Annotated in this window: 44 protein-coding genes; 29 read left to right on the forward strand and 15 right to left on the reverse strand. The window is 41.8% G+C overall.

The features are described 5' to 3' along the window. The coding region (locus BET01_RS21440; protein WP_279221922.1) for a hypothetical protein at positions 1-307 on the reverse strand (307 nt) is incomplete at its 3' end. Positions 308-1,201: 894 nt separating this feature from the next. Between BET01_RS21440 and BET01_RS04305 the strand changes: the two genes are divergently transcribed. The 6 genes from BET01_RS04305 to BET01_RS04330 all read left to right on the forward strand — a co-directional run bounded on the left by BET01_RS04305 (position 1,202) and on the right by BET01_RS04330 (position 7,689). Further along, positions 1,202-2,647, forward strand: a complete 1,446-nt coding sequence (locus BET01_RS04305) for a serine/threonine protein kinase (RefSeq protein ID WP_120195539.1) — start codon at positions 1,202-1,204, stop codon at positions 2,645-2,647. A gap of 2 nt (positions 2,648-2,649) precedes the next feature. Then, positions 2,650-3,267: a hypothetical protein gene (locus BET01_RS04310; RefSeq protein ID WP_120195540.1), complete on the forward strand. Its 618-nt coding sequence runs from the start codon at positions 2,650-2,652 to the stop codon at positions 3,265-3,267. A gap of 90 nt (positions 3,268-3,357) precedes the next feature. Then, positions 3,358-3,603 (forward strand): hypothetical protein, encoded by a 246-nt coding sequence (locus BET01_RS04315; RefSeq protein ID WP_120195541.1) that lies wholly within the window; start codon positions 3,358-3,360, stop codon positions 3,601-3,603. A 198-nt stretch (positions 3,604-3,801) separates the two neighbouring features. Continuing rightward, positions 3,802-5,463, forward strand: a complete 1,662-nt coding sequence (locus tag BET01_RS04320; RefSeq protein ID WP_120195542.1) for a glycosyl hydrolase family 18 protein — start codon at positions 3,802-3,804, stop codon at positions 5,461-5,463. Positions 5,464-5,496: 33 nt separating this feature from the next. Further along, complete coding sequence (locus BET01_RS04325) at positions 5,497-6,915, forward strand: metallophosphoesterase (RefSeq protein ID WP_120195543.1); 1,419 nt, start codon at positions 5,497-5,499, stop codon at positions 6,913-6,915. 78 nt (positions 6,916-6,993) lie between these two features. Next, complete coding sequence (locus BET01_RS04330) at positions 6,994-7,689, forward strand: N-acetylmuramoyl-L-alanine amidase (protein WP_120195544.1); 696 nt, start codon at positions 6,994-6,996, stop codon at positions 7,687-7,689. Between the two features lie 107 nt (positions 7,690-7,796). On the opposite strand, the gene BET01_RS04335 is transcribed toward BET01_RS04330, so the two are convergent. The 4 genes from BET01_RS04335 to asnA form a co-directional block, all read right to left on the reverse strand. Then, positions 7,797-8,543 (reverse strand): GumC domain-containing protein, encoded by a 747-nt coding sequence (locus BET01_RS04335; RefSeq protein ID WP_120195545.1) that lies wholly within the window; start codon positions 8,541-8,543, stop codon positions 7,797-7,799. Positions 8,544-8,626: 83 nt separating this feature from the next. After that, positions 8,627-9,688 carry a sensor histidine kinase gene (locus BET01_RS04340; protein ID WP_158584981.1) on the reverse strand — a complete coding sequence of 354 codons (1,062 nt, stop codon included), beginning with the start codon at positions 9,686-9,688 and terminating at the stop codon, positions 8,627-8,629. Between the two features lie 230 nt (positions 9,689-9,918). Beyond that, positions 9,919-10,626 (reverse strand): LytR/AlgR family response regulator transcription factor, encoded by a 708-nt coding sequence (locus BET01_RS04345; protein ID WP_120195547.1) that lies wholly within the window; start codon positions 10,624-10,626, stop codon positions 9,919-9,921. 22 nt (positions 10,627-10,648) lie between these two features. Further along, positions 10,649-11,656 carry an aspartate--ammonia ligase gene (gene asnA, locus BET01_RS04350; protein ID WP_120195548.1) on the reverse strand — a complete coding sequence of 336 codons (1,008 nt, stop codon included), beginning with the start codon at positions 11,654-11,656 and terminating at the stop codon, positions 10,649-10,651. A gap of 172 nt (positions 11,657-11,828) precedes the next feature. On the opposite strand from asnA, the gene BET01_RS04355 reads away from it, so the two are divergent. The 16 genes from BET01_RS04355 (at position 11,829) to BET01_RS04430 (ending at position 28,054) form a co-directional block, all read left to right on the forward strand. Then, on the forward strand, positions 11,829-12,908 hold the full coding sequence (locus BET01_RS04355; RefSeq protein ID WP_120195581.1) for an L-threonylcarbamoyladenylate synthase: 1,080 nt from the start codon (positions 11,829-11,831) through the stop codon (positions 12,906-12,908). Beyond that, positions 12,905-13,399, forward strand: a complete 495-nt coding sequence (locus BET01_RS04360; protein WP_120195549.1) for a deoxycytidylate deaminase — start codon at positions 12,905-12,907, stop codon at positions 13,397-13,399. The genes BET01_RS04355 and BET01_RS04360 overlap by 4 nt, the downstream gene beginning before the upstream one ends. A 1-nt stretch (position 13,400) precedes the next feature. Next, positions 13,401-15,182 (forward strand): B12-binding domain-containing radical SAM protein, encoded by a 1,782-nt coding sequence (locus tag BET01_RS04365; protein WP_120195550.1) that lies wholly within the window; start codon positions 13,401-13,403, stop codon positions 15,180-15,182. Then, the gene (nth, locus tag BET01_RS04370; protein WP_120195551.1) at positions 15,140-15,793 is read left to right on the forward strand and encodes an endonuclease III; all 654 of its coding nucleotides are present in this window, start codon (positions 15,140-15,142) and stop codon (positions 15,791-15,793) included. Before BET01_RS04365 ends, nth begins: the two co-directional genes overlap by 43 nt. Before the next feature lie 26 nt (positions 15,794-15,819). Beyond that, a complete protein-coding gene (locus BET01_RS04375; protein ID WP_120195552.1) occupies positions 15,820-16,527 on the forward strand; it encodes a 3'-5' exonuclease in 708 nt (235 codons plus the stop codon). 16 nt (positions 16,528-16,543) lie between these two features. Beyond that, positions 16,544-16,654 (forward strand): synaptobrevin-B, encoded by a 111-nt coding sequence (locus tag BET01_RS22385; protein WP_120195553.1) that lies wholly within the window; start codon positions 16,544-16,546, stop codon positions 16,652-16,654. Between the two features lie 53 nt (positions 16,655-16,707). Further along, positions 16,708-18,195: a VanW family protein gene (locus BET01_RS04385; RefSeq protein ID WP_120195554.1), complete on the forward strand. Its 1,488-nt coding sequence runs from the start codon at positions 16,708-16,710 to the stop codon at positions 18,193-18,195. Between the two features lie 12 nt (positions 18,196-18,207). Beyond that, positions 18,208-18,774, forward strand: a complete 567-nt coding sequence (locus BET01_RS04390; protein ID WP_120195555.1) for an AIR synthase-related protein — start codon at positions 18,208-18,210, stop codon at positions 18,772-18,774. A 33-nt stretch (positions 18,775-18,807) separates the two neighbouring features. After that, positions 18,808-19,290 (forward strand): Lrp/AsnC family transcriptional regulator, encoded by a 483-nt coding sequence (locus BET01_RS04395; RefSeq protein ID WP_120195556.1) that lies wholly within the window; start codon positions 18,808-18,810, stop codon positions 19,288-19,290. Continuing rightward, on the forward strand, positions 19,287-20,456 hold the full coding sequence (locus BET01_RS04400; protein WP_120195557.1) for an aminotransferase class I/II-fold pyridoxal phosphate-dependent enzyme: 1,170 nt from the start codon (positions 19,287-19,289) through the stop codon (positions 20,454-20,456). The genes BET01_RS04395 and BET01_RS04400 overlap by 4 nt, the downstream gene beginning before the upstream one ends. Before the next feature lie 4 nt (positions 20,457-20,460). Further along, positions 20,461-20,958, forward strand: a complete 498-nt coding sequence (trmL, locus tag BET01_RS04405) for a tRNA (uridine(34)/cytosine(34)/5-carboxymethylaminomethyluridine(34)-2'-O)-methyltransferase TrmL (RefSeq protein WP_120195558.1) — start codon at positions 20,461-20,463, stop codon at positions 20,956-20,958. 496 nt (positions 20,959-21,454) lie between these two features. Further along, positions 21,455-22,633, forward strand: coding sequence for a multiple monosaccharide ABC transporter substrate-binding protein (chvE, locus tag BET01_RS04410; RefSeq protein ID WP_120195559.1), 1,179 nt, complete (start codon positions 21,455-21,457; stop codon positions 22,631-22,633). A 79-nt stretch (positions 22,634-22,712) separates the two neighbouring features. After that, positions 22,713-24,260 carry a multiple monosaccharide ABC transporter ATP-binding protein gene (gene mmsA / locus BET01_RS04415; RefSeq protein ID WP_120195560.1) on the forward strand — a complete coding sequence of 516 codons (1,548 nt, stop codon included), beginning with the start codon at positions 22,713-22,715 and terminating at the stop codon, positions 24,258-24,260. Between the two features lie 2 nt (positions 24,261-24,262). Beyond that, positions 24,263-25,429, forward strand: a complete 1,167-nt coding sequence (mmsB, locus tag BET01_RS04420; protein ID WP_120195561.1) for a multiple monosaccharide ABC transporter permease — start codon at positions 24,263-24,265, stop codon at positions 25,427-25,429. 21 nt (positions 25,430-25,450) lie between these two features. Beyond that, entirely contained in the window at positions 25,451-26,548 is a 1,098-nt protein-coding gene (locus BET01_RS04425) for a GntR family transcriptional regulator (protein ID WP_120195562.1), read from the forward strand. A 144-nt stretch (positions 26,549-26,692) separates the two neighbouring features. Continuing rightward, positions 26,693-28,054, forward strand: coding sequence for a PhoH family protein (locus BET01_RS04430; protein ID WP_120195563.1), 1,362 nt, complete (start codon positions 26,693-26,695; stop codon positions 28,052-28,054). Between the two features lie 203 nt (positions 28,055-28,257). Here BET01_RS04430 and BET01_RS04435 read toward each other — a convergent pair whose 3' ends face one another. The 5 genes from BET01_RS04435 to BET01_RS04455 all read right to left on the reverse strand — a co-directional run bounded on the left by BET01_RS04435 (position 28,258) and on the right by BET01_RS04455 (position 35,897). Next, positions 28,258-30,174, reverse strand: a complete 1,917-nt coding sequence (locus tag BET01_RS04435; protein WP_120195564.1) for a beta-glucoside-specific PTS transporter subunit IIABC — start codon at positions 30,172-30,174, stop codon at positions 28,258-28,260. A 93-nt stretch (positions 30,175-30,267) separates the two neighbouring features. Next, the gene (gene licT, locus BET01_RS04440; protein WP_120195565.1) at positions 30,268-31,107 is read right to left on the reverse strand and encodes a BglG family transcription antiterminator LicT; all 840 of its coding nucleotides are present in this window, start codon (positions 31,105-31,107) and stop codon (positions 30,268-30,270) included. A gap of 252 nt (positions 31,108-31,359) precedes the next feature. Then, positions 31,360-32,766 (reverse strand): sensor histidine kinase, encoded by a 1,407-nt coding sequence (locus BET01_RS04445; RefSeq protein WP_120195566.1) that lies wholly within the window; start codon positions 32,764-32,766, stop codon positions 31,360-31,362. Next, positions 32,767-33,477: a response regulator transcription factor gene (locus tag BET01_RS04450; protein ID WP_120195567.1), complete on the reverse strand. Its 711-nt coding sequence runs from the start codon at positions 33,475-33,477 to the stop codon at positions 32,767-32,769. It abuts the gene before it with no gap. A 20-nt stretch (positions 33,478-33,497) separates the two neighbouring features. Further along, positions 33,498-35,897, reverse strand: coding sequence for an endonuclease MutS2 (locus tag BET01_RS04455; protein WP_120195568.1), 2,400 nt, complete (start codon positions 35,895-35,897; stop codon positions 33,498-33,500). Positions 35,898-36,102: 205 nt separating this feature from the next. Between BET01_RS04455 and BET01_RS04460 the strand changes: the two genes are divergently transcribed. The 6 genes from BET01_RS04460 to BET01_RS04485 all read left to right on the forward strand — a co-directional run bounded on the left by BET01_RS04460 (position 36,103) and on the right by BET01_RS04485 (position 43,411). Next, positions 36,103-37,413: a S1C family serine protease gene (locus BET01_RS04460; protein WP_120195569.1), complete on the forward strand. Its 1,311-nt coding sequence runs from the start codon at positions 36,103-36,105 to the stop codon at positions 37,411-37,413. A gap of 47 nt (positions 37,414-37,460) precedes the next feature. Further along, positions 37,461-38,405, forward strand: coding sequence for a 3'-5' exoribonuclease YhaM family protein (locus tag BET01_RS04465; RefSeq protein WP_120195570.1), 945 nt, complete (start codon positions 37,461-37,463; stop codon positions 38,403-38,405). A 251-nt stretch (positions 38,406-38,656) separates the two neighbouring features. Then, a complete protein-coding gene (locus BET01_RS04470; protein WP_120195571.1) occupies positions 38,657-39,370 on the forward strand; it encodes a response regulator transcription factor in 714 nt (237 codons plus the stop codon). Then, on the forward strand, positions 39,342-41,603 hold the full coding sequence (locus BET01_RS04475) for a sensor histidine kinase (protein WP_120195572.1): 2,262 nt from the start codon (positions 39,342-39,344) through the stop codon (positions 41,601-41,603). The genes BET01_RS04470 and BET01_RS04475 overlap by 29 nt, the downstream gene beginning before the upstream one ends. A gap of 117 nt (positions 41,604-41,720) precedes the next feature. After that, positions 41,721-42,860 (forward strand): N-acetylglucosamine-6-phosphate deacetylase, encoded by a 1,140-nt coding sequence (nagA, locus tag BET01_RS04480; RefSeq protein ID WP_120195573.1) that lies wholly within the window; start codon positions 41,721-41,723, stop codon positions 42,858-42,860. A gap of 188 nt (positions 42,861-43,048) precedes the next feature. Then, on the forward strand, positions 43,049-43,411 hold the full coding sequence (locus BET01_RS04485) for a hypothetical protein (protein ID WP_147422794.1): 363 nt from the start codon (positions 43,049-43,051) through the stop codon (positions 43,409-43,411). Positions 43,412-43,612: 201 nt separating this feature from the next. Here BET01_RS04485 and phoU read toward each other — a convergent pair whose 3' ends face one another. The 5 genes from phoU to BET01_RS04510 form a co-directional block, all read right to left on the reverse strand. Beyond that, positions 43,613-44,275 carry a phosphate signaling complex protein PhoU gene (gene phoU, locus BET01_RS04490; protein ID WP_120195575.1) on the reverse strand — a complete coding sequence of 221 codons (663 nt, stop codon included), beginning with the start codon at positions 44,273-44,275 and terminating at the stop codon, positions 43,613-43,615. A 35-nt stretch (positions 44,276-44,310) separates the two neighbouring features. Beyond that, positions 44,311-45,075 (reverse strand): phosphate ABC transporter ATP-binding protein PstB, encoded by a 765-nt coding sequence (pstB, locus tag BET01_RS04495; RefSeq protein WP_120195576.1) that lies wholly within the window; start codon positions 45,073-45,075, stop codon positions 44,311-44,313. After that, positions 45,072-45,980 (reverse strand): phosphate ABC transporter permease PstA, encoded by a 909-nt coding sequence (gene pstA, locus BET01_RS04500; protein ID WP_120195577.1) that lies wholly within the window; start codon positions 45,978-45,980, stop codon positions 45,072-45,074. The genes pstB and pstA overlap by 4 nt, the downstream gene beginning before the upstream one ends. After that, positions 45,973-46,908 (reverse strand): phosphate ABC transporter permease subunit PstC, encoded by a 936-nt coding sequence (gene pstC / locus BET01_RS04505; protein WP_120195578.1) that lies wholly within the window; start codon positions 46,906-46,908, stop codon positions 45,973-45,975. The genes pstA and pstC overlap by 8 nt, the downstream gene beginning before the upstream one ends. A 75-nt stretch (positions 46,909-46,983) precedes the next feature. Beyond that, a complete protein-coding gene (locus BET01_RS04510) occupies positions 46,984-47,907 on the reverse strand; it encodes a phosphate ABC transporter substrate-binding protein (protein WP_120195579.1) in 924 nt (307 codons plus the stop codon). Positions 47,908-48,294: 387 nt separating this feature from the next. Between BET01_RS04510 and BET01_RS04515 the strand changes: the two genes are divergently transcribed. After that, positions 48,295-49,863 (forward strand): IS1096 element passenger TnpR family protein, encoded by a 1,569-nt coding sequence (locus tag BET01_RS04515; protein ID WP_120195580.1) that lies wholly within the window; start codon positions 48,295-48,297, stop codon positions 49,861-49,863. The last annotated feature ends 125 nt before the right edge of the window (positions 49,864-49,988 follow it).

Below are 49,988 nucleotides of genomic sequence, written 5' to 3' on the forward strand. Positions count from 1 at the left end.
GTAGGTCCAGTAGGTCCAGTAGGTCCAGTAGGTCCAGTAGGTCCAGTAGGTCCAGTATCTCCGTTAAGTCCAGTAGGCCCTGTATCACCGGTAGGTCCAGTATCGCCAGTAGACCCAGTATCAGCAGTAGGTCCCGTGTCGCCGGCAGGTCCAGTGGGGCCAGTAGGCCCAGTGTCACCGGCCGGTCCAGTATCGCCAGTCGGTCCGGTATCGCCAGTCGACCCGGTATCGCCAGTCGACCCGGTATCGCCAGTCGGTCCGGTATCGCCAGTCGGTCCGGTGTCGCTGGTCGGCCCAGTAGCGCCAATAGGCCCGGCCGGTCCAGTGGTTCCCTGAGGTCCAGCGACTCCCTGAGCTCCGGTATCCCCAGTAGCTCCAGTCGGTCCAGTAGCCCCAGCCGGGCCTATACAACGGCAACAACGACAGCATTGGCACGGGCAAGGTTCACAATTTATGTTTCCTTGATTGAAACATCTATCCGATGAACATTTTTTTCTGCCACAACAATCGCATATATTCATTCCTTGTATTTCCTCAGGCTGCATAATACTCCTTCCTATCAATTATTTAGCAATGTAGTTTAATACTTAAGGTATTATATTCTAGCAACATTAAGCCTTGCTAATAAAGGTCAAGCCTATTTGAAGGAAAATTAAAATAATTGGGTATAAAGAGGGCAAATTCATTAAGACTTATGCTTTATCAAAAACAGAAAGGTTTTAGGACTTATAAATCACATTTAACAGTGGATGAATAATACATTCCTGTATATAAAGTAGATGATACCAACTTTCTTATCACAAACAACAATGAATTGTTAGATATCTATGCAGGAGTAAAAGAAGCAATTGAAAAATGGAATTTAGGAGCTAAATCTACAAGAAAAGAAGTGCCATTAGTATAATCAGAAAATCCCTTAGAGTCTGAGAGAGAACTCAGAGCGTATAGGGCATGATTCAATGTTATGCAAGTATGCTATGAGGGAATTATGCGGTAAAGACAATGCAGATATAATAAAAGAGATGTCGACCATTTAATGAAGCGGTGATTGTCTTGTTCACCATTGGTTGAAGGTGAAATTGAAATAGGTAAAGATAGGGTTCCATATATTTTGTAAATTTAATAGGAAAAACAGTTGATAAAATAGAGGAAATGGAATAAAATGGATGCTAAGAGATGATATTGGACAGGCAATAAGGAGGTGGCTGCGATAAGCGCCGTTCTGTTTGGAAAATATCAACTATACGGCATCTTGGGAACCGGCCGGGCAGGAACAGTTTTTCTGGCGGTTCATCTTGGGCTTGAGGAATACCGTGCGATCAAGCGGGTGCCCAAAAGCCTTCTTAATTACGATCGTTTCAGACGAGAAGCCCTTGTTCTAAAGGAGCTTCGCCATCCCGGAATTCCCATTGTTTATGACGTAGAAGAAGACGAATCTTATAGTTATTTAATCGAAGAGTATCTGGAAGGAGAATCTTTGTACGACCTTGTGAAAAAGCAAGGCCATCTATCTAGGGAACTGGCCATATTTTATGGAATCCAGTTAACCAATATCATTCATTACCTGCATTCCGCAGGAACTAATCCCATTTTACATTTGGATTTACAGCCTAAGAACCTAATGTTGTGTCATGACACTGTGAAGCTAATCGATTTTGGACTTGCTGCATCTATGGATGAGGCCAATGAGCCAGGTAAGCGATACGGAACCGTAGGATGTGCGGCACCGGAGCAGTATAAAAAAGAAGGAATCCTTGATGAGAGAACAGATATCTATGCCATTGGTGCTATTCTCCACTATTTATATACAGGAACATTTCCCAAACTGCCCTTTCAACCGGACCAAGCAGCGGATCCTAATTTGCTCGCCATCATATCAGGATGCATCATGGAAGAAAAAGAAGAGCGCTTTTCATCGGCACAAGAGCTGGGAGAAAGGCTAAAACAGCTTAAAAACATGGGAACGGCTGCAAAAGACCGTCTACAATCATCATCTCTTACCATTGCTCTGTTTGGGAGCAAGTCAGGGGCCGGAGCAACTCATATTGGAATCGGCCTGTCTGTCTATCTTAGAAATCAAGGTTACCCCAATTTATTAGAAGAAAAAACAGATTCCGGAATGGGAGCCGGGATGAGTCATTATGTCGGAGGAAACCGGGACCAGTATGGCCTTATGCGGCATCATGGTTTTGTGTGGAAACCCTATTACGGCCCAGGAGTAAAGTTAAAAGATCCTCCCATAAATGTGAGAATATTGGATTATGGTGCCAGTGGAGAAGCGCTCCTCACCGGAGATATCAATGCGGTCCTAATGGTTTGTGACGGCAGTCCATGGAGTGTCAGCCAGTCTAAACGGGCAGCTAGCCAAGTAGTAAAAAAGGGACTGCCATATGCAATTGTATATAATCACACAGATTTAAAGGCCAAAATTAAGCTTCCGGAGGGAGTACTAGCCACCCGTTGTTTTCGTGCGCCCAACTTTCCGGATCCATTTTCCATAGATAAGGAAGCCCACCATTTTTATGAGATGCTTTTGATAACGCTTTTAGAAGATAAAAGCATGGAGAAAAGGTGGTTTTTAGGAATAAAAAACTGGCTGATGTCATGGTTTTTGGGAATAGGTAAGTCCTTTTGGAAGGAAAGGTAATTATGAAAGGGAAGAGAAAGTCATTTTGGCCATTTCTAAGGTTTGGAACGAAAGAGGTGAGCCAGGAGACCATTGGCATCATTGGTACAGGAGACAGCGTGGGCGCAACTCATTTTGCGATTATGACAGCAGGGTATTTAAGCGGTGTTTTAAGACGAAGGTGTGCTGTTTTGGAATGGAACAGTCATGGCGATTTTGCTCGTATGAGAAGGGGATGCGCAAAGGAAGACAATAAGAGCACAGCTTTCAAAATCCTTGAGGTCAAGTATTATGAAAATGCGGGAATTAATACACTTTTGATGTGTAAAAAGTCTGGATTTGAGACGGTGATTGTGGATTATGGCACCGTGGGGGACGGCGGATTTAAAGAGTTTCTAAGATGCGACAGGCAATTTGTTTTAGGAAGCTTAAGTGAGTGGCAGATGGAGGCGTTTCTGGAGTTTGAGAGTAAAGGGAATAAGGCGGAAAAGAGCTGGGAAACCTTCCTGACATTTGGTAGTGAAGAAGCCAGAAAAAATATGGAAAAGAGGCTAAAACGCCCGGTACGAAGAATTCCAGTTTCAGTAGACGCGTTTGCTGTCACCGGAGAAATTATGAAATTTTACCAGCAGTTATTTTAAGACCGCAAAAGAGGATTTTTGTCACGCAACAATCCTTGTGGTCCTCTTTCTCGCGGTCTTCTTACAAAAGAGTTTACAGGGGAGATACATATGAAAAAAGAAAATGCCAGAGACCGGGCGGAGGGTATCGAAAAAGCCCAATATCTGGAGGGGCTTAAAAAATATCGGGATTTGGGAATTTCCATTGTTATAGATGGGGAAGAACTGCCGGAAGAAGATTGGAGTAAAATATTTGAAGTAAAGGAGGATGATTATTTTTATATGGCGGACTATATACCGGATGAAACAACCGGGAAGCTGCAGGAGATAAGATTTGATAAAATTTATAATCGATAATTCTCCAGTGGCATATGGGGTGCGCATTGGGATACCATCTTCAGCCTAAAGTTGGCTAGCCTGCGCATCAGGGTGGGATCAGGGGATAAATGAACGTAATGAAAATGTAAATTCCAAAAATCAGGAAATATGATATAATCGAAAAGAAAATGTACAACCATGGATAAATAGTACCACTAGATAGCAGGAGGATAGCAGATGAATCGAAAAGCCGTGCCGGTTTACGTGGCGCTGGGATTGATGTTTATATTAATCTTCGGATTTTTTGGAAGCCGAATTTTGGAACGATATATTCCAACAGATGAAAAGGCAGATATCACACAACTGCTGGGAGTAACCGATAAAAAAGTAGCCCTTTTTCTCAATGAGGAATTACAGGAAGAGAAGGGGATTTATGTAGAAGGTCAGACCTACCTCCCCATTGACTGGGTGAATCGTACGCTAAATGAACGTTTTTACTGGGATACAAATGAAAAGCTTTTGGTCTATGCACTGCCAGACTCCATTGTCTATGCAGATCATACCACTATGGGAAGCACCGGAAAACCCCTTATTTGGGTCGATCAAAACGATGTGTATCTTTCAGCCGGATTGGTGTCCAACTATACAGATATTAGAGTAGCAGCGTATGATGGTGCTCAGAATAAGAGAGTTTACATAAACGATACATGGGATGAGTTAAACACTGCCGTAGTAATGAAAAATAGTAATATCCGGGTTAAGGGAGGCGTAAAAAGCCCTATTATAACCTGGACTGCAAAGGGAAGCCGTGTTACGGTAGTCGAATCCATGAAACGATGGGATAAAGTTCGTACAGAAGATGGATTCGTCGGTTATGTGGAGCACAGGCGTCTATCAGAGAAATCAAGCGAACCTTTAAAAAGCACCTTTGAAAAGCCAGTTTATAAAAATATAACGATGGAAAAACCAGTTACCCTTGCCTGGCATCAGTTAACCACTGCCGAGGGAAATTCATCCTTTGATAACCTTATCGCTAATACAAAAGGAGTCAATGTCATTTCTCCTACCTGGTATGAGCTTACGGATAATGAAGGGAATTTCCGTTCCCTGGCTGATGCAGGGTACGTGAAAAAGGCCCATGAAAAAGGATTAAAGGTATGGGCACTAATCAACAATTTTAGTAAGGATGTGAATACGGAGATTCTTTTATCAAAGACAACCACTAGGCGTAAGCTGATTGAATCTTTGATGGCTGAGGCGGAAAAGTATGGGTTTGATGGAATTAACCTTGACTTTGAAGGGATTAAAGAAGAAGCCGGAGTTCATTACATCGAGTTTATCCGGGAACTTTCCATCTCCTGCCGGCAAGATGGACTTGTTTTGTCGGTTGATAACTATGTTCCGATGGCTGGGAATAAGTTCTATAACCGAAAGGAACAGGGGATTGTTGCCGATTATGTAATCATCATGGGATATGATGAACATTATTCCGGAGGGAATTCAGGTTCTGTAGCTTCCATTGGATATGTAGAAAACGGCGTGAAGGACACCCTTTTAGAAGTACCCAAGGAAAAGGTTGTTTTGGCTATTCCATTTTACACCAGAGTCTGGACGGAAGACGAAAATGGAAAAACCACATCCTCATCCATTGGAATTGCAAAAGCAAAAGATTGGGTCAGCGAGAATCAGGTGGAATTAAGCTGGTTGGATGAATCCGGTCAATATTATGGAGAAATTAAGACATCTGATGGGCTTAAGAAGATTTGGATGGAAGAAGAGCGTTCCACTGGACTTAAGATGAATCTAATCAAACAGTATAATCTGGCAGGAGTTGCCTGTTGGAAGCTTGGATTTGAACCCGCTGATCTTTGGGATGAGATTAAGCTGGATAACAAATAAACAAATGAGAGTATAAGACAGGAAGGTCATGTCATGAAAAAGAGGTTCCTATTGGCAGCAGTCATAGCAGCCGTATGTGTATCAGCAGGATGTTCGCTAAAGCAGCAGGTGCCGGATAACACAACAGAGAGTGGAGAAAGTGCCACAGAAACAGAGGCGCCATCTACGATAGCTCCCACAACAGAGGACACCCAGCAGAGCACAGAAAGCCCATCGTCTGAGGCAGAGACGGAAAAAGACGTAAAAATTGTGATTGCTACCGATACACATTATCTTGCGAAAGACTTGACGGACTTTCAAAAAAGCTTTCAATATACCGTAGATCATGGGGACGGAAAGGTGATGCCATATATCTGGGAGATCACTGATGCTTTTATAGAGGAAGTGAAGGAAGAGAAGCCGGATGTTGTAATTCTTAGCGGAGATCTAACTTACAACGGGGAAAAAGAAAGCCATAAGGAATTTGCAGCAAAGCTTCAAGAGATTGAGGATGCGAAAATCCCCGTTATTGTAATACCAGGCAATCATGATATCAATAATCCGAAAGCTGCCCGTTTTACAGGGGATTCTACACAAGAAGCTAATTCTATCACTCCACAGGAATTTGAGGAAATCTACCAGGACTTTGGATATAATGAAGCGGTCAGCCGGGATAGTGCATCACTTAGTTATGTCTATCAGATTGACGATAGCACCAGAGCTTTTATGCTTGATAGCAGTCAGTATGAGCCTAAAAACCTGGTTGGTGGAATGATAAAAGACGATACCTATGACTGGATCGAGGAACAGATGGAAGAAGCTCACGATCTTGGAATGAAGGTAATTCCAGTGAGCCACCACAATCTTCTAGATGAGAGTGAGGTCTATTTAGATGATTGCACCATTGAACATAGCGAGCAGCTTATTGATCAGTTGGAAAGCTGGGAGGTTCCACTTTATTTAAGCGGCCACCTCCATGTCCAGCATAATATGAAGTCCACCAAAGAGACTGGGATTCAGGAAATCGTTACCAGCTCCTTATCCACCCCTCCCTGCCAGTATGGGATACTGTATTATGGAGAAGATGGCGGGTTTCGGTACCATACAAAGCCTCTTGATATGAAGGCATGGGCTTTAAAGACGGGGAATAAGGATAAGAATCTTTTGGATTTTAAGATCTATGGAAATCGTTTTTTAAATAAGGTATTTTACAATCAGGCGCAGGATGAATTTGACCGTAGAGTCGACCTTAAGGGTCTTACAAAGTATCAAAGAGATCAGATGGCGAAAGTATATGCCGAGCTTAATGTGGCCAGTACGGCTGGAAAGGTCTATTCCATCCGGGATAAAGTCATGAAAAAACCTGGTTATAAAATGTGGGAGGAAGAGGGCTATCAGAGCATTCTATCCCAGTACCTGCAATGGATTACATCAGATGGAACAAAAGACTATAATTTACTGGACAAAGAATGATGGAAAGTCGTCTTAACTGGTTCTTTTTTATTTCACTGTAAGATATAATTCATTAAGAATGTGTTTCGGGTAGATAATGTGAAATTAAGAAAATGGGAACCGTTTATGGCGGTGATTTTGCTTGTATTAGTATATGTCGTATCCAGCCATGCCGGTAAGATGACGGCAGGTGTCAGTGTGAAGGCAGGCAAGGAAAAGCCCGTGATTGTAATCGATGCCGGACATGGAGGGAATGATCCGGGTAAGATTGGAATTGATGGGACTCTGGAAAAGGATATCAATCTTCAGATTGCTTACCGGTTGAAAAAATACCTAGAAGCGTCTGACGTTGATGTGGTGCTGACAAGGAAGAATGACAATGGACTTTATACAGAGCGGGACAGCAGAAAAAAGATGGCTGATATGACGAAACGGTGTGACATCATCAATGATTCAAGCCCAGATCTTACCGTCAGCATTCATCAAAACAGCTACCATCAGGAGGAAGTTTCCGGAGGACAGGTATTTTACTATAAGAAATCAGATAAGGGAAAACGGCTGGCGGAAATCATACAAGAAAGATTTGATTACGTTTTGGGTGAGAAGAATACAAGGCTGGCAAAATCAAACGATAATTATTACTTATTGCTGCATGTGAAATCTCCTATCGTAATTGTGGAATGTGGATTTTTAACAAACTGGAAAGAAGCAGCGTCACTAAATTCAGAGGAATACCAGGACCGCGTGGCATGGACAATTCATATGGGAATTATGGAATATTTAAATGGAAGATAAGGAGTACCCTGGTGATTAGACACAATAAAAAGGCTGTGTTTAACTACCAGGGTACTATTATATATGCAATCTACTTTAATCATGGAGAGCAGGATGCAAGCCTTAATTTAAGATTGTGAGTCATCAGTTTCTGACTTATCTGTAGAGTCGGCAGAAGATAATGGATTTTCCGTTCCATTTGTTTGAGTCTCATTTTCCGGTTTTGCTGCATCTTCATGCCTCTCGGATATGGTATCTAAGGAATCTCCCAGCTTTTCTGCAATCTCTGATGATATTTTATTGGATCGGCTTTTCAGTTGAGAAATTTTCTCTAATTTTGACGTGGTACTTCCGTTGATGGAATGTACTTCTGCATTCAACACCTTTATCTGGCCATCTAATTGGTTTTTAGCTGAAGTGATTACCTTTGCATGGTCAGTTCCATTGGATAATGCAGTCAAGTCATCTAACTGGCTTACTTCTATCTCTTCTTTGGTTTTTGGTTTTTCATAAATCTTACCAGTATTGTCCTCAGTTTCTTTTTCATCCTTATCTTTTGATTGAAGTTGCAGGATTTGCTGGTCAATGTCTTTCATCTGCTGTTCATATTCTTTGAGCTGCATATCCAATCCGGATGTCCCATTTTCAGCAGCGGAATTCATTAAGGACTCTTTTCTTTCTTGCAAAGATTCTTTTTGTTTCATTAACTGTTCGATCATACTCTGTTTTTTCCCCATTGGAGAAACCGCAATCATATCAGTTTTGGTTCTATCTGCCTTTATACCATTTAAGGCTTCGTTTTTGATTGCAGCCGATTGGTTTATGGACTGAATATTAAGTCCCCTAGGTGATGCATTCAACGTTCCGATATACATGATATTCCCTCCTATCTGTAGTTACTATGTAATGTATCGGTTATATGCCATCCGATATAAGAGGGATGCAGTAAACGGTAAAGTTACTGTGGTGAACGGGATTTTACGTCCTCTTGCATCAACGGGAGCATGGCAGAGAAATGAAAGATTCTATTCTCAGTAGATAGCTCCAGGGTTCCGTTACAGCGATCTATGGCCTGCTTGATGTTTGAAAGACCAATTCCGTGAAACTGAGAATCTTTCTTGGTTGATTGAAAAAGGAAGGATTTCTCCACGTAGAAACAGGGTATAGGGTTTTTTATCTCAATCATGAGGCAGGAATGACGGACATAGGAGACGGCCTTTATGGTTTTTATTTCTTCTTTTGAAAGCTTTGTGCAAGCTTCCAATGCATTATCGAGGGCATTGCTTAAGATGATACATAAGTCCATAGGTGCCAGCATTTCAAAGGAAGGAAAGATCAAATCGGTTTCAAGAGCAATCCCTCCTGCGTGTGCGAGAACTAGTTTTTCCCTTATAATAGCATCTGCATAAACATTTCCTGTGGAAATATGGGGAGATAAGGAGTTGACCGTGTGGGTGATGGAATTTAGATATTCTCCGGCTTCTGAAGCCTTCCCGTTGGATATCAGATTTTTTATACACAGCATATGATTTTTAAAATCGTGACGGAATGCTGATAGTTGTTTTTCTTCTTCCTTCCATGCCGCCATTTGCTGTTCCAAAAATAAGTTTTGTTGTTTTTCCAGTGCAAGAATTAATCTCCGGTCAACATAATAGAGAGAAAACAAAAGGAGAATCACTCCGGTTATGGCAGCAATTGAGATGAGTATATTGGTCCATAGGCTGTTATCAGAATTCATGCGGCTGGTTCCGTAATAAATCACGGAGTATTTTATGAAGCAGGACAGTATCAGCAGATAGAAGTTCCCTTCCATCGTAATTTCCCCCTGGAGATGTCTGTATTTTCTTGCCACCCACTCCAAAACTACGGCGAAGAAGAGAAGGGTCAAAATATCGCATAGACGATATAATAAGTCAAATAAGAAATAATGATCCACCACTCTTTTCGCAGCATACTGAATCAGAGGAAGAAAGATAAAGCTGGAAGTGTACCCCAGGCCGTCCATGAAGATTGCGATCATTACTTTTTTCCCAGTATTACTTTGGAACAAAGCGATTACCATAAAAATGGTAGTGAGAAGAAAGAAAACCTGTTGTGGAAAAACCTTGTACAGCCCGCAGTTTATGTTGATAAAACTTACCAGTCCTTGAATCACTGCGATTCCCAAAAAGGTCACAATCTTACTAAATCTGGCTTTTAGAATTCTGCTAAGAAAATGATATTCAATCAGCACAGAAAATAAATACTGAATTATGATAACCCCTCCTTCTGCATCTGCTTCATAAATGCAATGGAAAAGTCCTGATATTTCCGCTTACTCACAGGAATGAGTTCCCCGTTTGTTATGAGCAGATCGGTTTTGCTGATTTGCATTACGAAGTCCATGTTTACGATGAAACTTCTATGACATCGAAAGAAATGGGTAGGGAGACATTTTTCCAGTGTATCTAGCTTTCCATAAAAATCAACGTTACCGGTCTGGGAGTGGACAGTTACCTTTCTGTTCCTAACCTCCAGATAAAGGATGTCAGAATAAGAAAATCGCTGAATGCAAGAACCGGATTGAATGGTGAGAAATTGTGTTTTTGCAGAGGTTAGCTGTTCCATCACATGATCTAAAACAGCTTCCAGCTTTTTTTCTTTCACGGGTTTTATAAGGTAATGAGAGGCATCTACATCAAAGGCATCAAATACATATTGCTTATAGGCGGTTAGAAATATAATTTTAGAACGGATCTGATTGTTTCTTAAGATTCGGGCAGTTTCTATACCGGAAAGTCCCCCCATTTTGATGTCTAAAAAAATAATATCCGGGGAAATATCAGCTTTTAATAAATCTTCTCCTTTTGAAAACACAAATAGCTGGAAGGATACTTGTCTTGACAAAAAGTATCCTTCCAGTTGTTTTGTAAATTCTTTTATAAATTCGGATTGGTCATCGCAAAGTAATAGGTTCATGGCAGTCACTTCCTATTGGAATTTACAGAAGAAAGATATTATTCTTTCTGCAGGCTTCCCTCATCTCTTCCGGCCAAATGCTAGCCTGAACTTCGCCCACATGGGCACGATCAAGAAGAAGCATACAAAGACGTGACTGCCCGATGCCTCCGCCGATGGTACAGGGGAGTTCTCCATTTAAAAGCATTTTGTGGTATGGAAGGTCTTTTCTGTCTTCGCAATCTGCTTTTTTAAGCTGATCTGCCAGTGAGGTTTCATCCACGCGGATTCCCATGCTGGAAATTTCCAGAGCGCAGTCTAAATGATCAAACCAGAATAAGATATCTCCGTTCAACTGCCAGTCATCGTAGTCAGGAGCTCTTCCATCGTGAGGTTCTCCGCCTTTTAATTTGTCTCCGATTTTCATAAGAAAAACGCAGCCCAATTCTTTTGTGATCAGGTTTTCCCGTTCCTTTGATGATTTATCAGGATAACGGTCTTCTAACTCCTGTGATGTGATAAAAGTAATGTCCTCTGGAAGCTGTTTCACAGCCTGAGGATATTTATACCACACTTCATGCTCCATGTGTTTGATGATCTTAAAGATGTTTCTTACGGTATCCTTTAAGGTTTCCAGGGTGCGATCTTCTCTTGTGATGACCTTCTCCCAGTCCCACTGATCCACGTAACAGGAGTGAAGGTTATCAAATTCCTCATCTCTTCGAATAGCATTCATATTCGTATAAAGACCTTCTCCAGGTAAAAAGCCATATTCATGAAGGGCCATACGCTTCCATTTGGCAAGAGAGTGAACCACTTCCATGGTTTGGCCTGGAACACCCAAAAGATCAAATTGAACGGGGCGTTCCACTCCGTTTAAGTTATCATTTAGTCCACTGTTCTTATTTACAAACAGGGGGGCAGAGATCCTCTCCAAGTTCATTTCTTTACCTAATTCTTTTTGAAAGGTATCCCTTATGTATTTAATGGCTTCCTGCGTTTCGCGGACAGAAAGTTTGGGGTCATAATGTTCTGGTATAATCAGTTTCAAATTTGTTCCTCCCAAGTTAAAATGTTTCTATCATGGTATCATTTTTAGAGGGAACCTGCAACCATTGTTTTTTAGGGTACAATCGCCGGAGAGCCTTTGTTTATCAGCAAAGAAGTTGCACGGTTACATGGCCTGTGATATGATAAATGGAAGTGAAAAGGAGCAATGCTATATGATCACAGAACGAATTTATATAGAAGATAAAGAGCATCCAGATGAAGTTTTACTAAAACGTGCCGCTCAGATTTTAAAAGACGGTGGTCTGGTTGCATTTCCCACAGAGACCGTGTATGGTCTGGGAGCCAATGCCTTAAAAGAAGAGGCAGCAAAAAAAATCTATGCGGCAAAGGGGAGACCATCGGATAATCCGCTTATTGCCCACATTGCCGCTACTGAGGATCTGGCGCCACTGGTCCTTCATATACCGGAGGCAGGAAGGAAGCTGATGGAAGCTTTCTGGCCCGGCCCCCTTACCCTGGTTTTTCAAAAGAGTGATTTGGTTCCATACGGGACTACAGGAGGTCTTGATACGGTGGCAGTGCGTATGCCGGATGATTTCGTGGCAAGCACTTTAATACGCCTATCAGGAGTCCCCATTGCAGCCCCCAGTGCCAATACCTCTGGTCGTCCAAGCCCTACCACCGCGGACCACGTGTGGCAGGATATGAACGGAAAGATTGATATGGTGGTAGATGGAGGCGCCGTTGGAATCGGTGTGGAATCAACTATTATTGATGTTTCTGGTGAAGAACCCATGATTCTAAGACCCGGAGCTATCACACAGGAGATGGCATCAAAGGTTCTTGGACAAGAGATATGCCTTGATCCTGCCATCATCTCAGGTCCAATAAGTGAAGATGTAAAGCCAAAGGCACCAGGAATGAAATACAGGCATTATGCTCCAAAAGCCTCCCTCACCTTAGTAGAGGGTGATGCAGAAGATGTTATTACGACCATTAATCGGCTGGCAAAAGAAAAGCTGGAAGAAGGGTTTCGTGTTGGTATTATTTGCACGGAAGAAAGCAGGGAGTATTACCAGGAAGGTTTCATAAGAAGCATGGGAGAGCGGGCGAAAGAAGAGACCATTGCCCATAACCTATATGGAGTTCTCAGAGAGTTTGATGATCTGGAAGCGGATTATATTTATTCCGAGAGCTTTTCCAAAGACCATTTGGGACAGGCTATTATGAACCGGTTGACAAAAGCGGCTGGTTATCACATATTAAAGATTCAAAAGGAGGAGACAGTATGACCGGAAAGCGGGAAGATTATATCACATGGGACGAATATTTTATGGGAGTTGCCCTCCTTTCAGGAAAGCGCTCCAAAGACCCAAGCACGCAGGTAGGTGCCTGCATCGTAAGTGAGGACAATAAGATTTTATCCATGGGCTATAACGGGTTTCCCATGGGATGCTCTGACGATGATTTTCCATGGGAAAGAGAGAATGATGAAAATGATCCCTACAATGCCAAATATTTCTATTCCACTCATAGTGAATTAAATGCTATTCTTAATTACAGAGGTGGAAGCCTGGAGGGATCCAAGCTTTATGTAACCTTATTTCCTTGTAATGAATGTGCGAAAGCGATTATCCAGTCAGGCATCAAGACAATTGTCTACGGTTCCGATAAATATGCGGATACTCCTGAGGTCAATGCCTCAAAGAGAATGTTAAATGCAGCAGGGGTCCGGTATTATCAGTATCAGCCCACTGGAAGAAAAATAGAGATAGAGGTTTAACATGAAATTTTTACTGGCGGCACTCAATGCCAAATACATCCATTCCAATCCTGGAATCCACAGCTTGAAAGCCTATGCGGAAACTTATGTTGACCGGCCTGAGCTTAAAGATGGAAGATTTCAGATTGAGATTGGAGAATATACCATCAACAGCCAGCTTGATGATATTTTAAAAGACATTTATTTGAAGAAGCCGGATGTAGTTGGATTTTCCTGTTATATCTGGAATATGTCTTACGTTTTGGAACTTGTTCGGGACCTTCCAAAGATTCTCCCCCAGGTGGAGATCTGGCTGGGAGGTCCTGAAGTGTCTTATGATGCTTCTGAAATCATGCGAAGAGAACCCAATGTCTTTGGAATCATGATGGGCGAAGGGGAAGAGACTTTTTCAAAAGTAGTGGAGAGCTATATTGATAAGGAAACCTCCAATTTCACAGCCATAGATGGGGCCGCGGTAAGGGACAAAGACGGAAATCCTCTGGAACGGCCTTTGAAAATGGGAGTTGATTTAAGTAAGATCCCATTTCTCTATGATGACTTATCTGGTTTTGATAACAGGATTATTTATTATGAAAGCAGTAGAGGCTGCCCATTTTCCTGTAGTTATTGTCTTTCCTCGATCGATAAGTCCGTACGGTTTCGTGATACAGAGATGGTAAAACAGGAGCTTGATTTTTTCCTGGCAAGTAAGGTGAATCAAGTGAAATTCGTGGATAGGACCTTTAACTGTAACCATGCCCATACCATTGGTATCTGGAAACATTTGTTGGCACATGACAATGGGATCACAAATTTTCATTTTGAAATTTCAGCAGATCTTTTGACGGAGGAAGAGCTTGATTTAATCTCTCACATGAGGCCGGGGCTCATACAGCTTGAGATCGGCGTCCAAAGCACCAACTTAGATACCATTAAGGAAATCAGGCGGACCATGGATCTTGTAAGCTTAAAGGAGACCGTAGATAAGATCAACGGATTTGGTAATATCCATCAGCATCTGGATTTAATTGCCGGGCTTCCCTATGAAGATTATGGCAGCTTTCGAAGGTCCTTTAATCAGGTTTATGAGATGAAGCCAGAACAGCTTCAACTTGGATTTTTAAAGGTATTAAAAGGCTCTTACATGCATCAGAAGACAAAAGAATATGAGGTAAAGTATAAGGAACAGGCGCCCTATGAAGTCCTTTCTACCCATTGGCTAGATTACGGAGAAGTATTAAAATTAAAGAATCTGGAAGAAATGCTTGTGGTATATGGAAACAGCGGGCAGTTTAATACTACCATTGAAGAACTTTTAAAAGAGTTTCCTTCTCCTTTTGATATGTTTGAGACTCTTGCTGAATACTATGATAAACAGGAGCTGACAGGGATCAGTCACAGCCGTATGGCTCGTTATGAAGTGCTGGAGCAGTTCATAGGAAGTTTGGTGCCAGAACGATTGCCGAAGTACCGGGATCTTTTGGTGTATGATTTATATTTAAGGGAGAATCTAAAAAGCAGACCTTCCTTTGCGTTAGACCAAGAGCCATATAAAGAAAAGGTAAAAGCCTTCTTTGCTGAGGAAGCAAAAGCGTTTTATTATTTAAAAGAAGGATATCAGGGATATGAGGCCAGACAGTTAATAAAAATGGCGCATGTAGAAGTGTTTGGGGGAGAACGGGCAGTCCTTTTTGATTATAAGCATAGAGATCCCTTAACCCATAACGCAGCGGTATATGAAATTGACATTTGGAGGAATGAATGGCAAAAAGAGAAACAAAAACAGAGCGAAAAGAACGGATAGAAAAGGTGCTTCATGCTCTTGATAGTGAGTATGGAACCGAATATATTTGCTATTTAAACCATGAGACTCCATGGCAGCTTTTAATTGCGGTTATCTTAAGCGCCCAGTGCACGGATGCCAGAGTGAATCTGGTTACCGTGGATCTGTTTCAAAAATACAAATCCCCAAAGAATTTTGCAGAGGCAGAGTTAAAGGAGCTTGAAAAGGATATTCATTCCCTTGGTTTTTACCACATGAAGGCTAAGAATATCATTTCCTGTTGTCAAGATCTTATGAATAAATTTGGAGGAAATGTTCCAGATACCATGGAGGAGCTACTCTCCCTTGCAGGAGTTGGTAGGAAAACAGCCAATGTAATTTTGGGGAATATTTATGACCAGCCAAGCATTGTTGTGGATACCCACGTCAAACGCATTTCAATTAAGCTGGGATTTGCAAAATCAGAAGATCCAGAAAAGATCGAGTATGAGCTGATGAAGGTGCTTCCAAAGGAGCACTGGATTCTTTGGAACATACAAATTATTACACTGGGCAGATCTATCTGCGTAGCCAGAAAGCCTAAGTGTGGGGAATGTTTTTTAAGGGAGTTATGCCCTAGCGCCCAGGTTTAGCGATTCTAGGAGAGGGGAAGGAACATATGGTTTCATCTTACATTGCAGTAGATTTAGAGACGACGGGTCTTGATCCCAAGAAGGATAGGATCATTGAAATCGGTGCGGTTCGCGTGATCGAAGGAGTCATAACGGCACGCTATGAAACCTTTGTAAATCCCTACAGAAAGCTGGAAGAACACGTCAAAGCCCTGACTGGCATCACGGACCGGCAGACCCAGTCGGCACCAGGAATTAATACAGTTATCGGGGATTTCCTGGAATTTTCTAAAAAGCTTCCTATTTTGGGACATCATGTGATTTTTGATTTTAGTTTTTTAAAACGAGCAGCAGTCAATGAAGGCAAAGGCTTTGAGCGTCAAGGTATTGATACCTTAAAGCTGGCAAGAAGTTTTATGCCCCCAGAAGAGAAAAAGAATCTAAAGGCAGCCTGTGAATATTTTGGGATTAAGCCAGAGCAAAGTCACCGTGCGCTATCGGATTGTTTGGCCGCTCATCACTTGTATCAAGAGATAGGAAAGCAATTTGAAAGTCAGGATCCGGAAGCTTTTGACCTGCATGCTTTGATTTATAAGGTAAAAAGGGAGCAACCAGCCTCAAAAAGGCAAAAAGAACACTTGCAGGATTTATTAAAATATCATAAAATAGTTTTATCTGCGCAAACGGATCATTTATCCAGAAATGAAATATCAAGAATCACGGATAAAATCATAGCACAGTACGGAAGAATATAAGAGAGGTGATAGCATTATGATAAACTTTAACAATAAAAACAATAAGAAATTTATGTCAATCGTTTTAATCGCAGTCGTAGTATTATTGATTATTTCCATGATACTTCCAATCATGATGAGATTCTAAGCATTGGGGGTTTCGCCACATCATTCAGACACAGTAGAGCATGAGGAATGAATATGAAAAAGAAAACGTTGTCCATAACCATTGCAGCAGTTTTGGTGGCTGTAGGAATTGGACTTCTTTCTCCAGTATATGCAATGGCTGATACACTCCCGGATGGAATCTATGTAGGAGAGTATAATTTAGGCGGTATGACGGAAGAAGAAGCCAATAAAAAGATTCAGGATCTGGTTGGCCAGATGGAAAGCCAAAAGATCACCCTGGTGGTTGACGGGCAGCCAATGGAAACAACAGCAAAAGAACTGGGATTTCACTGGAGCAACCCTGAGGCAGTGAACCAGGCTGCATCCGCCTGGCAGGGCGGCAATTTGATCAAACGATATCTGAATAAAAAAGATATTGAAAAGAATCATGTAATCATACCTTTGGAAACTGCCCTTGACGATGGAAGATTGGAAGCCTTCATTAACGAAAAATGTGCTTCTGCTATAGTAGAACCACAGAACGCTTCTATTGTTCGCGCCAACGGTGCTTTTACGGTAACTCCATCGGTGACTGGTAAAAATGTGGACATCAAAGCGACCAAAGACGCCTTGAATGCTGCACTGGCAAATGGGCTTTCAAAACCGGTAACTGCAAACGCAACCGTTTCTGATGTGAATCCAGCCATAACCACTGAAGCCTTATCTACCATAAATGATATTTTGGGAACTTTCTCAACCAGCTTTTCCTCAAGTGGTGCATCCAGATCAACGAATCTTAAGGTGGGATCTTCAAAAATCAATACACGAGTCCTCATGCCAGGAGAGACCTTATCTGGTTATGAATGCATGCATCCGTTTACCGTTTCCAACGGATACGCCACTGCCGCTGCTTATGAAAATGGTCAGGTTGTAGATAGTGTAGGAGGAGGTGTTTGCCAGATTTCCACCACTCTTTACAATGCCGTATTAAGAGCAGAGCTTTTAGTGGCACAAAGACAGAATCATTCCATGGTAGTAGGCTATGTAAAACCTTCTCAAGATGCTGCCATTGCAGGAACTTATAAGGATATAAAGTTTACAAACAATTACAGCACACCGATTTATATTGAAGGATACACGTCTGGAAAGACCATAACCTTTACGATTTACGGCAAAGAGACAAGGCCCGCAAATCGTACCTTTGATTTCGTTTCCGAGACCTTAAGTGTTACGGATCCTGGAGCGCCAAAAGAAGTGGTGGATCCTGCTATGGCACCTGGAAGCAGAAAGCAGGTACAGTCTGCTCACACTGGAATTAAGTCAAGACTTTGGAAGGTTGTTTATTTAGATGGCGTAGAGCAAAGTCGGGAGATACTTCATACCGATACTTACAATCCATCGAAGGCCATCATAAAAGTAGGGCCTGCAGCACCAGCCTCTGTGACTCCAGTTCCAGAACAGACACTGCCTCAGGAGACACATCAGACCGTGGAACCATCCACTCAGCCGGCAGAAACTGCACCTCCTTCGCAGGAAGTATTTCCAGGAGAAGATGTTGTCCCACAGGGACCAGGAATGTAGGCGGATAGGACTATGAGACGCATTGAACGAGAGAATACAGGAATTATAAGGCCTGGACAGGATTTGGTGGTAGCTGGATATGCTGGTCTTTCTGGCACCATTGAAATTGCTAATTACAAAAAAGAAGAACTGAAACAGTGGTTCTCAAACGATTATATTGAGCGGATACTGGAACAGGAAAGCAAGGAACCCACCTATGATTATGATGCTCTGAAACAGTGGGGTGCCACAGAGTGGGAGCTTTCTTTAGAAGGTGGAATCTTTAAGACCCTTTGGGACTTGTCTGGAGCCTATATGACAGGCATCCGCTTTTATCTTCGGCGGATTCCCGTTAAGCAGGAAACCATTGAACTATGTGAGCGGTACGACTTAAATCCGTACCGCCTTTTTTCTAAAGGTTGTTTGCTACTAACAGCGGATAACGGAGCCGATCTTTTAGAGGCCATGAAGGAAAACGGAATTCACGGTGCCGTAATCGGGAAGGTGACTAAAGGCATTGGAAGAATCATAGATCACGGAGAGGGTGTCGGATATCTTGACCGGCCCACAAAGGATGAGCGATATAAAGTTATGGAATGATAATTTGAAGAGATGATCATCGGAGGTATGGATATGAGGGAAAAGATATTGGCGATTATTGAAAAAAACAGCAGGATTGATTTAAAAGATCTTGCCGTACTCTTAGGAGAAAGCGAAACCGCCATTGCCAATGAAATCGCTGAAATGGAAAAAGAGCATATCATCTGTGGATACCATACTTTAATTAATTGGGACAACACCAGCGATGAGAAAGTAGTCGCTTTGATCGAGGTAAAGGTAACACCTCAAAGAGGTATGGGGTTTGATAAAATTGCAGAACGAATTTATCAGTACAATGAAGTGAACGCCGTATACCTGATGTCTGGTTCTTTTGATTTTACCGTATTTATTGAGGGGAAAACCATGAGACAAGTGGCTCAGTTCGTATCAGAAAAGCTATCTCCAATGGAATCCGTACTCAGCACAGCCACTCATTTTGTCCTTAAGAAATACAAGGACCACGGAACTGTCCTTGCAGAAGAGACACCGGATGAAAGGATGTTGATTACACCGTGAGAAATCCATTATCAGACCGTATCGTAGAGATTCCCTCTTCTGGAATCCGAAAATTCTTTGATATCGTCAGTGAGATGAAGGACGCCATATCCTTAGGAGTAGGTGAACCTGATTTTGATACACCATGGCATATCAGAGAGGAAGGTATTTATTCCCTTGAAAAAGGACGTACCTTCTATACTTCCAATGCTGGACTTAAGGAATTAAAAGTTGAGATTTCCAGCTATTTAAGCAGACGTTTTGAAGTCACTTACGATCCAGAGCACGAGGTTATCGTTACCGTAGGCGGGAGCGAGGCCATTGATATCGCTCTTCGTGCCATGTTAAATCCTGGGGACGAAGTGTTAATTCCTCAGCCCAGCTATGTCTCCTATGTGCCCTGTACCATCCTTGCAAATGGAGTGCCAGTGACCATAGAGCTAGAGGAAAAGGACCAGTTTAAGTTAACGAAAGAAAAACTACTGGAAAAGATAACAGAAAAGACTAAGGTGCTCATACTTCCCTTTCCCAATAACCCCACAGGTGCGGTTATGACGGCAGAGGAATTAAAAGATATCGCTGAGGTTGTGATTGAAAAGGACTTATTCGTCATTTCCGATGAGATTTATGCAGAGCTAACCTATGGGGGAGATCATACCACCATCGCCTCATTCCCTGGAATGAGGGACCGAACCGTACTTATTAATGGATTTTCCAAATCCTATGCGATGACTGGATGGCGCCTTGGTTATGCCGCGGCTCCTAGAATCATTTTAGAGCAAATGCTAAAGATTCATCAGTTTGCCATCATGTGTGCTCCAACTGCCAGCCAATATGCAGCAGTGGCTGCCCTTCGAGATGGAGATAAGGATGTTCAGGTAATGAGAGAATCCTACGACCAGAGAAGACGTTATCTGGTCCATGCATTCAAAGAGATGGGCTTAGAATGTTTTGAGCCTCATGGCGCTTTTTATTTATTCCCCAGCATCAAGCGGTTTGGCATGACTTCAGATGAGTTTGCCACCAGACTTTTGCGGGAAGAAAAAGTTGCGGTCGTTCCTGGCACTGCATTCGGTGACTGCGGAGAAGGGTTTCTTCGTATTTCCTATGCATACTCCTTAAAGAACTTAAAGGAGGCATTAAGCCGAATGGACCGCTTTGTAAAGAATCTTGATAGGAAGGCATAACATAATGAATATTGTATTATTAGAGCCAGAGATGCCAGCAAATACTGGCAATATCGGGCGGACCTGTGTTGCAACAGACACAAAGCTTCACTTAATCGAGCCGTTGGGATTTCGACTCAATGACAAGTTGATTAAGCGTGCAGGACTGGATTACTGGGATAAGTTAGATATAACCGTATACAGTGATTTTCAGGATTTCCTGGATAAAAATCCTGGTGCGAAGATATATATGGCAACCACAAAGGGACTTCATGTTTATTCTGATGTAGCCTACGAACCCAACGACTATTTGATGTTTGGAAAGGAAAGCGCCGGAATTCCGGAGGAAATCCTTTTAGACAATCAAGACCGTTGTATCAGAATTCCCATGTGGGGAGACGTTCGTTCCTTAAACCTTTCCAATTCCGTTTCCATCGTGCTTTATGAGGCATTAAAACAGAATGGGTTTGAACATATGACCATGCAGGGAGAGCTTCACACACTGCATTGGGAAGAATCATAAGAACTTGATCGTAATTAGAATGCGTTTTTTACTGAGTTAGCGCTTTGCGCCAGTCAGTAAAGAGCGCATTTTTATTTGATAGGAAAGTTCTACGAACTCCCCTATCAAATAAAAAGCACGACCTGCAGGATGCACATGACGCTTAAGAGGAAGATGTCACTAAAGTGACAGCGCGTCAGCGCCAGAGTCTGATAAGTCAAACTCTTTCTTTTGCTCAAAAGGTTTATACCACTAACCCAGTTCCAGCTCCTTGTATATACAACTTTATGATTCTAGAAAAAGTAATTGGTACAGACAGTATCATGGCATAGCCAAAAAAAATCTGGAAAAAAACATACAAATCCAACAAAGTAATTTGGAACGACCAGGTATAAATGAAAATTTGGAATCATAATATAACGTGGGTAGAGACAAGAAGCGTGAAATCCATTGGGTAGCAATTTTACGAAGAACGTAAATTGTATATACAAAAAAGTCATAGGAGGGGTACATCGTTATGAAACGAAGGATTTTAAGTGTAATTATGGGGGCTATGCTGGTAGTATCTACGTTGTCAGGCTGCGGAGGATCGAAAGCAGCAGCAACAACAGCAGCAGGCAAAGAGGAAACAACCACGGTTGCAAAGTCAGAAGATGCTACACAAAAAGCAGTCACAGAGGCAACAAAATCAGCAGAAAAAGGAGGAAAGGTTGGTGTCGCCATGCCAACTCAATCCTCAGAGCGCTGGATCAATGACGGTGCAAACATGAAAAAGCAGCTTGAGGCCCTTGGTTACGAAGTAGATCTGCAGTACGCAGAAGACGATGTGCAGATGCAGGTTTCCCAGATTGAAAATATGATCGCTTCCGGTGTGAAATGTCTGGTAATCGCCTCCATTGACTCCTCAGCTCTTGTAAACGTAGAAGAGCAGGCGAAAAAAGCAGGAATTCCCATTGTTGCCTATGACCGTCTCCTCATGGATACAGATGCAGTTTCTTATTATGCAACCTTTGATAACAAAGGAGTTGGAACTGCAATTGGTGAATACATAAAAGAAACAAAGCAGCTTGATAAAGCAAAAGCAGATGGAAAGTCCTATACCATAGAATTCTTCATGGGATCTCCCGATGATAATAACGCTTTGTTCCTCTATAACGGATTGATGGAGGTATTAAAGCCATACTTAGATGACGGCACGCTAAAGTGTGAATCTGGCCGTACTTCCTTTGAAGACACCTGCATTCTTCGCTGGTCCCAGGAAACAGCCCAGCAAAACTGCGAAAACTACTTAACTGGTTTTTATGCAGACAAGAAACTGGATATCGCAGCAACCGCCTTTGATGGCTTTGCCTATGGTTGCAAGGCAGCCCTTGAGGGAGCTGGTTATAAGGTAGGAGTTGACTGGCCACTGGTTACTGGTCAGGATGCAGAGCTTATGGCAACAAAAAATATTATTTCGGGATTTCAGACCATGTCCATTTATAAAGACACAAGACTTTTGGCAGAAAAATGCGTAAAGATGGTTCAGGCAGTGTTAGAAGGCGCAGAACCAGAGATCAACGACACCAAGCAGTATAACAACGGAAAAGTCGTCGTACCTTCTTATCTTTGCACACCGGTAGCGGTTGATAAGGATAATTATAAGAAGATTATCGTAGACGGCGGCTATTACACCGAAGATCAGTTGTCCAAATAACAAGTATGAAAGAACAGGCGGCAGCGGGAGAGCGGCCGCCTGTTTTTGTATCAGGCATGAAGGAAAAGGAGCTGGGAAGATGTCCGATTATATATTGGAGATGAATCACATCACCAAAGAATTTTATGGAGTGAAAGCCCTAGATGACGTAAACATAAGGGTGAAACGAGGAGAAATCCATGCCCTGTGCGGAGAAAATGGAGCAGGAAAATCCACACTCATGAATGTACTCTCGGGAGTCTATTCCTACGGCTCCTACAGCGGAGATGTCGTATACAATGAAAATGTATGCCAGTTTCACACCATCAAGCAGAGTGAGGCAAAGGGAATCGTTATCATTCATCAGGAACTGGCCCTAAGTCCATTTCTTTCTATAGCAGAAAATGTTTTTTTGGGAAACGAGCAAAGGAAAATAAGAGGAGTGGTGGACTGGACAAAGACTCATAAAAAGGCGCAGGAAATGTTAAAAAAGGTGGGCCTTGAGAATGAAAACCTAAATGATCCTGTAAATACCCTAGGGGTAGGTAAACAGCAGTTGATCGAAATCGCAAGAGCCATGGCAAAGCAGGTGGAACTTTTGATTCTAGATGAGCCAACCGCGGCCCTTAACGATGAGGAGAGCAAACGCCTTTTATCCATTATGCAGGAGCTAAAAAAGCAGGGCATCACTTGTATCATGATTTCCCATAAGCTAAATGAAATCAGTGCAGTTGCCGACTCCATTACAGTCATTCGGGATGGAAAAACCATAGAGACCCTGGTAAAGGGAACAGACGATATCAGCGAGGACCGTATCATAAAAGGGATGGTGGGAAGAGAACTGACCAATCGTTACCCTGTGAGAACGTGTGATATCGGAGAAAAGATATTTGAGGTAAAAAACTGGAATGTCTTTCATTCTGACGATCCAAGCAGACAGGTAATTAAAGACGTATCCTTTCATGTAAAGGCCGGAGAAGTGGTAGGCTTTGCAGGACTGATGGGAGCCGGGCGGACGGAGCTTGCCATGAGCCTGTTTGGAAAGTCCTATGGACAGAAAATAAGCGGTTCCATCTTCATTCACGGAAAGCAGGTAATCATTAAAAATGTCCAGGATGCCATTAATAACCGGCTGGCCTATGTTTCTGAGGACCGAAAAAGCTATGGTCTCATCTTAATAGACAGCGTCAGGGGCAACATGACCCTGGCAGCACTTAAAAACTTCTTTTCCAAACGTGCGGTGGTGAATAAAAACAGTGAGATTCTTGCAGCGGAGGAATATAAGAAACGAATTAACGTAAAAGCTTCCTCCATCAATCAGACGGTCAGTTCCCTTTCTGGTGGCAACCAGCAAAAGGTAGTTCTTGCAAAATGGATGATGACCCAGCCAGATGTACTTATCTTAGATGAGCCAACCAGAGGAATTGACATTGGTGCCAAATACGAGATCTATGGCGTAATCAATGATTTGGCAAAGGCGGGAAAAGGTATCATTGTAATTTCATCTGAACTTGAAGAGGTCATTGGAACGTGTGACCGGATTTATGTAATTAGTGAGGGCCGTATATCCGGAGAGATGACCAAAGCGGAAGTATCTCAGGAAAAGATCATGAAATGCATCATGGCAGAAAGCGGAAAGGAAGCGTAGAGATGGATAAAAAGAAAATAGTAAATATCAATATGAAAGAATATGGAATGATACTGGCACTCATTGCAGTATTTCTCATCTTTTCAGTGATGACCGGTGGAAAGAACATGTCACCTGCCAACATCAATAACTTAATCATGCAAAACAGCTACATAGTCATTTTAGCAGTGGGTATGCTTTTATGCGTATTAACAGGAAACATTGACCTGGGAGTCGGTTCCATTGTTGCCGTATGTGGTGCTGTAGTAGGAATCCTCATTGTAGATTACAATGCAAGCATATGGGTTGCCATACCGGCTGCCATTTTGATTGGAACCCTTTCTGGAATGTTTGTAGGCTTCTTTGTTTCTAAGTTATCCATTCCTCCCTTTATTGTCACTCTGGCGACCATGTTAATGGCAAGGGGCCTGACCTATACTCTTTTAAAAGCTCAGACAAAGGGGCCCCTTCCAACAGAATATACGTTTATCGGAGCTGGATTTCTCCCAACCATGAAAATCAGTGTGGGAGGTGGGACCATTGATTTGATTTCCATTGGAGTCGCCCTAATTGCTTTTATTTTGATCATACTCTTTGAGATGAAGAGTATAAAAACCAAAAAGAAATATGGGTTCCCCGTCAATCCCCTGTGGCAGACTGCAATTAAGATTGGTGTTATTTTTCTCATCGTCTGGTTTTTCTTTTATAAGCTTTCCAGATATAATGGAATTCCATTTGTCCTAGTCATTATGGGAGTGTTAGTTGCCCTTTATCATTTTATCACCAGCAGGACCGTGGCAGGGCGTCAGATTTATGCGCTTGGTGGAAATGCCAAAGCAGCAAAGCTTTCTGGCATCAATACAGATAAGGTTTATTTCTGGGTCTATACCAATATGGGAATCTTATGTGCCATTGCAGGAATCGTTCTTTCAGCCCGTAACGCCTCAGCAACCCCAAAAGCTGGGGACCAGTTCGAGCTTGATGCCATTGCTGCCTGCTACATAGGGGGCGCAGCCACCACTGGCGGTGTGGGAACTATAATCGGAGCGGTGGTAGGAGCCTTTATCATGGGTATTTTAAACAACGGAATGTCTCTCTATGGCTGGTCAACGGATATTCAGAAAATTGTAAAAGGTGCCGTACTTCTTGGTGCGGTTACGGTAGACTTATTATCGAAACGTAAAAAATAACCAAGGGGCAGTGATGATAAGATGGGGACACAGAAACCAAAATATATGGAAGTTGCTGACTGGGTGCTATCTCAAATTGAAAATGGAACATTCCAGGAAGGGGATAGACTTCCATCGGAGCACCAACTGTGTCTCCGGTTTCAATTAAACCGGCAGACCGTACGTCATGCCATTGAAGTATTGGAGCAAAAAAACATGCTAACCCGGATTCAGGGAAGCGGTACATATGTGGGGGCCAAAGGGCGTTCAGAACGTCTAAAACGGTATTATAACATAGCAGTAGTCAGCACCTATGTAGACAGCTACATCTTTCCCACCGTGTTAAAAGGAATTGAGCGGACGCTCTCAAAGTCTGGATACACCATGCAGGTGGCCTTTACGGGAAACCATGTGGAGCGGGAAGGGGAGATCTTAAAAAAGATCGTGGAGAAAGGTATGATTGACGGTCTGATTGCAGAGCCAGCAAAAAGTGCCATTCCAAATCCAAATCTCCACTTCTATCAGCAGCTTAGTAAGCAAGGGATTCCCGTTTTGTTCATTAACAGCAGGTATCAGGAACTTGATATTCCTTATGTGTCTCTTCATGATGATATGGTTGGAGAAAAGGCGGCACAGTATTTAATCCATGCAGGACATAAGAAGCTTGGCGCTTTATTCAAATGCGACGACGGCCAGGGGCTTCTGAGATATTCAGGCTTTATCCGTGCACTGGAAAAGGCCGGGCTGCAAGCAGATGCGAGAAATATCTTGTGGATGGACTCCGAAAGCCAAAAGGATATGGAGGTGTGGTCTGATTATCTGTTTCAGAGACTTCACGGCTGTACCGGACTGGTCTGTTACAATGATGAGGTAGCCTACCGTTTTTCCGCCATCTGCAAGGAAAGAGGAATCCGAATCCCGGAAGATATATCCATTGTAGGAATTGATAATTCCGAGCTTTCCGTAATTGGGGAAGTGGCTATCACCTCATTTCCTCACCCCATGGAATCTCTGGGAAAAAAGGCGGCAAAAAATATCATAAAGCTGATAGAAAATCCATGCTTTGAAGCCAGTTACCTATTTGATTCTGAAGTGGTGGAACGAAGTTCAGTGAAAATAATGAAGCAAGATATCATATAACATCGCGTAATCCCCTGTATTTTCCATAATAATGTAGTGATTTTTACATGGCCTTTACAGGAATGTGGTAACAGTAGCTCTCTACTTCCGATATAATCAGAATTACAGAAACTGAATTTCTGGAAAGGAAAAGGAGTCCGGTAGATGATAAAAACCTATGTGGTAGATACGAATGTACTAATTCAGGCCCCTGATGCCCTCTATTGTTTTGATGACAATCAGGTGGTGATTCCAGTCGTTGTGTTAGAAGAATTAGATAATCTGAAAAAGGCAGAAGGAGAAAAGGGCGCAAATGCCAGAGCAGCAATTCGAATTTTAGAACAGCTCCGTCAAAAAGGTGATTTGCTCACAGGCGTAAAGCTAGAGCATGGAGGCACCTTAAGGATTGAAAAGAACTTCGTAGATGTGAAACTTCCTCCTGATTTACCAGAAGATAAGATGGATAACCGGATTTTAAAGGTTTGTAAGGGCTTAGAGGGAGACGTGGTACTTGTCACCAAGGACATACTTCTTCGGGTCAAAGCGCAGATCATCGGTGTCCAGGCAGAAGACTTCACCGCTGAGCAGGTACCAGAGCGGTCTGGTCAGTATCCAGGCAGGACAGAGGCGTATGCCCCGGAAGAATGCTTTAAGGATTTTAAGAAAAAAGGAATCTCCATCGATCGTATTTATATTATAGATGAGGCAGGGGAGCGAAAGAATCCTCAGCTGATAGAAAATCAGTTTGTAATCTTAAAGGCAGACCAATCCACGAAAAAGACGGTTTTAGGAAGGGTATGCAAAACCTTAATTATCCCTCTGGGATATGGAAAGCATAAGCCTTATGGGATTGTCCCAAGAAATGCAGGCCAGTACTTTCTCCAAGAAGCGTTGATGCAGCCAGCAGAAATCGCACCACTTGTGATTGTAAAGGGTATGGCAGGAACTGCGAAGACCTTTTATTCCCTGGCGGTTGGACTTGAAAAGCTATTAAATAATCCTACCGGTGAATACCGCCGTATGATGATAACCCGCCCCAACGCCCAGTTTGATTCTGACATCGGCTTTCTGCCGGGAGATGAACAGGAGAAGATCTCTCCCCTCATGCGACCGATCATTGATAATCTGGAACAGCTCATTGATTCCAATGAAGAGAAGCGGTATGAGAAAGAAGATGAGCTGGCAGGTAAAATAGAAGAGATTTTCGAACGAGGTCTCATAAAGACGGAAGCCCTCAATTACATTCGAGGACGTTCCATTGTAAAGACGTATCTGATTATAGATGAAGCTCAGAACATGACTCCCAATCAGGTGAAAGGAATCATTACTCGTGCGGGAAAGGGTACCAAGATCATTCTACTTGGAGACCCCAACCAAATAGACCGTCCGTTTCTAGATGAACGAACCAATGGGTTAAGCTTTGCTGCGGAACATATGAAAGGAAGCCCTTTGTGTTGGCAGGTTACCCTGACAGCAGAGGAATGCGAACGATCCGCTCTTGCCATGGATGCAGTGAAGCGGCTGTAGGAACATTGACCAGGGTAGACTTAGATCGATGTGTTTCACTCCAAATCATTGTAACAATAGAATGACAACAATTTTTTTTATAAAGGTACCAAAAAGGGTTGTGTCAAAATAGCCTTATTGCATAACGAGGAATAAAAAATAAGTCTTGGTAGGGGCGTGAAATCCCATACCAAGACTTTTTTTATTCCTTAATAAAAGTTCTTCTATAATATAGTAATCAATGGTTCCCCCACGCTAACCTTACTAGCATCGGTTGGAATAATATCGGAATAGCTAGAGAAATTGGATATCAGCACAGGTGTTAATAAGGAACAGCCTTCTTTCTTTATGACTTCCATATCAAACCGTAATATTTCCTGTCCCTTGGAAACACGACTGCCCACGGAAGTAAGTGGAGTAAATCCCCTTCCTTCCAGTTTCACAGTATCCATGCCCACATGAATCAAAATTTCCACCCCATCTTCTGTAACCATACCAATGGCATGCCCGGTTGGGAAGATTGCTGTTACCGCTCCATCAGCCGGTGCATATAAAATACCTTCCTCCGGCATGATAGCAATTCCCTTACCTAAGGCACCAGAGGAAAATGCCGCATCGTCCATATCTTCAAGAAGAACTGTGTTTCCCTTTAAAGGGCTCACAAGGGTTGTGGTTTTCGTTCCTGTCTGAGTATTCTCTGGAAAAACGACGTTGCTTTTTTCTTTGACCACATCCTTATAGGTCAATAAGCAAACAATAAAGGCTACTAACGAAGCTACTAATACACCTGTAGCCACCCATGGAATGCTGGAAGCATCATTATTTGCCGGGTTAATGTATGTAGTAAAACCAAATATTCCAAGAGCACCTGACATGTATTTTTTGACATTTCCAAAGCCAATAATGGCACCACCAATGGAAGCTGCGAAACAAGAGATGATAAAAGGTTTTTTCTTAGGAAGTGAGATACCATAGATCGCCGGTTCCGTAACTCCAAAGAATCCAGAGATAACTGCTGGGATACAAAGACTCTTTAAATTCTTATCTTTTGTTCGTAACATAATAGCGAAAACAACTGCTGTTTGTGCAAAGGAAGCAGCAAAATATGGCTGCATGAAGCTATCAAAGCCCTGAGTACTTAGATTCATGATGTAAATAGGAACAAGTCCCCAGTGAAGACCGAAGATAACAAGTACCTGCCAGAGTGCACCAACGATAGCACCCTCCAGTACCGGACTGGCATTGTAAGCTGCCTGGGTGAAGTAACCGATAACTGCTGCAATGGAATTAGCCACTGGTCCAACTAACACAAAAGTCAAAGGAGCTGCAATCATAAGCGTCAAGGTAGGTACCAAAAAGTTTTTAACTACATCTGGAATGATACGTTTCCACATCTTTTCAATCTTAGACGCCGCATAGACCGATAACACGATGGGAACCACAGAAGAGGGATAACCACTTTTCGGCATAATAACGGGGATTTTTAAAAAGCTTGCATAAATATTTGACTCAAACATGCTTCCTGCAAACAAGACTTGTTGCACATCACCGGTTGAGAGCGCTACTACCTTTGGATACACCAATGCGCAACCAAGTGCGATTCCCGTAAAGGGATTAAGCCCAAATTTTTTAGAAGCAGTATAACCTAAGATAACTGGCAGGTAATAGAAAAATCCATCTGCAACTGCATAAAGGAGTTGGTAAGTTCCATCACTTGCTGAAAGAATATTTGTAAAGGTTAAGAGAGCAAGAATTCCTTTTATTAATCCGGTTGCACAAAACACGCCAAGTATAGGCTGAAATACCCCAGAAATCGTATCGATTAAAGCTGCAGACAGCTTTTGGCGTTTTTGTGGACCTTCAGAAACGTAATCCGTTGAGTCACCACCAAAACCACCAATCTCACAAACCACAGCATACACATCAGGAACATGATTTCCAATGACCACCTGATACTGTCCGCCACTTTTCATAACGGTAACAATGCCTTCCGTATTTTTTAATATCTCTGTATTTGCTTTTGATTCATCTTTTAATTTAAAACGAAGTCTGGTAATGCAGTGAGTTAGGCTGGTTACATTGGATTTGCCACCCACATTTTGAATAATAATTCTTGCCAGTCCATCATATTTACTTGCCATAATCATTTCCTCCTTTTTTTCTATGATGATAAAGTACCCTAGATTTATCTTTCATCACGGGATTGGCCATATCCCTGGTGATATCAAGTATGGTTATTTACCAGTGTGTTCTTGAATGATTCTTCTAATATGCACTGTTAAGTACATAAGCTCCTCGCTAGACAACTGATATTCTTTTTTCTTCTTCATATAGGTTTCCACCTTTAAAGCACATTGGTAGGCTTCTTGATACTTTTGGTAGATCATATTACAAAATTCCGGATCTCCTGTTTCGTGAAATTGTTTTCTTACTGCTCTTTGAGCAAAGAATTTTAAATGTGTAACAAATCTCTCATAAGACAAGGAATCCTCGTTAAGTGAAAGAGTAAAATGATACCGGACGATGTTCATAATATCTTGTATCATCTGAGTGATTTCAATGGATTGTTCCATATCGTTATCTAGCTCTGCATTGACAATATGAAGGGCGATGCTTCCTGCTTCATCCTCAGAAAGTAAGATACCAAACCGGTCTTTAATAATTTGCAGAGCCTTTTGCCCTACTAAAAATTCCTGATGATAAAATCGTTTGATTTCCCAAAGCAAAGCATTCCTGACTTCAATTCCCTGTTTCTTGCGCTCGAATGCGAAATTCAAATGGTCTGTCAGTGTAATGTAAATACTGTCGTTTAGTTTTTTGTTCAGCAAATCCCTTGCGCAGCAAATAATTTCGCTGGCACATTGTATGTGCTCTTCTGGAATTTGGGAGAGCAGTTCCGTAAAATGGCTGATTTCCTGTGTTTTCAAAGAAAATATTTTTGATATTTTAGTTTCATCTACCGGATCACCGTCCTTTGCTGAAAAGCCAATCCCTTTCCCCATAAGCAGAAGCTCTTTGCCATTGGAATCCCATGAGCTGATAATATTATTACCTAATACCTGCTTAACTTCCATAAGTCTCCCTTATTATCAATTGGTAAAAAAATAACTGGTCATATTCACACTTTGCCAAAGCAAAGATATAAATATGGCCAGTTATGCCTGTAAAGTGTCTACAGTTACACCTAGTCCGATGTTTAATAAGTAAATATTACCATACAAGTGGCGCAAAGTAAAGCGATTGTTATAGAAATAGTACAAAACATATGATTTGATCAACGAGTAATATTATCTTCAATTCTGTTCACGCAAGTTCGTAGCCTGCTGCTACAAGTTCGTCGCCCGTGGAAGGCTGAAGATAAATTCAGACCCAACCCCCTCTGTACTGACCACGTCAATGTTCTCTCCGTGGGACTGGATGATTTCCCGGACAATGGCTAATCCTAAGCCAGTGCCTTTTTTGTCCTTACCCCTAGATGAATCTGTTTTGTAAAAACGTTCCCATATTTTCTTTATGCTATCCTTGGGAATTCCGACTCCCGTATCTTTAATGGAGATAAATATCTTTTCATATTTCCCAGATGCCTGAATGAGCACCGTTGAATCCGAGTGGCTGAACTTAAGAGCATTGTCAATTAGGTTATAAAGAACCTGCTGTATTTTGCCTAAGTCAGCGTACACCATTTGAATGCTGTCAGAAAAGGTTAAATCAAAGGTAATATTCTTTTCATTGCAGGCGCCCTCAAAGGAAGCTGCTGTGTCCTTAATGACTCGATTGATATCGAAATTGGTCCGCTTTAAATAGCCCTTGCTATCTAGAGAATTAAGCGTCAGCATTCCCTGGGTCAATTTATTAAGCCGCTCCGTTTCGGTTATCACCCGTTTTAAGTATTTCTCATGCATTTCCGGGGGGATGGTACCGTCCAAGATCGCTTCCAGATAGCCTTTGATGGAGGTTAGAGGAGAGCGAAAGTCATGAGAGACGTTGGCGATAAAGTTCTTTTGATACTCTTCCATTTTATTTAATTCATTGGACATATAATTAAGAGTATTAGCAAGATATCCAATCTCATCCCTGGTATTAACTCCAATATGATAGGTCAAGTTTCCCTGGGCGTATTCATTGGCTCCTGCGATAATCTTTTTCAGAGGGAGATAAACATTTTTTGTAAATATGAGAAGAATCACAAGGGACAAAGAAAAAACAACGGCTGCTGTGATGTAGACTATGTTTAATATATTGTCCCGTTCCGCTTGCAAATGGGATATAGGAAGGTGAATGACTACATAACCATAGGTAGTATAATTCCCTGTAATGGGAGCATGGACACTTAGTACATCATAAGAGAACTCATTGTAATAATTTCCTGTGGTATAATGTTTATTCCCAAAGGCAGCAGGATCAAATTTTTCAATAATCTCGTCTTTTTTCCCGGTTGATTCGCTGTCAGCCACAATTTTCCCCTGGCGTTCCACGATCCAAATCTGCGCGTTTAAATAACCTGCCAGCTTTTCAAGTTCCGGGTAGGAAGAGGTAACGTTCATAGTCTTACCGTGATACATGCTGCTGTAAGAGGAGGCAATCTGATTTGCTTCATCATATAGGCTTTCAGAATACCGCTTTAATAAATATTGATTTGTTATTTCCGAAGAAAATGTAGCGATGGTAATAAATCCAAGTAGGCCAAATAAGAGATAGCCTAGGATAAATTTTGTATAGAGAGAATGGCTCATTTACCGCTTCACCTCAAACTTATAACCGATCCCCCAAACAGTGGAAAGCGCCCACCCAGAATGATCTTTGATCTTTTCCCGAAGACGTTTGATATGCACGTCCACCGTCCTAGTATCACCGATATATTCATATCCCCAGATATGATCAAGGAGCTGTTCTCTTGTAAATACCTGATTAGGAGAAGAAGCCAAAAAGTACAATAGCTCCAATTCCTTAGGAGGCATCTCAATGGAGTGACCCATATAGATGACCGAATAATTGGTAAGGTTTACAATCAGATCCGGATATTCCACGTAATCTCCCTGTTGGTCTGTATGAGCGGCAGAAGGAGAGGGCATGGTCTGGTAACGCCTTAGGACTGCCTTAACACGAGCCACCAGTTCCTTTGAATCAAATGGTTTGATCATATAGTCATCGGCTCCAAGTTCAAGACCTAAGACCTTATCAAAGACCTCGCCCTTGGCAGAGAGCATGATAATGGGAATCTGAGACTGGGAACGAATTTTTTGGCAGACTTGATAACCGTCCATACCCGGGAGCATTAAGTCCAAGAGCACAAGGTTTGGCTTAAATTCTGGGAAAACCCGGAGTGCTTCTTCCCCGTCCCCTACAATTTCCGTATCATAGCATTCTTTAATTAAATATAAGGAGATCAATTCCGCAATGTTACTGTCATCGTCTACAATCAATATCCGTTGTTTCTCTGCCATAATGGACTCCATTTCTAATGTTATTTGAATGAAACAATGGTTACTCCGGAATCTCCTTCCCCAAAGGCACCGAGCCGAAATTCCTTTACATACTTTAATCTTTTAAGATGCTTATGCACCGCATTTTTAAGTGCACCAGTTCCTCGACCATGAACCACTCTTACTTGAGGCAGATGAGCCAGGTAAGCATCATCTAGATACTTGTCAAGTTGTGGAATGGCCTCATCTGTAGTCATACCAATCAAATTGACTTCCGGTGAAATGGATAAGGATTTGGACATACGAGTCGTGCTGATTCCACTGCCGCTGCCCACTTTTTTGGAACTGCCGCCTGCATTTGATACAGAGACAGAGTCTTCCTGCAAAAGCTCAAGATCCGATAGATTCACAAGTGATCTTAAGATACCCATCTGAACGTAAAGATCGCCCTTTGCATTGGGAAGGGAATTAACGGTACCGTTTAAATTCATACTAAGGACCTTAACGCCATCTCCAAGCTTTAGCTTTTTGGGATCGATTTCCTTACTGGAACGGGTCTTCTCCTTTTTCAAGGAAAGAGAAGCGTCCACATCCTGAAGCTTGCCCCTTAACCGGCTGCGTTCTGCCTCCAGCTCCTTGCCGATACCGGAGTCACTAGATAGTTTGTTGATCTGGCGAATGGTCTGATCCGCAGTGTCCTTGGCATCCCTTAAGATTCTCTGGGCTTCTTCCTTGGCGTCCTGAATCATCTTATCCCGTCGTTCATCTAGCCGCTCTTCCTTCTGGGTAATTCGGTTCTTTAACTGTTCTACCTCTCGTTTATAGGATTCTATCTGTACCCGTTCCTTCTCAATCGTTGTACGGTTCTCTTCCAAATGAGTCAGAAGATCTTCAAAGGTTTCATCCTTGTCTTCCAAATGAGTCTTTGCATCTTCAATAATATAATCAGGAAGTCCCAGCTTCTTTGAAATGGCAAACGCGTTACTCTTTCCAGGTACACCGATTAACAGACGGTAGGTAGGTCTTAAGGTTTCCACATTAAATTCACAGCATGCGTTCTCCACTCCAGGAGTAGTGAGGGCAAATACCTTAAGCTCACTGTAATGAGTGGTAGCCATGGTACGGCATTTCATGTTGTGGAGGAAGGATAAAATGGATATTGCAAGAGCAGCGCCTTCCGTCGGATCTGTTCCTGCACCAAGCTCATCAAACAGACAAAGAGAACGACTGTCTGCCTGTGAAAGAATGTTGACAATGTTTGTCATATGAGCAGAAAATGTACTAAGACTCTGTTCAATACTCTGCTCGTCACCAATGTCTGCAAATACTTCATCAAATACAGTCAGTTCTGAACCATCAAAAGCTGGTATGTGAAGACCAGATTGTCCCATAAGTGTGAATAACCCTACCGTCTTAATGGAAACAGTCTTACCTCCCGTATTAGGTCCCGTTACGATTAAAAGATCAAAATCACGTCCCAGATGAACACTAATAGGGACTACCTTTTCTGGATCAAGAAGAGGGTGGCGACCATCTTTGATATGAACGATGCCCTTCGTATTAAATGCAGGCTCGCTTCCTTTATAATGCTTTGAAAGAACTGCCTTTGCAAATATAAAATCCAGATTTGCAAGTGTCACATAATTAGTTTCAAGCTCTTCCAGGTAAGGCATAAGCTGATTGCTTAAATCAGCCAGAATCATCTCAATTTCTTTCTGTTCCTGAATCTCCAGGGTTCGAAGCTCATTGTTTAGCTTTACGATGGCCATAGGTTCAATAAACAGGGTGGAACCAGTGGAAGACTGGTCATGTACCATACCAGAAACCTGGGATTTGTGCTCTGACTTTACAGGAAGGCAGTAACGTCCGTCTCTCATGGTAATAACTGCATCCTGAAGATAGGAACGATTGGAATTTAGTATAGAGTTTAACTGCGTGTGAACTTTATCATTAATAGACCGCATGAGCCGTCTTACTTGGCGTAATCCGGGGCTTGCGTCATCACTTATTTCCTCTTCTGATATGATGCAGCGTTTAATCTCTGTATTGACCGGAGTAAGAGGCTCCAAAACCCGAAAGAATTCCTCCAGGGAATCCTCAGAAAGTTCTGAGTCCTCGTGACGGCCGTAAGCCTTTGCGCGAGCGGATATGGTTAAAAGTGAGCTGATGGCAAGAATCTCTAAGATGCCAAGGGAGCTTCCTACATCAAGACGTTTGAGGGAAGGACGAATATCCTTTACTCCATTAAAAGAGATACCGCCTTTTTGACGAACTCTTGTAACGGCATCTGTAGTTTCTGTCTGAGACTGTACGATTTCTTGGTAATCGGTAGAAGGTACCAGACGTTTGCACAGTTCTTTTCCTGCGTCAGAGGTGGCATATTCTGTAAGCGTTCCAATGATTTTATGGTATTCTAACGTTTTTAATGCTTTCTGATTCATATATTTACCTTTTATGATTTTCTTTCTTTCCGGATGTTGAATTTGTATCCATTATAGTATAGCATACGTGAGATAAAAACTGCAATCCTCAGGATGCTTTTCATGGCCTTAAAGCCCCTGTTTTTCTGGTTTCACAGGTTTTTCTTGCATTAAGACAGGAAGAACCTTATAATAGTAGTTAGGTCTTCTGCAAAGGAGGGTAAGTATGCCGGATCATAACGGGCCAGATGATAGAAAGACGGAGCCCCGTCGGTTTATTAACGAAAAAATAGTGAAGCAGCCTATGTCAAAGGAAGATATACTTAAAAGGTCTTTAGGGCTTTTGGCGACTGCAGTTATTTTCGGATTTGTTGCGGCGGTTACATTTGTCATATCAAGACCAGTTGCTGAGCGATGGTTCTTAAGAGAAGCCACCACAGAAGCTACTCCGGTAACCATCCCAAAGGATGACCCTGAGGCAGTCTCTAACGAGGCAGAGGTAGTCTCTTCGGAGGCTCAAACAGAGCCAATCGAGGAAATTTTAAAATCTGCCATGGAGAAATATCCGTTCTCTATGAGTGATTTAAATGTGCTTTATGGAAATATGAAAACAGTGGTTCAAAAGGCGGACAAAGGTATTGTTACGGTGCATTCTGTTAAGACTCAGAAGGACTGGTTTAATAATCCAGTGGAAAATTCCGGTTTATATGCAGGGGTGATTACAGCCACTGCCAATCAGGAGCTTTTAATCCTCACTCCGGAAAAAGCGGTTGAGGATGCAGACGCCATTCGTGTGGCTTTTACAGATGGTACCGAGGTACAGGGAACCATTAAGCAAACCGATAAGCTTTCCGGCATGGCAATCGTAAGTATATCCACGGAAGGTCTTGGTAGAGCACTCTTAGAGGAAGTAAAAGCAATAGAGCTTGGAAACTCCTATTCGGTAAAGCAAGGAGATTTGGTGATTGCCATTGGCGGTCCCGCGGGCATGGTTCATTCCTCTGGGTACGGATTTATTTCCTATATTACGAAGAATGTACAAGTGACAGACGGCATGACCCGTATTCTTTATTCCGATGTGAAAGGGAATGCAGCAACCGGTACCTTTCTTATGAATACTTCCGGTCAGATCATTGGCTGGATAACTGAAGAATATAAGAATGATGGTAATAAGGACATGACCACAGCTATGGCCATATCCGATTACAAAAATATATTAGAAAAGATGAGCAACGGAGTTGCCTATCCATATTTTGGAATGAAAGGGCAGGAGGTCAGTGCAGCCATGAATAGCAGCGGTATGCCGCTTGGTGTTTATGTGGTAGAAGTGAATGCAGACAGTCCGGCTTACAACGCAGGAATTCAGAGTGGCGACATAATCACCTCCATGGGAGGAAAAACCATTGTTACTATGAAAGATTTTCAGATCTTACTGGAAAAGTCCAGTACGGGACAGGTTATACCTGTAACGGTTTCCCGAAGCGGAAGGGAAGAATTTAAAAAGATACAATTTCAGGTAACCATCGGAGCCAGGTGATCTTCCTGGCTCCCCTTATTGCCTGAGTCATAATTTGGAGGAATTAGATGAGATATATAGAATCATTTCGTGATGGGATGCACGTTTCAGATGTGTTTTTATGCAAGAACAGACAGGTCTGTCTGACAAAGTCAGGTAAGGAGTATGGTAATTTGATCCTTCAGGACAAGACTGGTACCATAGATGCCAAGATATGGGATTTAGGTTCCCCAGGGATTGGAAACTTTGAACCTATGGACTATGTTTACATTGATGCGGATGTTACTGTATTTCAAAACTCCAATCAGTTAAATATCAAGCGGGCCCGCAAAGCAGATGAAGGTGAATACGTACCTGGAGATTATCTGCCTGTATCCTCTAAGGACATTGGACTTATGTATGAAGAGCTCCTTGGCTTTATCAAGTCTTTAAAAAATCCATACTTAAAGAAGCTTTTGGAAAGTTTTTTTGTAGAAGATACTGCATTTGCTAAGGCATTTCAGTTCCATTCAGCCGCAAAAAGCGTTCATCATGGATTTGTAGGTGGACTTTTAGAGCATACATTAAGCGTAGTGAAGTTATGTGATTACTATGCAGGGTATTATCCAGTGATTAACCGTGATCTGCTTCTTACAGCAGCTATGTTTCATGATATGGGTAAGACCCAGGAACTTTCCTCATTTCCGGAGAACGATTATACGGATGATGGACAGCTTTTGGGCCACATCATCATTGGAACAGAGATGATTGGCGAAAGAATCAGAACCATACCAGGATTTCCTGTTAAGCTCACATCAGAGCTTAAGCACTGTATTTTGGCACATCATGGAGAACTAGAATATGGATCTCCTAAAAAGCCGGCAATTATAGAGGCATTAGCTCTTAATTTTGCAGATAATACAGATGCAAAGCTGGAAACCATGATTGAAGTATTAAAAAGTGCAGGAGATAACAACGGTTGGCTTGGATACAATCGTCTCATGGAAACGAATATAAGAAAGACGACAGAATAAGCACCTTGTTTTAGACATTGGTGTTTAAAAGACAGAGGGTTGAAATTATTTCATCCTCTGTTTTTGCGTTCAAAATATATATTTTAGAATTTCTTTCGGTTTCTCTGTCAATCATTTTAAGATTGGTTCTTTATCCTAATAATATTAGTATAGCGAACTTGTCTGTGATAGGAAAAACAGATAGAAAAAAATAGCAATAGAAAGCATCCAAATTATATGAATCATAAAACAGGTCATGGAGGAGAGGTAGCATGGACGCAAATCACATTTTACTTGTGGAAGATGATAAAGAGATCCGAGAAGGAGTGGAAATATATTTAAGAAGCCAGGGATATGAGGTGTTCCAGGCAGCAGACGGACTAGAGGGGCTAAAAATCCTTGATAAAGAAGAGATTCACCTGGCAATCGTGGATGTGATGATGCCCAGAATGGACGGAATCACAATGACTGTAAAGCTAAGAGAGAAATACGATTTTCCAGTCATTATCCTATCGGCTAAATCCGAAGAAGTGGATAAGATCATGGGACTTAATATCGGTGCGGATGATTATGTTTCCAAACCATTTACCCCCATGGAGTTATTGGCCAGAGTTAATTCCCAGCTAAGACGTTATAATAAATATAGGGATATGCTGGAGGCGAAGGAAGAGAAAGAGCGGAGTAATGTCTATAACATCGGAGGCCTGGAACTTAACGAGGATACAGTAGAGGTATTTGTAGACGAAAAAGCGGTGAGGCTAACTCCCATTGAATTTAAGATACTGGCACTTTTAATGAAAAATCCAGGAAGAGTATTTTCTGCTGAGGAAATCTATGAAAGAGTATGGAATGAACGTGCCATCAATACGGATACTATTATGGTCCATGTTAGGAAAATTCGGGAAAAGATTGAGTTGGATCCAAAGGAGCCAAAATATCTAAAGGTGGTGTGGGGAGTTGGATACAAAATTGAAAAACAGGCATAAGATCAGTATATTGCTGGCGATCCTAGTGGTAATATCCGCTTCCTCAATTATGGTAGCGCTTTATCCCTATTTTAAAAATGAGTCGTCCAGATATAAAGAGCCAGTGTACCAACAACAGACCTTCTTAAAGTATCTGGTTTATGGCAATTATGTACTTTCTATGGAGCAGGCCCGCAATCATAAGGGAGATATGATATCTCCTTTTCAGTTTTTCTTTCCAAAAGCTGCCGATGAGATGAAAAGCCAAACGGAGGAAACACTAGCTTCCGAAGAATCCGGGCAGACGGAGAACATAGTAACGGATGATAACTCAGCAAGTGAGATCGTAATGGAGTCTAATGTGGGAGAAAATTTATCCCGTACGGATTATCTGGCTCATCTTCGCCAGATTACCATAAGGAAATATGATAACTGGAAAAGTGGCTTTGATAGCATTAGAAATTCCATGGATTATCAGGTTTTAAATGAAAAAGGTCAGGTGATATCAGACCACTCCGGTGGAAGTGTGATTGCTGGAAATGATAAATATGTATTTCAGACCGTGCTTCAATACGATGGACTGGGCAGAATGGAAGTCGTCTCTATTCATGGAGAGAATTCAGCCAAAATCTTAACCTTATTACAAGGTTTCGGGGAAAAAGATCCTATGATGGATGATTATTGGGATGAATACTTGTATGAGGAAGATTTAAGACTGCAAAACCCTAAGAATTTAACCATATCCTATGGATTGACTACGGAACAGATTACAGCTTTTAAGGATACTGCCAATGGTTTTACAAACAACTACGATGATTCAGAAAGCATCGTTAAAATATTAGTAGGACTTGTCTGTGCGGTTGCGGTTCTTGCGTTTTTCTTATCCTTCCTGGATGTGACATTACCAGATAGCAGTCGTATGTTTCGAACCCCGTTTGAAATAGTGGGAGGTATTGGGTGTGGCGGAGTACTCTTTGGAGCTGGTCTTACCAATCTAGTTATGACCACCAACCAGGGAAATTTATTTGAAACTCTGCTTCGGGCCAACTTTCTACCTGGGATAGCAGGGATCATGGTAAAACTTTGGAACCTTCTATGGTGGTCAATTCCCTTCGGCGTTGTTTACTGGGGCGTTTTGTGCCTGCGGGATGTATTGCGCATCGGCATCAAGCGTTATTTAAGAGAAAGGACATTAATCGGCTGGTTCTGTGGCTGGATTAAGATGTTCTCTATCAAGACCTATCATTTTGTAGGGAATATCAATCTAAGGGATCACTCAGATCGGGCGATCTTTCGCATCGTAGGAATAAACTTTTTTATCCTTGCAGTACTTAGCAGTCTCTGGTTTTTTGGAATTGGCTCGTTGTTCTTTTATTCCATATTCCTATTCCTAGTTATGAGAAAGTATTATAGGGATTTAAGTGGAAAATATAGCGCACTACTAAAAGCCACCAATCAGATTGCAGAGGGAAATTTGGATGTAGCCATTGAAGAGGACTTAAGTATCTTTGAACCATTTAAAAGGGAGATTCAGAAAATACAATCTGGATTTAAAGTAGCTGTGGATGAGGAGGTGAAGAGTCAAAAGATGAAAACCGATTTGATCAGTAACATGTCTCATGATTTAAAAACACCCCTTACGGCTATTATCACCTATGTAAATCTGCTAAGGGACGAACGAGTAACGCCGGAACAGAGAAAGGCTTATATCGATATCTTAGAACAGAAATCCATGCGGTTAAAATCCCTGATTGAAGATCTTTTTGAAATTAGCAAAGCGAACAGCAACAATGTGACCTTGAATTTGGAGGATGTTGACATTGTCAGCCTCTTAAAAGAGGTAAGCCTGGAGCTAGGAGATAAAATTGAAGAATCCACCATTGATTTTCGTTGGAATTTGCCGGATGAAAAGATAGTGCTTCCTTTGGACGGACAGAAGACGTATCGTATCTTTGACAATCTTCTGACGAATATTATTAAGTACGCCATGCCAAATACAAGAGCCTATATTGATATGAAAAAAGAAGATGGATTTGTGGTCATCTGCCTTAAGAATGTATCCGCGGCTGAGTTAACCTTTAATCCCAATGAAATCACGGAGCGTTTTGCCAGAGGAGACCAGTCCAGAAACACCGAAGGATCAGGCCTTGGTATGGCCATTGCCAAAAGCTTTGTAGAGCTTCAAAATGGAAAACTTATTGTTGAAATCGAAGCAGATTTATTCCGCGTCAGCATACGCTGGCCGGTAGAATAAGATATAATTTTTAAAAGTATAAAGAAAAAAGAAAATATTTTCATAAATTCTTGAAAACCCTGACAGAACTGATATACTAAAGAAAAGAGAGTACAGTATGAAGGGAGGAAAAGAATTATGATCATACAAAGCAAACGCATTTGGATTGCAGGACAGTTCATACCCGCACAGCTTAAGGTGGAAGACAAGAAGATTGAAGCAGTCTATGACTATGGAGAGCTACCTGTTCAAAAAGATTATGGGAATGATAGAATTGTTCCAGGGTTCATAGACATTCATACTCACGGAGCCTATGGATATGATACCAATGATGGAGATCAGGAGAAGCTACTTGACTGGATGAAGCGGATTCCGCAAGAGGGAGTCACCTCCATATTACCCACTACAGTGACTCAGGTGCCAGAAGTGTTATTAAAAGCGGTTTCAAGTGTTGCCGATGTAGCGGAGTACGAGTATGAAGGTGCGGAAATTCTAGGAATTCATTTTGAAGGACCTTACCTGGATATGAAATACAAGGGAGCTCAGCCTCCCGAAGCGATCGCTCGGGCAACGATTTCAGAGTTTAAGAAATATCAGGAAGCAGCCAGAGGCATGATTCGCTATATTACTCTGGCTCCTGAACATGATTCTGGTTTTGAGTTGACCAGATATTTAACCCAAAATGGGGTCGTTGTCAGCATGGGCCATTCCTCCGCTACCTATGAACAGGCACTTATGGGAATTGCCAATGGTGCCACCTCCATGACTCATGTTTACAATGGAATGACTCCCTATCATCATCGTAATCCTGGTCTGGTAGGAACGGCGTTTCGGGTGAGAGATATCTACGGTGAGATCATTTGTGATGGATGTCATTCCCATGTAGCGGCGCTTAATAACTTCTTTACGGCGAAGGGGAGAGAGTATGGAATTATGGTTAGTGATTCCCTTCGAGCAAAACATTGCCCACCGGGAGGTTCTTATAAACTGGGAGGCCATGACATTGAAATTAGAGAGAATGGTTTGGCGTATTTAAAGGGAACGGAGACGATTGCGGGAAGTACCTTAAATATGAATATGGGGCTGAAAATACTGGTAGAAGAGGCCATGGTACCTTTTGATACTGCACTTAATTCCTGTACAATTAATCCGGCTAGGTGCTTACGGGTTGATGACAGGAAGGGGCGTGTGGCAGCAGGGTATGATGCGGATTTGGTAGTGCTTACGGATTCCTATGATGTGATTCAGACTTATTGTAGAGGCGTTGCTATGTTGTAATGGTTGGCTGAGTAGTCGGTGGTGTTTTGCCGGGTGCTCAGCTTTTTTTGTATCGCTATGGGGAAACATTATTTTATTCATTTAAATGCGATGATATTATTGAAATATAGTGAGCATGAGTAAAGATAATGGTATACTGGTTATATAAATGGAAAATGGATAATCAAAATATTTATGAGGTGAAAGATATGAAAAGGATATTGTATGAGATTTTACCATATATAGCTATATTGCTAGTCTGTTTATTTAATGCAAGAAATATTATTACAGGAACGGGTAATCCCATTATTAGAAAATATGGAAAATTGACAGACCAAGAAAAGGAACTTTATGATAGTTTAAAAGTTAAAATGTCTCAACTTTTATATGTCCTGTCTCTGGCTATTTTGACTGTTCTTGCATTTGTATTTTCGGTAATTTATCCTAATATCATTTTGCCTAAGATGTTTATAGTATGTTATCTGGTAGAGATAGTAGTGCTTTTGATCTTTTCAGAAACAAAATGGATACTAAATTTGTTTTGTAAGAAAAGTAGGATTAGTAATTTATAATTACTTGGAATCAAACTGGTATAAGTGAGGATTACTTATGCTGTAGGGGAGCAGTTGTAAGTCCGCAGTGCCAAGCTCGAATCCGCTGCGCTCCTTCTCGCTTGACGGCTGTCGCCGTATGCCCTAAATATCAAAAGAGAGTCTAAAAATGCAAGCATTCTTAGACTCTCTTCCGATTTTTAGGGCGCATTGCTCATAGCTTTACAAGATCCTTACATTCTTCAAAGCACCGGTCATGGCGAATTCTGTCCATTCGCAGACATTTACGGCATGATCCCCAATACGCTCTAAGTATTTGGCTATCATAAGCAGGTCAATACACTGGTCAATTTGTTCCGTAGACTGCTTTAACAAATCCACCACATCCGTTTTAACCTTGTCAAATAATTCATCCACCACATCATCTTGCTGTTCGATCTGTCTAGCTGTCTCTAAATTCTGAGTGATGAAAGCATCGATAGAGCAGCGCACCATTTCCCGAGCAGCATTGGCCATAGTTGGAATGTGACGCACTACATGATAAACGTGCTCTCCCTTAATGCGAAGGATCAGTTCAGCAATATCGGAAGCGTGATCACCGATACGCTCTAAGTCTGTTACCACTTTAAGGGCACTGGATACGACTCTTAGGTCACCAGCGACTGGCTGTTGGCGAAGGATTAGAGAAAGACAGCGAGCTTCAATGGAACGCTCCAGATCATTGATGGTGCGATCACCCTTAATAATATCTTCTGCTTTTTCAAAATCCTGATCTTCAAATGCGATAAAGCACTGTTCAATGGAGTTTTCCACCATTTGTCCCATTTCTTTAATATCTTCATTTAAAAGATTTAATTCATGATCATAATTCACTCTGGTTGTCATCACGATTCTCCTTTATTCTTCTGCTATCATATCCATCAACCGAAACGACCGGTAATATAATCTTCCGTTCTCTTATCCTTAGGTACCGTAAACAGCTCTGTCGTAGGAGCGTACTCCACGATTTCCCCTACAAGGAAGAATGCAGTATGATCAGCGATTCTGGTTGCTTGCTGCATGTTATGGGTTACGATAGCAACGGTATACTTTTCTTTTAGTTCATCCATCAAATCTTCAATCTTTAAGGTGGAAATAGGATCGAGAGCAGAGGTTGGTTCGTCCATTAACAAAACCTCTGGTTCAACGGCTAAGGCTCTGGCGATACAAAGACGCTGCTGTTGTCCTCCGGAAAGGCCCAATGCTGATTTTTTCAAACGGCTAGAAACTTCCTCCCAAAGGGCGGCTCCCTTTAAGCTCTTTTCCACAATGTCGTCAAGTTCAGACTTATTCTTGATTCCATGAATTCGGGGGCCATAAGCCACGTTATCATAAATACTCATAGGAAATGGGTTAGGCTGCTGAAATACCATACCAATTTTCTTGCGAAGAAGGGTAGTGTCCACTCTTTGATCGTAGATGTTTTCCCCATCCAGAAGAACTTCTCCTTCGATTTTTACATTAGGAACCAAATCGTTCATACGATTTAATGTCTTTAAATAGGTAGACTTTCCACAGCCAGAAGGACCAATAAAAGCGGTGATTTTATTGGTGTAAAGCTCCAAGTTCACATCCTTTAATGCGTGGTTGCTACCATAATATAAATTTAAGTTGCTGGAAGATATCTTAACGGTGTTAGTATTCACGATTCTTTGACCTCCGTGTTGAATTTATGGGAAAGGAATTTTGCAAGTCCGTTAATGGCCAGAACAATGACTAAAAGGACAACAGCAATTCCGAAGGCTTCCGAGTATTTGGCCTTTTGCATACATAAGTAAAGCTGGATCGTTAGAGTACCGCCAGATTCAAAGACCTTTCCGAAAAAGTCTTTGGGAAGAAGATATCCACTTCCAGCCGTAAATAATAGTGCTGCAGATTCTCCAACGATTCGTCCAATGGCAAGAATAATTCCAGTTACAATACCTGGCATGGCGCTTGGAAGTAATATCGTGCGGATCATATACCATTTGGTGGCGCCGATTCCAAGAGCACCGGAACGATAACTGACAGGAACCGTCTTTAAGGCTTCCTGAGTGGTCCTGGTAATAAGTGGCAAAACCATGATGGCCAGGGTCAGGGCACCTGTTAAGATAGAATAGCCCAGTCCAAGAGTGATTCCAAAGAATACATAACCAAACAAACCAAAGATAATGGACGGGATACCCGCCAAGGTTTCCGTGGTAAACTCGATGATACGAACTATTTTACCACCTTTTGCATATTCATTCAAATAGATTGCAGCCCCTACTCCAAGAGGTGTTGCGATCAATAGGGTAATAACTATAATGTACAGAGTATTTACAATATTTCCAATAATTCCGAAAGTTCCTTTAATGGTACTGGGAACACTTGTTAAGAACGTAAGACTGATGGCTGGAATCCCTCGAACAAATACATACCCCATAATTCCCACCAGTACAAGAATAGAGATGGAAGCGCACAGATAAATGAGAACCAGTAAAACAGAGTCTGAGATCCGACTCCTCTTATTATAAATACTGTTAGAAGTAGAAACTCCATGCTGAGCGGGCAGTACCACTTGATTAATCATGTTGTGCGTCTCCTTTCTTTAAAATATTGTTCAGCGATATGTTAATAATCATTATAAATGCAAACAGGATAAGTCCAATGGTAAAGAGGACCTGCTTATGAAGACCAGAAGAGTATGACATTTCAGAAACAATGGCCGTAGTCAGGAATCTAACAGAGTTAAAAGGAAGTGGGATATTGACCGAGCTTCCAGAAACCAAGCTGATAGCCATTGCTTCTCCGATGGCACGGCCTGTTCCAAGAACAACCGCAGTGACAATACCAGACTTAGCTGCCGGTATAACAACGTGAAAAATAGTCTGTATCTGTGTGCCGCCAAGAGCTAAAGAAGCACTTCTTAAATGCTGTGGAACGGAACGAAGAGCCGTTTCACTGATGTTGATAACCGTAGGAAGAATCATAAGAGACAAAACCAAAACGGCAGAGATTAAGTTTGCACCTCCCGTAAACTGGTGAGTCGTAGATCCGGCAAAAATTTTTAATTCCAGCTTATACATAAGCGGATTCAATACCAAGATGCCAAGAAGTCCATAAATAACGGAAGGAATGCCAGCTAGAAGTTCAACTGCAGGCCGCACAATCTTGGTAAGCTTTGGGGGAGCTACTTCAGCAAGGAAGACAGCAGTCATGACTCCAACGGGAACGCCGATCAAAATTGCCATGGCGGTACCAATAATAGAGGTCAAAATAACATAGAGAATACCAAAGCTTGGAGAAGCAGCCGTAGGCATCCAGGTGGAACCAAATAAAATATCAAGAATACCAACTTTAAAAAGTGCCGGGGTTCCGCTTATGAGCATGTATAAAGAGATTGAGGCCACAGCCAGAACAGCAAAGAAGCCGCAGATAGTAAAAATAACCTCTGCAGCGCGTTCTATTCCTGATTTACTTCCGTGGCCACTGAATATGGAATATGTCTTTGGTTGCATATAAGTAGCTCCTTTCAAAAACGGGGACGCAACGTAGTTTGCCAGCTGCGTCCCCAGGAATTATCTATTAGTCGATCAGTTTGCTGGGATTAAACCAACAGATTTTACTAATTCTTTTCCTTCATCAGAGTAGATGAAGTCAAACAGTGCCTTTACCATATCATTCTGAGCAGAGATCTCACCCTTCGTAGCCATAACGAATGGACGGCTTAAGAAGTAGGAACCAGCTTTGATGTTTTCTGGAGTAGGTTCTGTATTTTCCAGCTTAAATGTCTTAACCGTGTCATCAAGTACATCAAGGGAAACGTATCCGATAGAACCAGGAGTAGATGCAACCTTAGCCATAACTGCGCCCGTGCTGTCAAGTTCGTTGCTGTATTTGCATTTGTCTTCTAGCTTTAAGAGCTCTTCAAAAGCAGTTCTTGTACCAGATCCAGACTCACGACCAATCACAACGATAGGCTGATCAGAACCGCCTAAGTCTTTCCAGTTATTTACGGTTCCGCCATACACGCTGATTAACTGATCTTTTGTTAAGTTACCCACTGTATTTTTGGTATCTGTAACAACTGCAATACCATCAATAGCAACAATATTTTCATTAATACCTTTAGCTTTTTCTTCATCTTTTAAATTACGAGAGGAGTTACCAATATCAGCAGATCCGTTTCCAACAGCTTCGATGCCTGCGCCAGAACCAACAAATTCAGCCTGTACGGTAACACTTGGATTTTTTTCCATAAAAACTTCGCTTAAAGCAGTCGCAAATTTTTCCATAGAGGTGGAACCAACCATGCTGATAGAACCTTTTAAATCGCCTGAGGCAGCCCCTTTAGCAGTTGTAGATTCTGCAGCAGTTGTATCAGTTTTAGAACCTGCAGTAGTAGCTGTATCAGAAGCCTTTGTTTCAGCAGTTTTGCCTGCGCATCCAGCAAGGGAGCTCATAGCAAGGATTGTTAAACCGGTAATAGCTAAAGTTTTAATATAATTTTTTTTCATAATCACTTTCTCCTCTTTTCGATTGAAAATTGCTTTCGCTTACATGATGGAGTATATCAGCCAGCCGTTAATCGTGATATCATGTTTTTGTATAAGTATTGTAAAGGTTGTGTAAAGAAAGAAAAATCAGTTGCTTCTATATAAGAGAGTATTTGTCATTTTATCCTTTGCAATCCCTCTTTTTATATAAGAAGAAACCCAAAATTATAGAAACTGGCAATTTATTAAAAAAACGTGTAGATACACTGTTAAAATATGTGGAATAGACTGGACAGAACTGGATAAAGTGTGGTAAATTGGAACGTGCGCTTTATTAAAAATAGAAACTTCATATTTGATCCGTAAGCTTATCACGGATACGAAAGATACGAGACAGGAGGACGTTTCATGGGAGCATATCAACTGAAAATCACGATCAAAGGCAGTAAGCCGCCGATATGGAGAAGGATTCTGGTACCGGAGGGAATTACTTTTGAAGGACTACATCAGGTGATTCAGACTGCGTTTTCCTGGAGCGGTGAGCACCTGTATCAATTTGAATTCCGTTCCGAGGGTGTAGCGGTTGTCCCCTTTGGAGAAAATAAATCCAAAAAGCTTCAATCCATATCAGCAAAAGAATCCATTGATTCTCTGGTTTCTGCCGCTGCTAAATTTACATATACCTACAACTTTAAAGATAACTGGGAATTCGTCATTCAGGTAGAAGAAACAGTTACCGATTATAATGAAGCTTATGCCCAAGTGGTTAAATTCAAAGGAGATGTTATACCGGAATACTGCGAAAGCCTGTCCGCTTATAATGAACTTCTTGAAAATCCCCAGGAAAGCATAAAAGAATATGACATAGAAGGCGTTAATAGAAATCTAAAGCCCAACGGTGAATCCTCATCAGAGGAGATTAATATCGCAGATATTTATGATCATTATGATAATAAGGGTATCGCAGAGATTGCCGAGAGACATGGCATGAGTGGGCTTGATACATTAAATAAGAAAGAACTATCAGAACGGACAATTGCTCATATCTTAAATAAAGAAGTTATGAGAAAGTATTTCCTTTGTGTTCGCGATTCAGAGATGGATTTATTTGAGCAACTGGTGGCAGAAGATCCTCAGGTCATGAATTATGATTTAGAAGAACTAGACTTTCTCTATGCCGGAGGCTACCTGACTGCAGGATCAGATTCCAAACTTGTGGTTCCCAAGGATGTGAAAGAAGTATACTGCGAGATTAACACTACTGAATTTCAGCAGGAGCGGAGTCGCATTGGTAAAATAGGAGATTATCTCTGTGCTGCCAATTCTCTCTATGCCATCACACCTCCATCCGTATTGCTGGAGACCTTTAATAAGTATGAATCCGAAAAGCTCACTCAGGAAGAATTGATACAGGCCTATGAGCATCTGCTTCCATACCGTTGTCTCGTTGTATGGATGGAAGGTTCTTTTGTAGATGCAGCACTTGCAGAGCAAAAAAGCTACAGAAATCTGCTTAGCATTCAGAAAAAGGTTCCTTATTATATTCCAACTCAGCAGGAAATCCGTTTCATGGCAGACAATGACGGTTTTCTTATGACCCCTGAGTTAGACAAGCTAACCCAGTTCCTAAAAGAAGAGATGAGTGTATCCGAAGATCTAATTCCGTATGTCCTTCGCCAGGTTCAGGCAGAGATCAGTCTGGGTGGTCAGCTTCAGGAAGTTCTATCTGATTTAGAAGCTTCCGGAATTACTATTCATGATGGCGAGCAAATGAAACGCTTCGTCAGTATCATGAATGAAATCTGGAATCATACCAGGCTCGTGTTAAATCGTGGCCATAAGCCTTATGAGATGGTTATGAAGGGTCTGGAAGACGTATCCACTCAGCGTAAAACCGGACAGAAGATATATCCCAACGATTCATGTCCTTGTGGAAGTGGGAAGAAATATAAAAAGTGCTGTGCAAGTAAGGCATAATACACGGATTAAGGAGCTCAAACCAAAGACTGGTTTGGGCTCCTTTTAAATTGTTAAATTGTATGAATAAACATGACATTCGAAAAAGATAAAAAAGTTTGAAAAAGATGTTGACTTTTGTCGAA

Source organism: Lacrimispora algidixylanolytica (assembly GCF_003609635.1).
GTDB lineage: Bacteria > Bacillota > Clostridia > Lachnospirales > Lachnospiraceae > Lacrimispora > Lacrimispora algidixylanolytica.

What these genes read in the sequence shown, in the direction of transcription:
- BET01_RS04310 (WP_120195540.1), top strand. Translation starts at nt 2,650, where the DNA reads ATGAAAGGGAAGAGAAAGTCATTTTGGCCATTTCTAAGGTTTGGAACG.
- BET01_RS04315 (WP_120195541.1), top strand. Translation starts at nt 3,358, where the DNA reads ATGAAAAAAGAAAATGCCAGAGACCGGGCGGAGGGTATCGAAAAAGCC.
- BET01_RS04320 (WP_120195542.1), top strand. Translation starts at nt 3,802, where the DNA reads ATGAATCGAAAAGCCGTGCCGGTTTACGTGGCGCTGGGATTGATGTTT.
- BET01_RS04325 (WP_120195543.1), top strand. Translation starts at nt 5,497, where the DNA reads ATGAAAAAGAGGTTCCTATTGGCAGCAGTCATAGCAGCCGTATGTGTA.
- BET01_RS04335 (WP_120195545.1), bottom strand. Translation starts at nt 8,543, where the DNA reads ATGTATATCGGAACGTTGAATGCATCACCTAGGGGACTTAATATTCAG.
- BET01_RS04340 (WP_158584981.1), bottom strand. Translation starts at nt 9,688, where the DNA reads ATGATCGCAATCTTCATGGACGGCCTGGGGTACACTTCCAGCTTTATC.
- BET01_RS04345 (WP_120195547.1), bottom strand. Translation starts at nt 10,626, where the DNA reads ATGAACCTATTACTTTGCGATGACCAATCCGAATTTATAAAAGAATTT.
- BET01_RS04355 (WP_120195581.1), top strand. Translation starts at nt 11,829, where the DNA reads ATGATCACAGAACGAATTTATATAGAAGATAAAGAGCATCCAGATGAA.
- BET01_RS04360 (WP_120195549.1), top strand. Translation starts at nt 12,905, where the DNA reads ATGACCGGAAAGCGGGAAGATTATATCACATGGGACGAATATTTTATG.
- BET01_RS04365 (WP_120195550.1), top strand. Translation starts at nt 13,401, where the DNA reads ATGAAATTTTTACTGGCGGCACTCAATGCCAAATACATCCATTCCAAT.
- nth (WP_120195551.1), top strand. Translation starts at nt 15,140, where the DNA reads ATGGCAAAAAGAGAAACAAAAACAGAGCGAAAAGAACGGATAGAAAAG.
- BET01_RS04375 (WP_120195552.1), top strand. Translation starts at nt 15,820, where the DNA reads ATGGTTTCATCTTACATTGCAGTAGATTTAGAGACGACGGGTCTTGAT.
- BET01_RS22385 (WP_120195553.1), top strand. Translation starts at nt 16,544, where the DNA reads ATGATAAACTTTAACAATAAAAACAATAAGAAATTTATGTCAATCGTT.
- BET01_RS04385 (WP_120195554.1), top strand. Translation starts at nt 16,708, where the DNA reads ATGAAAAAGAAAACGTTGTCCATAACCATTGCAGCAGTTTTGGTGGCT.
- BET01_RS04390 (WP_120195555.1), top strand. Translation starts at nt 18,208, where the DNA reads ATGAGACGCATTGAACGAGAGAATACAGGAATTATAAGGCCTGGACAG.
- BET01_RS04395 (WP_120195556.1), top strand. Translation starts at nt 18,808, where the DNA reads ATGAGGGAAAAGATATTGGCGATTATTGAAAAAAACAGCAGGATTGAT.
- trmL (WP_120195558.1), top strand. Translation starts at nt 20,461, where the DNA reads ATGAATATTGTATTATTAGAGCCAGAGATGCCAGCAAATACTGGCAAT.
- chvE (WP_120195559.1), top strand. Translation starts at nt 21,455, where the DNA reads ATGAAACGAAGGATTTTAAGTGTAATTATGGGGGCTATGCTGGTAGTA.
- mmsA (WP_120195560.1), top strand. Translation starts at nt 22,713, where the DNA reads ATGTCCGATTATATATTGGAGATGAATCACATCACCAAAGAATTTTAT.
- mmsB (WP_120195561.1), top strand. Translation starts at nt 24,263, where the DNA reads ATGGATAAAAAGAAAATAGTAAATATCAATATGAAAGAATATGGAATG.
- BET01_RS04425 (WP_120195562.1), top strand. Translation starts at nt 25,451, where the DNA reads ATGGGGACACAGAAACCAAAATATATGGAAGTTGCTGACTGGGTGCTA.
- BET01_RS04430 (WP_120195563.1), top strand. Translation starts at nt 26,693, where the DNA reads ATGATAAAAACCTATGTGGTAGATACGAATGTACTAATTCAGGCCCCT.
- BET01_RS04435 (WP_120195564.1), bottom strand. Translation starts at nt 30,174, where the DNA reads ATGGCAAGTAAATATGATGGACTGGCAAGAATTATTATTCAAAATGTG.
- licT (WP_120195565.1), bottom strand. Translation starts at nt 31,107, where the DNA reads ATGGAAGTTAAGCAGGTATTAGGTAATAATATTATCAGCTCATGGGAT.
- BET01_RS04445 (WP_120195566.1), bottom strand. Translation starts at nt 32,766, where the DNA reads ATGAGCCATTCTCTCTATACAAAATTTATCCTAGGCTATCTCTTATTT.
- BET01_RS04450 (WP_120195567.1), bottom strand. Translation starts at nt 33,477, where the DNA reads ATGGCAGAGAAACAACGGATATTGATTGTAGACGATGACAGTAACATT.
- BET01_RS04455 (WP_120195568.1), bottom strand. Translation starts at nt 35,897, where the DNA reads ATGAATCAGAAAGCATTAAAAACGTTAGAATACCATAAAATCATTGGA.
- BET01_RS04460 (WP_120195569.1), top strand. Translation starts at nt 36,103, where the DNA reads ATGCCGGATCATAACGGGCCAGATGATAGAAAGACGGAGCCCCGTCGG.
- BET01_RS04465 (WP_120195570.1), top strand. Translation starts at nt 37,461, where the DNA reads ATGAGATATATAGAATCATTTCGTGATGGGATGCACGTTTCAGATGTG.
- BET01_RS04470 (WP_120195571.1), top strand. Translation starts at nt 38,657, where the DNA reads ATGGACGCAAATCACATTTTACTTGTGGAAGATGATAAAGAGATCCGA.
- nagA (WP_120195573.1), top strand. Translation starts at nt 41,721, where the DNA reads ATGATCATACAAAGCAAACGCATTTGGATTGCAGGACAGTTCATACCC.
- BET01_RS04485 (WP_147422794.1), top strand. Translation starts at nt 43,049, where the DNA reads ATGAAAAGGATATTGTATGAGATTTTACCATATATAGCTATATTGCTA.
- phoU (WP_120195575.1), bottom strand. Translation starts at nt 44,275, where the DNA reads ATGACAACCAGAGTGAATTATGATCATGAATTAAATCTTTTAAATGAA.
- pstA (WP_120195577.1), bottom strand. Translation starts at nt 45,980, where the DNA reads ATGATTAATCAAGTGGTACTGCCCGCTCAGCATGGAGTTTCTACTTCT.
- pstC (WP_120195578.1), bottom strand. Translation starts at nt 46,908, where the DNA reads ATGCAACCAAAGACATATTCCATATTCAGTGGCCACGGAAGTAAATCA.
- BET01_RS04510 (WP_120195579.1), bottom strand. Translation starts at nt 47,907, where the DNA reads ATGAAAAAAAATTATATTAAAACTTTAGCTATTACCGGTTTAACAATC.
- BET01_RS04515 (WP_120195580.1), top strand. Translation starts at nt 48,295, where the DNA reads ATGGGAGCATATCAACTGAAAATCACGATCAAAGGCAGTAAGCCGCCG.